The following is a 57,071-nucleotide window of genomic DNA, read 5'->3' as shown; positions in this document are numbered from 1 at the left end:
GGGACATTAAAGGACGCCACTACGGCGCTCCCGTCCACGAACTGCTCGGCGGGCACGTCCGCGAGCGGATGCTCGTCTACCAGTGGCTCGGCGGCGAGAGCCCCGAGAACATCGCTCGTTCGGCCCGTGCGGACTACGAGCAGGGGTATCGGGCGTTCAAACTCAACTTCGCCCGCGAGTTCCGGCCGATCGAGACGCCCGCGGTCGTCGACCGCGCTATCGATCGGGTAGCGGCAGTCAGAGAGGCCGTCGGCGACGACGCCTTCCTCGGCGTCGACTTCCACGGCCGCGTCTCGAAGCCGATGGCCGCCGAACTCCTCCGCCGGCTCGAGCCGTACGACCTGATGTTCGTCGACCAGCCGCTGCTCCCCGAACACAGCGAGGGGTTCGCCGCGCTCAGCGATCGGACGACGATCCCGATCGCCACCGGCGAGCGATTCTATTCCCGGTACGACTTCAAACACCTGTTCGTCGACGACGCGGTCTCGGTCATCCAGCCCGACGTCACACACGTCGGCGGTATCAGCGAACTCAAGAAGGTGGCCTCGCTCGCGGAATCGTTCGACGTCGCCGTCATCCCCCATTGCCCGCTCGGCCCGATCGCTTTCGCCGCCAGCCTCCAGGTCGGCTTCTGCTCGCAGAACGTCGTGATGCAAGAACAGGACCTCGGCCTCGAGGCACCCGGCGAGAGCCAGCGCTTGGCGTTCCTCGAAGACCCCGAAACGTTCGCGTTCGAGGACGGGTACGTCGATCGCCCGACCGGTCCGGGCCTCGGAATCGAGATCGACGAAGAGCGCGTCCGCGAACAGGCCGAGGCCGAAGTCAACTGGTACAACCCGGTCTGGCACCACGAGGACAGCAGCGTCGCCGAGTGGTGAGCGCCGGGGCCCGAGTGAGCCAGTGCGCCGCGCCGATCGGTGTCCGGGCGAGCCCGTTCTGGCTCACCGTGACCCGTACATTTTAATAGTGGATTCACGTGCTGTTTCGTATGCGAACCGCTGTGTTAGTCGAACCGATGGAGTTCGAACTGCAGGATCGGGGACGCCCGACACTCGGACCGGACGAGGTGCTCGTCGCGATACGCGACGTCGGCATCTGCGGCTCGGACGTCCACTACTACGAGCACGGCCGGATCGGCGACTACGTCGTCGAGGATCCACTCGTTCTCGGCCACGAGAGCGCCGGCGACGTCGTCGAGGTCGGCGACGACGTCACCGGGCTCGAAGCGGGCGACCGCGTCGCCTTGGAACCCGGCGTGCCGTGTCGTCGATGCGCCCACTGCAAGCGGGGAGAGTACCACCTCTGTGAGTCGGTCGAATTTATGGCGACGCCCCCGCACGACGGCGCGTTCGCGGAGTACGTCGCCTGGCCGGCCGATTTCGCGTACAAACTCCCGGAGACTGTTTCGACGGTCGAGGGAGCGCTCTGTGAACCGCTATCGGTTGGGATCCACGCCGCGCGACGCGGGGACGTCGGCACCGGCGACACCGTCCTCGTCACCGGTGCCGGCCCGATCGGACTGATGGTCGCCGAGGCCGCTCGCGCGGCCGGAGCGACGGACGTCATCATCACTGACATCGTCCCGGAGAAACTGGAGTTCGCCCGCGCACGCGGTGTCGACCGCGCGATCAACGTCGCGGGGACGGACCTCGAAACGGCCGTCGACGAGTACACCGACGGCGTGGGTGCCGACGTCGTCGTCGAGGCGTCCGGGGCGGAACCCTCGATCAGATCGACGCTCGACGGGGTGTGCCGCGGCGGAACCGTGGTGCTCGTCGGCCTCTCTGACGAGGCTGAGGTCCCCTTCGACGTCCTGGAGGTGATCGACAACGAGATCGACGTTCACGGATCGTTCCGCTACGCCAACACGTATTCGGCGGCGATCGACCTGCTGGCCGACGGCGTCGTCGACGTCGAGGGGATGGTCGACTTCCGGTCGTCGCTGGAGAACGTCGACGACGCGTTCGGCCGCGCGATGGAACCGACCGTAATCAAAGGGATAATCTCGTTCGACGATGACTGAGGAACGTCGATTCCGACCCCCGCGCAGTGCGGCAGATCCACGCGGAAAGCGATGCACCGGCGTGTCCGACCGCTCGAACGCGCCTTCCTGGCGAGGCCGACGATGAGAGCGGCCGTCATCACCGATCGCGACGAGGTCTCGATCCAGGAGCGCGAGCGCCCCACGGCCGGCCCGGACGAGGCGGTGGTCCGCGTCGGTGCCTGCGGCGTCTGTATGACCGACTACCACCTGTATCGGGGGACGTTCCCGGCCGAGTACCCGCTCGTCCCCGGCCACGAGAGCGCGGGAGAGGTCGTCTCCGTCGGCGAGGCGGTCACCGGTGTCGAGGCGGGCGACCGTGTCGCCATCTACCCGGGACGTCCCTGCGGCGACTGCCGGTTCTGCGATCGGGGGCGGCAGAATCTCTGTGCGGACCTCGTCGCTATCGGCGGCGCGGGCGACGAGATCCTCGATGGGGCCTTCGCGGAGTACGTTCGCGTTCCGGCCGGCAGCCTCGAACCGATCGGGGACCTCTCCTACGAGACCGCGACCTTCGCGGAACCGCTCGGGTGCTGTATCCGGGGGGTTGATCAGGCCGATATCGAGACCGGCGATACCGTCGTCATCGTCGGCGCGGGACCGATCGGCCTCCTGCTCCTCCAGGCGTTCAGAGCCAGCGGTGCGGGAACGGTCGTCGTCTCCGAACCGGTCGAACGCCGTCGGGAAACGGCGGCCGAGCTGGGGGCGGATCACGTCGTCGACCCGACCGCGACGCCGCTCTCCGAACGGCTCACAGAGCTCGTCGACCGGGTCGACGTGGGCGTGGAGGCGGTCGGGCTCCCGGACACCATCGAGACGACCCACTCGGTCACCTCCGCTGGCGGCACCACGCTCGTCTTCGGCGTGCCTCCGCAGGGAGAGACGATCGAGATCGATCCGTTCGACGTGTACTATCAGGAACTCGAACTGGTCGGCACGTTCGCGCTCACGCCGAACACGTTCTCCCGGGCGGTGACGTTCCTCCAGGGCGACCGCGTCGAGGTCGAACCGCTGATCACCGACACGTTCGACCTCTCCGGTCTGCGGACCGCATTTGACCAGATGGCCGACAACGAGGGCCTGAAGAAGGTCGTTTACCCCGGCCGCTGAGTTGGTGACCCACTGCCAACACTATTTTATACTGCTTGCTCGGACTTTGGGTATGTCAGTCACGCACTCGGACGTCACCACGGAGGCGGCTATTCGCGCCTGTCAGCGACAGCTGCCGGCGTCCCTCGACGGCGGCGACGTGGTCTTCGGGTTCGACGGGATGATCGACGCCGTCCAGGTGATGGTCGACACCCGCCACGATCCTGAGTCGTACACGCCGATACGGACGCTCGATTCGCTCGCCGACCGCTTTCAGGCCTCCGCCGACGAGAACAGTTCGCTCGCGGTCGAGTGGGTTCGAAACGGGACCCGCACGGGCGGTCACACGTCCCATCTCTCCCGGTTCTTCGGAGAGATCGGCTACGATCCCACGATGATCGGAACCTTCGGACGACCGGTCAGAGACGTGTTCGAGGAGGAGTTCGGTGCCTACGAGATGGCCTCGCTCGGCGAACCCGGCGAGACCCACGCCGTCGAGTTCGACGACGGGAAGTGTATGTTCATCGAGCCGGGAAGTTACCTCCGGTTCGACTGGGAGACGCTCGCAGACACGATCTCCCTGGACGAACTCGCGGTGCACGTCGACGGCACCGATCTCCTCGGGATCGGCTACTGGACCGTGATGCCCCGGCTGCCGTCGATCCTCTCGGGGCTCCGCGAGGACCTCTGGCCGACGCTCTCGGACCCGCCCGAGCGGATCCTCTTCGACCCCGGTGACGTTCGGCAGTTGACGGCCGAGCAGATCGAGCGCGGAATCGGACCGATGGAGGGGCTCGCGGCGGTCGCGGACTTCACGCTGAGCGCGAATCGCGTCGAGACGCTCGCGCTGGCGGATCGGTTGACGACGGCGGACCCAGACCGGTCGTTCCCCGAGGCTGCGGCCGTCGCGTACGACCATCTGGACGTGACGCGCTTCGTCGGCCACAACGTGGACTTCTCGCTGGTCGTTTCCGACGCCGGCACCGCCCGCGTCGACGTCCCGAAGGTGTCCGATCCGGCGCTCACGACCAGCGCCGGTGATCACTTCAACGCCGGCTTCGCCTTGGGGCTCCTCCACGGGCTCGACGAGGGGGCCGCCCTGACGCTCGGCAATGCCGTCGCCAACCGCTTCGTCCGGACGGGGTCGCCGCCGTCGTTCGATGAGATCACCGCGACAGTGCGAGAGTACGACGACCTGCTCTCGGGGTGATCGGCGTCGTCACAGGTTTTCGGATCCGCCCGGGCGGGCGCCGACTTCCCCCGGCCCGCGATTCAACGTCGCGACCGGACCCCAAACTCTTAGTCGGTTCTGCGTGTCCTTCCCTTCGAGGAATCTACGATGAGCGACTACGACCTGTTGGACACGGAATCCGGTAACGCACTCGTCGCAGCGATCGATCACGGCCTGAGCCTCGGCGCGACCGAGGGATTTTACGATCCCGAGGCGACGCTGCGAGCCGTCCTCGATGGCGGCCCGGACGCGGTCCTCGTTGGCCCCCACTTCGCGCGCCGCTACGGCGACGTGATCGCAGAGGCGGGCGCGGACGTCGTCGTCACGGCGGACATCGTGACGGACTCCACGCGCCCCGGCTTCGACGACGGACAGGACGTGTGGACGCCGGCGTTCGATCCCGACCTCCTGCTCGACATCGATCCGATGGGCGTGAAGATCGTCCTCGTCTTCGGTCGGGACGACCGAGAGATGTTCGTCCGCAACCTCTCGTACGTCGCCGAGATGGCCGAGGCGCTCCGCGGGACGGGCGTCCCCCTCGTCGTCGAACCCGTGATGTGGGGGAGCCGCGTTCCCGCGGAACTCGAAACTCACCCGGAGTACGTCGCACGCGCCGCGCGGATGGCCTGGGAGTACGGTGCGGATATCCTAAAACTCCCATACACCGGCGACGTCGAGACGTTCGAGCCGATCGTCGAGCACTCGCCCGTGCCGGTGATGATCCTCGGTGGCCCGAAGTCCGGGACTACGGCCTCGATGCTCTCGAACGTCGAGGGCGCGATCGACTCCGGGGCCCGCGGGATTATGATCGGCCGGTCGATCTGGAAGACCGGCGATCCCACGAGCGTCGTGAGCGCGCTCGACGGCATCATCCACGGAGGGCAGTCTGTCGATGACGTTTGGGACGCGTGAGTCGAAATGCGGGCCCTTCCTGCTTCAGGATTCTTGCTATTGTTTCACTTAGCTATGTACATCAATTCTTAGTAATTTGAGCATCTATCGCAGTCACGCCGCCAGTCACAAGTGGGTGTAGAAGGCCGAATTATCGCCCGCTTCAGAGATGATCTCGGATCGACTCGCGGTTGACGAGAAAGTGATCGGAATCGACGGCGACGACTACTGGCGGTGCGGAGTTGATCCTGAAACGATCGAAGTGTTGTATTTTAGGCCACTTTCGACGACAAAAAACAGATAACGCCATATTCTCTGACCGATCTCCACCACCGAATTCGGCTCGACGGTGTCGAATTTCTCGTCGATGATCCTGAATACTTGGAAAACGTACCCGACGACGGTGGACCGATTCCAAATGGTTTCATACGGAAATATAATTTTTCTAATAGATTTTCAAATATATAGAAAAGAATATATATTTTCACAATCGTTTATAACTCTGTTACCCGTAGCCAACAGAATCGTGGCTCCAAGCCCTTGCCGTCCCGCACAACTCAGATCAAGCGTAGCGCGACTGCCAAGATAACCGCGAGGTATTCGACAGCGCCTGTGCCGATTTCCTCTCGGCGGACAGTATTGGAACTGGGGCGGGACGCGAGCAATCGACGCCCCGTTCTGTGAGTGACTAATCTGGGTGCGTGCCCTCGTACGTTGGCCCCACGCAGACAGTGAGCGACTGCGGATCCGTATACAACACGAGTTCGTGATGGGTGTTTAGCTCACCATCGAGACTGAACGTGATCGGATCACTGTCGATCCCTCGAATCTCTAGTTGGCTCGCCTGCATATGGAGCACGTGTTCGGTATCGCGACCAAATACTCGGTGCGCGGTCGCTTCAGCCAGAATGTCACTCGCGGGCATCTGCTCGATGAGGACGACGTCGAAAAGCCCGTCCTCGACGTTGGCCTGCCCGCCACGATTGACGAACCGCAGGACGTTCCCGACGAGCACACACAACGCCTCTCCCGACCAGGTCGTTTCCTCGCCGTTCGAGATAGCAGTGAGATCGATGTGCAGTCCCTCGAACTCCGTGACTTCCTGTAAACTGGCGACGACGAACGCCAGCGAACCGAACCGTTCTTTCAGATCGCTTGACGCTGCCACGCTGACCTCGGCAGGTAACCCGGCGATACACGACACGACGAACGGTTCCCCTCCGGCGAACCCGACATCGATTCGTCGTCGCTCACCGTGGTCGAGCAATTCGAATCCTTCTTCGATGCTTGTTACCCCAGTGTTGGTTGCAAAGATGTTCTCCGTTCCCGTCGGAATCACACCGAGGGTCACCGTCCCGAGAGCAGATGCCGCCACGAGGCCACGGACGACTTCGTGGAGCGTACCGTCGCCACCCGCGACGGCCAGTCGATCAACGTCGTTCGCGGCAGCGTCCTGCGCGAGCCGGACCGCGTGTTCTTCGTGTGTCGTTTCTCGGATCGTATAGTCCCGTTTCTCTGCGGACTGGCGAACCTCGTCGACGTGGTCTGCCGTTCCGCTCTTCGGATTTAGGATGACCCACTGTTCGTTCCCGTCCGCGGCGGGGCTGTTCTGGTCGTCAGGTGCTGGTTTTCTATCGTCAGCCATCGTCGTTCTCCTCCTCTTTCCACGCCGCTGGATCGCCTTCGCGAAACTCCCCTTTGGCATGCCGTTCACGGGGCCAGAATGCGAGTCCGAGAACCGCTGCGGAGAACGTGGTGACGACGCCGACCACGACCACACCGGGGACGGTGGCGATCGCGGCGGTCGCGAGCCACTCCTGGCGCGGCGAGAACGCCGTGATTCGGAAGAGCCAGGCAGCGAGCAAAACTCCAAGCAAGGCGAGGTAGATGCGTCGAAGTCGATTGGCGAGTGCCTCTCCGAAGGTAACTTTCAGCGTCGGCGTCCGGTAGTCGTTACTGAGCTCTACTCGCCAGTTCGGATGTTCCACGCCCCCGGATGGGTCGAGCGCGTTCGCGAAGAGGTTCTGCTGGAGCATCCGAATACGCGACCGGTAGACGTCGTAATGCCGGTATCGACGCGCTTCGATCCCGAGAAAGAGAGTGACGACCACGACCCCGACCAGAAGAATATAATGAGGATTCTCCCCGCTGGAAAATGCCCACGTCAGAATCGCTGCGATGACCGTCACCGCCCAAGTGGTCGCTTGGTCGAGACGCTGCCGCCACGTCGTCGCCTCGTCCATTTCGCCGCGGTAGGCGTGTGCCATCACCGAACCCAAACCCGTGCTCTGTTCGACCATTTCCCGTCCGATCTCGCGCTGGTCACGCGCTGTCGGGTCGACTTCCTCTGAGTCCGAGTCAGTCATACGACTGACTACGGCTTCCGTTCGTATAACCAGTGCGTGCCAGTATTCGCAACTCCGAAAGTACGAGCGCGGGGCCGTTGATCGACCGGGCCAGGGAGGGCGGGCTGATGCTGTCGGTGCGGTGTCGAACGCACGGGAATCGAACGTCCCGTAGTAGCGCACGGCGAGTTCGACCCGCCGAACGGATCAGACACGGGTTTCATTGTGACGTAGTCCCAAAGGGCTCGTATGTCGTTACTCAGACGATTGTGGCGCGTCATCCGCATCGCCGACGATATTCGAAGCGTGCTTCGTGCGTTCGAACTGCTGGGAAAGCTCCTTCGCGGACTACGCGGGCGACCTGCGTAGTACGCGTTTGCGTCTGGTCGTCGGTCAGCTAAGCATGAGCGGTCCCATCGAGAGCGTCTGTTTGGCGAGCGTCGCGAGTCGCAGGATGTAGGATGTGAAGAGGAGAAATGGCAGCGCTGAGATGGCAAACGCGGCGCTAACCACCCAGAGAACGCTCTCGATGCCGAGGAACGTGCCGGTAAACGTCGTCGGGTCGACGAAGACGACCATCCCCCCAGCGACGGTGAGTGCAATCACTGCGGCGTACAGGATGGCTCGTGAGAGTTTCACCAACGCCCACTGGATGTAGAGGTCCTTGATGTACTCGCGGACCACCCCGTACATCGTGAGCGCCTCGAGCAGATCTCTGAACGCGCCACGTTCCTCGTCGGTGAGGGAGTCTTCGTACTCCCTCCCGAGCCGGCGAACGTCGTGCATCTTCCGATCGTAGTTGTAATCGAGCGCGGGCGATACGACGTCGAAGGTGCCGAAATCCGTGTCTTCGAGGTGGTCGCGTGCGTGGTCGGCGTTCTCCAACAGGTCGTCGACGTACTCGCCCGCCTTCTTGTGGAGTTCCTGGTTTTCAGTCCCGGAGAGCGTGTTTCGCAGTGTCTTTGCCCGCTGTTCGCTCGTTTCGATAAGCGCATAGAGGTAGGCCGCCGGGTCTGCGGGCGTCGTCATCCCGAGGAGGCCGTCGGTGTTCTGGCGAAAATCCATCGTCGTGTCCATCCGACTGCGCTGGCTCCCGAGCGAGCCGATCTCCTGAGAGAGAACGAGCTGATTGATCGTGACGACGAGCGTCGTTCCCGTGATGATCGCGCCGACGAGGCTGGCGAATACCGTCTCGACCATGTCGCTCGACTGCATAGTCGAGTGCAACGACACCGGCTTCATCACGCCCCAGAGTATGAACGCGAGGAAGATCAGGAACGCGAGCCCGCCGGCGACGACCCACCGGTTGGCCCCGAGCAGCAACCAGAACCAGTACTTGTTGACGTCCGTCCGCTCACGTAGCGTGCTGTCCGTCGAGAGGTCACTCATGAGAGACCGGGCGTTTGAACAGCAGTAGTTTCGTGCCGCCACCGTCGTAGCTGATCGTCTCTGCGAGTTCCCAGCCTTCTGCACCGAGGCGGTTGAGTTCGTCTGTTGGATCGACCGTCTCTCGCTTGGTCAGTCCCTTTGGCGGATCGAGCGTCTTGTACTCCCATTGTTGATGCATTTCGGTACCCGTTAGTTGCTATCGGCTCTCACGGTGATGACTCTGGTGACTGGCTGTTTCCCACCGTGTACTGACCGAGAACGGAGCGGTGTGCTCGTGTATCGTCGTCGATCACAATTATGAGTCTCAGGTAGGTCCCTCGCGAAGCGTCCACATCCAACGGTGTCTGCGGTTTGAGTTCTGCATCCGATCTGCTGCATCACCACGGTTGACGGGGGAATCACGAGGAGACCGATGGAGCCTCGTCGCTGTCGGCGCTGCCTGTGTTCGGTTCCTCCGTTGGCCACGTGTGCTCAATCTGTGCGGATCGTTGGACAATTTGGATCTACATCGTATCGATCGGCGGGTTCGAGTTCTCCGAAGGGAGGAAGCCACCGTCGAGCGTGTCGACGATTTCGGTGGAGGCTCCGTCCAGTTCGACCACGAGTGTCGGGGCGAACGTCCCGCCGAATTTGGCCATCTGATCCTCACGCGGGAGGTTTCCGACACCGGTGAGAGTGTCGTCGCCGAGGTCGTGGTAGTTGTAGTAGCTCAACACCGCAATCTGGTTGTCGTCGTACGGAACGGGCATCCAGGAGTACGTCTGGAACGGCTGGTCAGCGGGATTCGCGAGGACGAGTCCGCTTCCGTTGAGCGGTTCGTAGTCGCCCTGGAGCGAATCTGCGACGAACCCGTACATCCCGTCCGGACCGTCGAGCCCCTGCGGGAACGTGAACTTGTGGCTGTCACAGAAGAGATAGTAGCGGTCATCCATGACGACGATATTGCCGCGTTCCAGTTGCTGATTGACACAGATCGCCTCGAGCAGCGGAGGACGCAGCTCCCACTCGCTCATGTCCTCGTCCGACGTCGACACCGCGAGGCCGATGTTCCCGTTGAACTGTGCACCCGTGGCCGCGACACCGCTGGAGTAGTCGCCCGGCTCCAGGTCCTGTGCCTCACAGTTCGCCTCACCCGGCTCGAGCGGAGTATTCCCCTCGAAGACGAGGTACCGATTCCCGCTCTCCGGGTCCTCGAAGTACCACGGGTCGCGGAACGCGTATATGATCCCGTCTCCGGCCTGTTCTTGGGTCTGATAGTACTCGCCATCGGCGGTTAGGATGATCTCGTGTTCCCACTCTCCCGTGATTCTGACTCCCTGACGCGTCGTCTGGAGACTGGTTCCTTCCGCGAGCGCCAGCCGTTGCTCGTAGGTGATGTCGATACCTTCCCCCCGCGGGTCGTTGGGATTTCCACTCCGACCAGTTGCCGTGTAGAACATGAACAGTTCCTCGCTGTCACCATCCCACACTGCGGATGCTGCCCACTGGCGGTTCCCCTTTGCCGACCCGGGTACGAACACCGGACCACCGAGGTGCCAATCGTAGCCCTCCCGAGAGTAAAAGTATCTGATCTCGGCGATGTCGTGGCGTTTGCCGGGGAGCACCCCACTCGGTGAAGTGAGCGCGAACTGGATCGACCAACCGTTCACACTTGCGACCGATCCATCGCGGTCCCGGAGCGGCCACGTGTCCCACACGTGCAAGCCCGGGAACGAGTCGTCGAGCCTCCGGATGATTGGGATCGTATTCGCGTCGTTTAGTTCGATTTGACCGGCTGCCTCTACTGTCCAAGCGGGTGTCTGATCCGATTCGGATCCGTTCGGGGTACCGGTCTCGTCGCCCTGGTGCTCGTCGGCAGCTACGGTGTCAACGACCCCGCTACCGACAGCGAGACCTCCGAGGGCACCAGCCGACCCGACGATGAACTGCCGCCGTGTGTTGCTGACCGAACTGCTCTCCGTTCGCTCGTCGTCCGTGTCTATGGGATTCGAGTCCACAGCACGAAGTCCGAGCCGAATAGCATTAGATATATAATATTTTCACGAACGGGCTGTGTTTTGAGTATCTGGATCAATAATATGGTTTCTATTATGTTGAGAGTGTATTGAGTACGCCGAAATACTTAGAACGGTTTTGGTGAATCGCTATAGAGCGGTAGGTCCTGCTGTTGATGGGTGGCAGTAGTTGTTCATCTGAGGAGTCTATTCACGTCATTACGTGAACAAATCATCCCATTAACCGAGATTTGGTGATTATTCGCCTCGATTTTCAGTAGCCAATTAGCCCAATTCGATGTTGTCTTGCGATTCACCAGAGCCCTTAGAAACGTATTCTGTCGGTATTATGAGCTACGGGAGGGGATAGTGGCCGCAAGAAGTCTAATTAATATATTCCAGACCCATTCGGACACACCGAGCTTACTGTCTCCAGAGTCATCCCGCTAAGAGACGTTATCGAACGCGTCGGCACCGATATGCCCTCAGTGGGCCTACGAGAGCCTCGAATTATCGAAAGGTTGACTCAACGGGGGGCAGTCGATGCGCCGACGTTCCCCAGGACGTTCCTCGAGATCGAGATTTCCCCTGGGTCGTCAGTGCCGTGTTCGACCTCTCGAACCTACCAATTTCGGGTTTACTTCGTACATCCTGCGGCTCACGACGCTCGCCAGACAGACCCCCCGACGGGACCGCTCATCCTCAACTGAGTCTGCTCTGGCATTCGGGACTCGGGACGGGACCAATAGATCAAAATCCCAGGCGAGCGCTAAGCAGAACTCTGACGCCTCATCGTTGTGATCCGCGGAGGAGCAGCGGTTCGATGGCAAGTGTCCGTTTCGCGATGGTGAGGATGCGGAGGACGTACGAGACGAACAGCATGAACGGAACGAGCGTCACCGCAAACGCACCGCCCACGACGAGGATGATGTGATCGAAACCGAGTGTGCTTCCCGGGAACGTCCCCGCATCGACGATTGCGACCATAATACCCGCAACGGTCACTGCCGGGACTGCAGCATAGAGAATCATTTGAGACAAGTTGATGAGTTCCCACTGGAAGTACAGCGTCTTGATGTGTTCGCGTGCCGGACCAAAGAGAGACAGCGATGTTTTGAGGTCGTCAAGCAAGCCGTGTTCTTCCTCAGTGAGGCTCTCTTCGTATTCGTCCGCGAGACGTTCGACTTGGAAAATCTTCCAGCTATAATTGAAATTCAGTGCGGCGAATACCACATCGAACGAGCCGAACTGCGCACCCTCAAGTTGGTCACGTACCGTGTCGGCGTTCCCAGTGACGCTTTCAGCGAACTCCTCGACCTCTTCTCGGAGATCCTCGTCACTGTTCTTGCCGATAGACTCTCGAAGAACCGTCGCCCGTTGTGCCGTGGCTCCGATGATCTGCCGGAGGAATTCGGATGGATCGGCAGGACTCGGAGCGCCGATTAATTCTTCGGTAAAGTCCCGGAAATCCATCGAACTGGCCATACGCTCGCGTTGATCGCCGAGCGGGCCGTTCTCTTGGGTGAGAACGAGCTGACCGATCGTGACGACGAGTGTCGTCCCAGTCACGATGACGGTGATCATGGTCGAGAACATCGTATCGATCATGTCGCCGGACTCGATTTGCCGTGAAAACGGTGGGTCGAGGACGGCGACACCGATCACGAATGCGACGAACACGGCACTGGTCAGGACGCTGGAGACGAGAAGGCGGTTCGCGCGCAGCAGCAGCCAGAGCTTTATCCGACTCTCGTCGGCGCGCTCACGCATCGTGTTGGCCGTACCGATGTCGCTCTCGTCAGTCATACAGGCTCACTCGACTGGGCCGGTCGCTTGAAAACGAGGTACTTGGTGCCGCCTCCCTCGTAGTCGATCGTCTCCACAAACTCCCAGCCCTCCGCACCGAGCTGATTCAACTCCGCTTTCGGATCCTCTGCTTCTTTTTTGGTTTCATCGCGTCGCGGGCGCAGCGTCTCGTACTCCCAGTGGATCGCTTCTGATTCGGACATCACTACCAGTAGGTACTGCAGCCCTCTATATCCCGCCCCACTATCGAGGACGAGCGGGTCGTAGTCGTATCCGTTATTCGTCGGTCTATTTGACGATCTGAACGAGTCCATTATCACGTCGCTGGCGGCGTACTCCTCTCGGGTCGTCGTCTGGACGTGCTTGTCGTTCACACTGCCGTTATCGAGGGTAATGGGCCGGTAACCAAGTGAGTTCGAAACGTAGTCTGAGTGGCTGTAACAGATACTGGTGGATACTGGACAGTGGTGGGTCGCGTGAAAGGACGGGAGAGCGACTACGCGAAGGGTGTGCCGAGCGCCGCGAGACCGAGGTGGCGACGGGCGGCCCCGGAACGTAGTGAGACTCGCCCGCTCCGAGCTGTGGAATGCGCGTTCCGCTCGAAGACTGCGAGAGACTGTCTCCCGGTACCCACTCGGGAGAGACTGACAACACAGAGCTGACACACTGATGGAAAGAACCAATCCTGCGACCGGAGAGACGACCGAAACGTACGACGAACACGACGACGGGCAGGTCGAAGACCGGCTTTCGAGGGCCGAATCGACGTTCGAGACGTTCCGAGACTGGTCCGTGGCGGAGCGCGAAACGACACTCGCGGAGGTGGCTGCGTTGCTCCGTGACCGGGCAGCCGAGTACGCGGAACTGATCACGCGAGAGATGGGCAAACCGATCGCCCAGGCCGAGGCTGAGGTCGAAAAGTGCGCGTGGGTCTGTGATCACTACGCCGAGCACGCGGGACGCTACCTCCAGGACGAGCGGCATCCGAGCCCGCCGGGATCGACCGTGAAGACGGTCCACGAACCGCTCGGGCCCGTACTTGCGATTATGCCGTGGAACTTCCCGTTCTGGCAGGTGTTTCGGTTCGCGGCCCCCTACGTAGCCGCGGGGAACGTCGGACTCCTCAAACACGCTTCGAACGTGCCGGGGTGTGCACTCGCTATCGAGGACGTGTTTCGCGACGCCGGGTTTCCCGACGGTGCGTTCCAGACGCTGCTGATTCCGTCCGATCGCATCGACGCGGTCCTCTCGGATCCGCGCGTCGAAGCGGCGACGCTGACCGGGAGCAACTCGGCGGGACAGGCGGTCGCCTCGACGGCCGGCGAGAACCTCAAGAAGACCGTCCTCGAACTCGGGGGCAGCGACCCGTTCGTCGTCCTCGACGACGCTGACGTCGAGGCCGCCGCGACGACCGGTGCCTGGGCGCGTAACCTGAACGGCGGGCAATCGTGTATCGCTGCAAAGCGATTCGTCGTCCACGACGCCGTCTACGAGGCGTTTGTCGATCGGTTCGTCGCGGAGGTCGAGTCGTTCACTGTCGGCGACCCGATGGACCGCGACACGGACATCGGACCGCAGGCACGGCAGGACCTCATGGAAGGAGTTCACGAACAGGTGACCGAGAGCGTCGACGCCGGCGCGACGGCGCTCACGGGCGGTGAGCCACTTGACCGTGACGGGGCGTACTATCCGCCGACGGTGCTCGCGGACGTTCCACAGGGGTGTCCCGTCGACGCTGAGGAGGTGTTCGGTCCCGTGGCAGCCGTCTACCGGGTCTCCAACGAGGAGGCCGCCATCGAGAAAGCGAACGACACTGAGTTCGGTCTCGGAGCCAGCATTTGGACGAACGACCTCGAGCGCGGCGAGCGGGTAGCTGGCCGTATCGACGCTGGCTGCACGTATATCAACGAACTGGTGAAGTCCGATCCGCGGATCCCGTTCGGTGGTGTGAAAGCATCCGGCTACGGCCGTGAACTCTCCGAAGCCGGGATCAAGGAGTTCGTCAATCGCAAGACTGTCTGGCGACAGCAGCCGGAGAAGAGCGACGAGGACGAGGTACCGACCGAATGAAGGCATCGGATCTGCTCGTGCGCTGCCTCGAGGGCGAAGGCGTCGAGTACGTGTTCGGTGTTCCCGGCGAAGAGACTGAGGACTTGCTGTTCTCGCTTCGGGACTCGGATATCGGGTTCATCCCGGTCCGCCACGAGCAGGGAGCCGCGTTCATGGCCAACGTCCACGGCCGGCTCACGGGCGAGGCAGGCGTCTGTCTCGGGACGCTCGGTCCCGGTGCGACAAACCTCATGACTGGTGTCGCGGACGCGAACTTGGATAAAGCCCCTCTCGTCGCGATCACTGGTCAGGGTGGATTGGAGCGCCTGCACAAGGAGAGCCACCAGGCGCTGGATATCGTCCAGATGTTCGAGCCGATCACAAAGTGGAACACCCAGCTCAACGATCCCGACATCATCGCCGAGTCCGTTCGGAAGGCGTTCAAACTCGCCGAATACGAGAAACCCGGTGCGACTCATCTCGAATTTCCCGAGGACGTCGCCGGATCGGATACCGATACCACCCCGATAGACCCACGTGAACGCGTCCGACTCGCATCGCCGAACCCGGAGCTACTCCAGCGAACTCAGGCGTTCCTCGAGGAAGCCGACCGGCCGCTGATCATCGCGGGGAACGGAGCGGTACGGACGGACGCCACGACACAGCTCCGCGAGTTCGTCCAGACGACGGGTATCCCTGTCGCGTCGACGTATATGGGAAAGGGGGCGATCTCGGACCGTTCGCCACAGTCGTTGCTGACACTGGATTCCGGTGACCATCAGGAGGCATCGGATGCGATCGAGATGGCCGACCTCATCCTCACCGTTGGCTACGACATCGCCGAACACGACCCGGCTGGCTGGAACACGGGCGCAGGCACCGTTATCGTGCACGTCGACAGTGAGCCGGCAGAGGTGTACGAGGCGTACAATCCGACCCTCGAACTCGTCTGCGATCTCTCGACGGCACTCGCAAAGTTGACCGAGCGGATGAACGAAAGCGAGACACAGTTCGACGAGACCTGGTACCGCGATCTCAGGGCCCATATCGTCGACGACATCGCCACCGACCCATCGGGAGAGGGCCCGTTCACCGTCCGGACGGTACTGCCGGTATTACGGGATGTTATGAGCGATAACGACGTGTTGATTTCCGACGTCGGGAGCCACAAGATACAGATCGCACAGAACTTCCCCACCTACGAACCTAACACGTGTATCATCTCGAACGGACTGGCGTCGATGGGAATCTCGGTACCGGGGGGGATCGCGGCGGATCTCGCAACCGACGCAGAGGTCGTTGCGGCGACTGGCGATGGCGGGTTTCTGATGAACGGCGTCGAGATCGAGACCGCGACACGGGTGGGGTGTGGCTATACGATCCTTCTCTTTACCGACGACGACTACGGGCTCATTTCCGAGAAACAGCAGGATCACCGCGGCGAATCGTTCGGAACAGAACTCACGAACCCCGACTTTATGACGCTCGCCGAGAGCTTCGGTATCGCGGGGTATCGCCCCGAAGAACGGGACGAACTCGATGCGGCGCTACGGGATGCACTCGCGACGGATGAGATGTCGCTTATCGAGGTGCCGCTCGAGTAATGCACTCCCTCAAACCCTGGAATCGCTCGCGAAGGGCTTTCTGTTCCAACGCCCTAACCAGACACTGCCCCCAGTTCTTCTGAAGAGCAGTCCTCACAAGTTCTGTCGTACTCTCCTAGAGTATGAACGTGACAATCGCCAGCACCACGAAGATGATGACGAGCCACTTGGCGATATTCATACTGATCCCGGCGACCCCCCTGGCGCCAACCACTGCTGCGATCACTGCGAGAATCAAGAACAGGATTGCGAGTCCGATGAGGTCCCCACCGAACTGGAGAGGAACGGGTGCGACTCTATTGAGTACTGCCAGTACCATATAACAGACCGACGGGCTCCGATCACTTAGTTATCATATTGATATAACACTACTTGAGAGGTAAGACTGCCATAGAATCCGACCGACAGTTTGTTCGTTGGCAACCTGAATCTCCCCGAAAGGGTGCACCAACGGAACGGTAAGTCGTACATACCGACCACACCACTCGGCTATCGGGTACCCTTTGGTTTCCACCGCTTATCTATCTCGCCCCCTCGACGGGGCGGCTTCCCATGAGGACGACGTTCGTAGTGGCGCCGATCAGGATCAGCAGTGCTCCGAAATAGAGAAACGTGATCAGGAGCATCACACCACCGAGAACACCGTATACATCCTGTGTCGACGAGTACGCGACGTAGATGCCGAACCCCGCCTTGAGTAGCGCCCATCCGATAGCCGCAACCACGGCCCCTGGTAGAACCATCTTGAGAGACAGGTCCACGTCGGGGAACACGTAGTAGATGGGAACGAACACGATCGAAAGGCCGACAATCAGCAACATCTCGCTCACCAGCCCCGGGAACGGGAGGTTCGGGACGAAACGGAGCCCCAACCCCGCGACGAACACCGCTAACAACGCGACGCCGAGGGATACCAGTACCACGACCCCGTCTCTGAGCTGATTGAGGAGATCGTTCTTCAGCTGCGTGTCGTAAATCGTCGAGAAAGCCGTATCGAGCGCACGAAAAACCCTCAGCACTCCCCAGAGGAGGACGACGATCCCGAGGATCGAGAGCCCGGTTTGACTGCCTGTCTGGCCGATGCCATCGGTCAACAGGGACTGTCCGGTCGGCGTGAGGTAACTCTCCGTGACGCGTCGGACGTAGCTGACCATCCGTTCGCCGCCGAGCGCAGACGCCGCGATCACCAACAGCAGCACGAGGGGCAGCAGTGAGACGAACGCCGAATACGCAATGCTCCCCGCCATGAATGGGACGTTCTTATTTCGAGTTTCGTGAGCGATGCCCCGCACGATCTGGACGGCGTTTTGGGCCGTGTGAGTGTATTGGAAACTCATATTCTGTCTCTTCCTACCCCGTCGCGGAGAGATCCTGTGTGCGACTCAGTACCACTCTCTTGGTGATGCTGCGAACTGTCGACGTCGCTGGGCGGAACTGCATAACGCCTCTTCCGGGTCTGGAGGGATAAGTCCGGCATCAGAGGCCCAGAATGAGCATCGGGGTACCGATGATCGTATCGAAGCAGTCGTAGTAGTGACGGGACGCTCACGGTCGACGTTCCACTGCAGGCGTCGACTCCGAGAGCATCCGTTCGACGAGATGGGAGTGGCCTCGGCGGAGGCGTTCGGACAGGGCCTGGTGCGACACCTCCAGGTCCGTGGCCAGCTCCGCCAGCGTCGTTCCCCGTGGGACGTTGTAGTAATTCCGCTGGAACGCCTCGGCGATGGTGCTGTGTTGTGTCGCCGACAGCCCTCTCATATTGTCGCTCCGGCAGGAAAGGTTGCTCACCCGGGATAGCGACGGGTTGATGCCGTCGTCACACCAGGCTTGGAACGCCTCAGACGCCGTCGAACGGTCGGGAAACAGAATCTGGACCATCCACCGGTCGGACGTGCCTCGGACGTCCAGCACCGAGCCGCCGGTCTCGTCGAAACCGTCGATGAGGCACGCCGCACGCTCCGTCCAGTCAATCGAGTACAGGCCGCGACCGTCGTCCCAGGACAGGCAACTCACGCGCTCCGTGGACGAATCGTTCTGCAGGGCCGCGTCCAGTCGATCCGGCTGGCTCGTCGACCCCCAGAGGAACGGAACCGGACACGCCGAATCGTTGATGGCGAAACGAACGAACTCGAATTCGACGTCTGGGACTCGCTCGATGGTCTCCTCGAGGACGAACTGGTCAGTCGGGATAGTGGCGTCTACGACTGTCTCCATATACACCCACTGACCGGAGGGACCTTTAGTATAAGCAGCGTAGGAGAGCCTCCAGTCGTGCGTCACCGACGGGACGAAAATCGGCATCTATGACCCCGCAGTCCACGATTGAATACTGTCGTCTTATTTTTTGTATCTCATATTAAACGGGGCCAGACTTCCGGAACGGCACTGTTTCACGGGATGTCCGCAGGCCATCCCACTGTGAGGGTGTGGCTTTGCTTACCGCGCGTGATGACCGGATTCCGGTGGAGTTCTCGGAGCCGACCGTCGCGGTCGAGATCGTCGAGCTCCCAGGGCGACAAACTGCCCGAGCTCCTGGGGGCATTTGCCCTCGCCCTCGGCTTGGTGTTGCTAGTCGTGGATCGAGCGGCACTGTGCGGGGTCGCGCTGGGGAGCACAACCCGTGTCGCTCTCGATACCGGTTCGAGCACGGGTTACTGCTCTGTGCGGCGATCTAACCGCTCGATACGTGGCCCGATAACGTTCCGAGCGCGCTCGAAGTGGATGTGCGTCCCGGCACAGTTCTTCGCGCTCTGACCGCCGCTGCCGTAGACAGTCTCGAAGGTTCGTCCACGCTCGCAGTTCGCCGCGGCGTCCGACGCAGTCAACGGCGTCCCCAGTGAGACGAGACGCTTACCGACGGTCTCCGCTGCTCTGATTCCCGTCCGGAGCGTCGACCGGAGATCGCGTCGCAAGTCGCACTCGCTGGTGTGCGGTGCCGTCTTCACCTCGATGAGCGGGTGATGAACTCGAACTCTATCCGCTTGTGTGCGTCGACTATGTCCGTCCCGTCGCATAGCTGCCCCATCTCGTCGACAACCCACAGTTCCAGTTCGACGCCGGTGCTAAGTGTGTACTCAGGCATCTATTGCGGCGGTCGGCTCGACAACCTCGTGCTCGGTGTCGTAATTGACGAGTCCGGCCGATGGAATCTTTGGCAGGTGGTGGTACAACGGCGTATAAAGCTGGCCACCGCCCCCTTCGGAGCGCTCTTCGGGATCGTTCCAGAATGCCGGCGTTGTGACCCCTGACCGAGAACTCATAGTGTAGTGGGTGGGAATTGCGGTATTTAAACTATCGTTCGCTCATCGCGACGTATCGACGTGACTCCAGGCCTCACAGTTCAGGGTAAGGCTGTCTCACACCGAGGAGAACCCTCTCTAAAACTTTTCAGAAACCGCTTGCGAGATACAGAGCGTAAAGCCCGCACGACAACGTCGTTCTGTCACTCCAGGTCTCACAATTGAGTAACTGAGATAACTTGCGGTTTGACGTTCATCTAGAACTTACACCTCACTATGGTCTGTCAAGCGTCGATTGATAAGTTCGTTCTTGTCTGTGCTGAAGAAGCGAACTACTCTCTGACAGAAACAGCATGCAAGACGTAGAAAATGTAACGGATCCTGTCGAGGCGGTGGACGACGAGCGGGATCTCTACGGGATCTCAACGTGGGAACGGCGGTCTCTCCTCGATAGTGTCTCGGTTGCGGTCTACTGGGTGGCGGTTCGTACCGGCCAGATTCTTCTGGTCCTGCTCGCACTATTGATTTTCCTCGCCGTCGGTGGACTCAGTATTCTGCGGGAGCCCTTAATCGGCGTGCTAGCGATCCTCTCTGCCCTCCCCGCGCTGGCGTTGGCGGCGTACGTCTGGTACAGCGATGTAACGACCAGCGAACCGCTATCGCTGCTCGCGGCTACCTTCATACTTGGCGTGCTCACCGCAGGGTTTGCTGCCGTTGCCAATAGCGTGTTTCAGCCGTTTTTCACGGCGCTCGGTGGTCTCGGGATGGTTCTGTTTTTCTTCCTCATCGTGGGCCCCGTGGAGGAGTCGGTAAAACTGCTCGCTGTACGGCTCTATGCGTATAACGACGCTCGGTTCGCCGCAGTTATCGACGGTGCAGTGTACGGCGCTATCGCCGGACTCGGATTCGCTACCATCGAAAACGCCATCTACATCAGTGGAGCAGTCGGAGAAGTCGGCGGTCTGTCTCTCGGCTTGGACCTGATCGGTATCGGCGGTGATATCACTGCGACCCGCGCGTTAGCCGGGCCCGGGCACGTCGTCTACTCGGCGTTCGCGGGATATTACCTCGGGTTAGCGAAGTTCAACCCGGGAAATCGCGGTCCAATCATCGTAAAGGGGCTCATCATCGCCGCGCTAATCCACGCAACCTACAACACCACCGTCGGAATTGGAAGCGGGTTGATACAGGCCGTGACGGGCCTCCCCCAACTACCCGCGTTCTTCGTCTATGTTGTACTGTATGTGGGGGGCTTTGGCTACCTGCTCTACCGAAAAATCCAGCAGTACAAAAACGCCCACCGGGCAGCGCATTCGAACGAGAATACCGAAAGCGAAGAACGAGTGATCGATGCAGAGACTGAGTAACTGGCTGTTCTGCCGTTTGCTCACCAGTTTCTTTCCTCCCGCCAGACACCGTGCTGAATACTCGCCCTGTGGCAGTTGAATACAATGAAACGAAGACAATTCATCCAGACGGTCGGTATTGGAACGGCAACCGCCAGTCTCGCGGGCTGCACCGCCCCCGGCGGGACCCCGGACGGGACAACTGATGTCGCCAACGGCGATGAGGCAGATATCTTGGTGACTCTCGTGCGCAATGCGCCGGAGAATCCAGGCCCCTACGAGGACCCGGTCGGGACAGTCACCCCACAGGAGTCCGAGGAACTCATCCTCGACGGGTTCACGTTCCAGCGGGCGGGCGAGAAAGGGCTCGTCGTGGCGGGCGACGCGACGAACGCTGGTGACCGTCAACTCCAGAACGTTGTCGTCGAGGTGACCCTCCACGATAGGAACGAGACCGAGGACGAGATTTTGGATTCCGCGAGCGAACAGACCACCCACGAGCGCCTCGATACTGGCGAGACGTGGCAGTGGGCTACAACCTTCGACGAGCAGGAGTTCCAGATCGACTACTACGTGATCAGGGCTACGGCCAGCTATGTATAGCGGAGAACCCCCTTCTCTGGCTCCCTTGAACGACGAGAAGACGCCAGACGGCACAGTGCTGACACCCTCCCACGGCTAGCGTGATCAGCGCCACTTCTGAATGGTGAAACGACAGTGCTATTCCAGCAATTGCTCTGCAAAAACCACTAGACGCTGTCCCTCTCTCTCATTTTCTCGACGTTACCGGCGATGGTTCAAATTAATGCAGACCATCATTTTTCTCCCTGGGACAGCTTGGTATCTGTGACATTGATCACCTTTTTGCTCCTCTCCTGTTCCCGGTCTTGTTGGTCTGTTATGCTAGTTTCACCAGTCATCTCGACGAAGATATTTGCCAAGTTCCGGCCCATCTCTGGGGATGGCTGCTCGTGATCTGTCATTCCCTGTTCAACGATCGCAAAGCTTGTGAACCATATCGATAATGCGACTCGCTGTCTTTTTGAAGAAACGGGTGAAGCAACTACTGTTCTGGCTGGATTTTCTTGGGAACCAGAGCACCTCAGCGTTCGGTCCCGCCGACATACTCGACCTGTATCATACGATCTGTCTCTTCTTGATCCTCGCACTCGAAAACCAGCGTATCCCCGTACGAGGCGTTCTGCGCTCGACCAGAGTCGAAACCGTGATCTCGGGCAAACCACGTCGTTCGGTGAATCTGTTCATCCGAAAACTCAGGTCCCATAGACTCATCCTCACCACTGCTGTCAACCGACGGTCGTCCTGCCTGCCGTCAACGGGCTTGCTCTCGCTCGTCGACTGGGGCACCTCGACGGAGCGTTGGGCGTCTCGGTTCCGAAGTCGATGACGAACTGATAGACGTTCAGACGAGTTCGCTGTTCGCGGTGACTACGTAGCGGGCGATGTTCTGCATGTCGATGTCATCGAAGACGACCCGGAACTCCCAGATCTGATCCGGGAACAGTTGCTGGAGCTCGTCCTCCTGCTCGACGGTGTCGTTGAAGTCGAAGAGCTCGTTGTCACTGTCGTCGTAGAGCGTCACGTTCACCTCGATGTTCTCGATGTCGTCCTGACCGACGTTCTTGATATCGCCCGTGACGAACGTCTGGGACTCCTGGCGCGTGAGGTGGGTACTTATGATCTCGAGGTTATCGTCCTGATCGTCGACATCGCCGGTGATGTCCCCGAAGTCCTCGTCGGGAACCGGGTACCCGTCGACGTCGATGGTGTAGCTGGTGACCTCGGACATCTGGGCCTCCTCGAAGACCACGTCGAACTGCCACTCGTTACCGGCCTCGAGCTGAGACACGGACTCCTCCTCGGTCTCGTCGATGAACTCGTAGAGGATCTCGCCTTGGTCGTCCTGCAGCGTGACCTCGGCTTGGACGAAGTCGTACGTGCTGTCGCCCGTGTTCTGGATGGTCCCTTGGAGGCCAACCTCGCCGTTGGTCTGATAGAGTTCGTGGTTCGTGACCTCCAGGTTGTCCTCGGTGTCTCCGACCTCGCCGCTGATGTCGGTGTCAGTTCCCGTCTCCGTGTCGGTCTCGGTCGGCTCCGGAGTGTCGGTCGGCTCCGGTGTATCCGTCGGCTCCGGCGTGTCGGTCGCCCCGGACCCCTCATCGCCCATACAGCCCGCGATCAGTCCGGCGATCGCTGTGCCACCTACGGCCTTGATAAGGAATGTTCGCCGGTTCGTTCGGTCGCCTGTGCTGCTGATCCTACTCGGATTCTGGTCTGATGCCACAATCAGTTCTGGCGCTCCGGGAGAAAAAAGACAATATATCTTAACGGTAATTATTTTCTTGATTATGTGGATCAACAGCTACGACCCAAGGTTCGACCAGCGTTACGTTCGCCCGGCTATGGGAGTTCTTCAGCAGTTCCCCGGTCCGGAAATAGCCGTCGTGAAGTCCTACAGGAGGTGTGCTGGGTGATTACACTAGCCTGACTATCCGACTTTTACGTCACGACCGATGGCGATGTGTTTACCGACGGTAACAATCCGGACGAGCGGTCCCCAACCGGAGAAGCAGACGGTACCTCAGTTATGAGTCGATAGGGGGCCAGTGCCAGGCATCGGCGGTCACGATCCCGAGCAGTTTCCGTCGCCGTTCCGAGAGCTCATCGAGCGCGTCGGCGAACTCGTCGTCGGAGACGGTCGGGACGCCCTCACTACGAAGTCGGTCCGAGTCCGGCGGCGGCGGTGGCTCGTCGGCAGGCTGCATAAATGCATTGTTGGGTTTCGAGGTAGTTCTGACTCGCGAGCGGACATTCTTGACGAGCACCGCGTTAGGCTGCTCGTCGTTCGGAACGCCGAACCGTAGAATCGTCATCGATTCGTCGAAGACGGCGACTGCCATCGCGGAGGCGTGCTCGGACTCTTCACTGTGGTAGTAGTGGAGAATCGGATAGGACCTGTGCTGGTCTGCGAGCGTATCGAGCCGTGACGCGAGCGAATTGAGTGGAAGGTCGAGCCCATCGAAATTTTCACCGTCCCACGTCGAGTAGGCGACGGTTTCGTTATCCGCCCCCATCCCGGAGACGCTGCTGGCAAAACGAGCGTGTGTTCGAAACCGCACCGAGGACGGAGAGGATGTACGAGACGCCCATCGTCAGGAAGAGCATCCCGCTCGCGGGTGACTCGTTTTAATCCTCCTCTACGACGGAGATCGCTTCTCGGGGAGCACCACAGCTCGGGCACGACTCTGGCAGCCCCTCGTCCAGTTCGTCCATCTCGCCGCATTCGCTACACCGCCACATCAGGTACCCCTCACCGAACTCCTGGCCCGGCAGCTCCTCCACCTCGCTCCCGTCGGGGTCTATCACCTCCGCTTCGAACCCATCGTCGGTGAGGCCGCTCACGCGCCCCACCAGTCGCCTGTTGCCGTCGTACACTAGTTCTCCCGGTTCGATCGACACACTGTGGACTCGGTCTTGGTCGTCCATATTGTGCGATTCGCTCGCACGCGTATTCAACTTGGTGGAGGCAGTATGCGAAGGGTTCTATCGGGCCCGAGGCGTGGGAATCGGTCGGTCACGGGGTGGTGTCACCTCTCGCTCCGATGCCGCGTGTGGTCGCTCCCGCGAGTGGAGTCCGGCTTCCGGTGGACGGGTACTGGAAGACTCTGGGACGGAACACATTACCTTGCATACGCCTGCAGGAGCTATTTCAGCTCGTCTTGTCGAAGGGCTACTATGGCGAACGACCCCGACGACACCCGAGAGCACGGCATCGAATTCGGCGCGCTCACCGGCGATCTCGAGGAGGAGTCGTACCCGCTGTCTCACGAGACGCTGCTCAGTCGGTACGGTGACCGTGAACTCGGTCTCATCGGTGAACAGGTCACGTTACGTGAGGTGCTCTCTTCGGAGCACGAGCGGGAGTATGAGGACGCAGAGAGCGTCCGGCAGGCGGTGTTCAACATGGTCGGCGACGGGGCGATCGGTCGGGAGGATTACAGCGACCGTGGCGGAAGCGCCCCGGACGAGGGCGATTCGAATGAGACGGAATCGTTCTAAATCGCGGCGTCGCGTCTGCGCCCGGAGTGTCTGATCTGACTTCTCTTCGCCTATCGTAGCGGTTGCAACCCATTACGTATCCGATCGAACGCAGTCGTGCGATCGCGTGAGTAAAGGCGTGCAAACGCTACGATAGTCCCGATCTGTCCTCCTGCGGGCGGCGGCGTCGGGGCTAATTCCGACCGGTGAGCTGATCTCCCTAATATACACCCAGCACAGGCAAGCAGAACCCTCAGGTCAGAAGGCGTCGTTAGTTAGACCGCAATGCAGGACAACGTAACCCTGACAGAGGACGACGAGGGGAAAAACGTGGTAAACTACAACGGCGATCAGGTTGGTCGCGTCATCGAGGTGGAACACGGCAAGGCACACGTCGATCCCGATCCGGGGCTGGCGGACACGATCAAGTCCAAACTGGGCTGGGGGGAGGGCGACGAGGAGGACTACCTGCTCGACAGTTCCAGAATCGAGCGCGTTTCGGACGACGAGATTCACCTGCGCAGGTAACTCCCCACCGGACGTTTGTGATCCGTCTCCTGCTGGTCATTTTTTTGAGCGCGGTATTTTCGACGCGAAAATGAAGACAACGGACGACTTATGCCTGTTCAACGATAACAGACTGCATGGAAGTTCGCCCCGCGGAGTCGGACGACCGTGAACGGATCAGAGCGATCACGCGCGACTCGCTGCAATCGTCGTACTCGCTCAGTCCACAGCAGATCGAGACGATACTCGAAGAGGAGTTCGACGACACGTCACTGGCCGACTTGCTCGACGATACAGACACCGCGGTGCTCGTCGTCGACGCCACGGTCGACGGCACGGAGTCGGTCTTCGGGTTCGTCACCGTCGAACTCGGAACGAGAGCGACGATCCGGTGGCTCCACGTGGATCCAGAAGCACGTGGTGGGGGAATCGCCACGGCGTTGATCGATCGCGTTCGCGAGGAGTTTGCCGAGAAGCCGATAGCGGCCAGTATCCTCCAGGACGCCGTCGAGGGCGGCCAGTTCCTGGAGGGATTCGGCTTAAAACAGGATGGCCACGACGAGATAATGGTCGGCGGGGAGGAGTTCGCCGTCACGACGTTCGTCGAGGGCGAGGGGACGGAGACGGCGAACGAACCCACCGTCCCGGTTCCGGAGTCTGTCACCGTCGACGGGAGCGATCGGCCCGTCGATCGGGACGATAGCGTTCCCGGAACGGAAGCCCCGTTCTTTACGCTGTACGGTGCGGACGGGGAAGCGGAAGCGTACGGGTACTTCTGTTCACAGTGCGGCAGTACGGACGTCTCCGGCGACGGGCAAGACAGGCTCGAGTGCGGGAACTGTGGCAACGTTCACCTGGCTGACGAGTGGGACGATGCGTATCTCTGACGCTGTCCGGTGATGGACGACGCTCAGGCGATAAATCCCAAGGCCTCCGACGTCGACCGGGATTCCGCAGGTAGTGCAGTAACTGACGGCGAGGAGGCGATGGGGTCCGACCCGCCGACTGTGGACGACCGAAGTGACGACGCGGATGCGCCACAGATCGACGTGGGAGTTCTCATTGCTCACTCGCCGGGTGGCGATGTCGAACCGTTGCAATCGTTTGCCGATCAGATGGCCCGCGACGGCGTCAATGAGCTGGCGGCAGCCACGGACGCGGCCTGGCGGGTCAACTGTGCCGAACCGGATCCGCTCACCGACGGCGCCCCCCGACGGCCGTCCGAGTTCCTCGACGAGGCCGCACATCATATGATGAAACGACCGTACGACCTCGTCGTCGTCGTGACCGACGTGCCCCTGACCACGCGAGATGAGAAATCGGTCGAGGGGCTCGCCTCCCCGCTCGCCCGCGTCGTCGTCGTCTCGACGCGACGACTTCTGCGAATCCCCGGCCGGGAGACGGTCGGAGCGCTCGACTCGGCGGCCGTCCGCTGGAACGCTGCGACCCTCCTCGTCCACCTCCTGGGCCACGTGTTTCGTGCGGATCACAGTGATAGCGGCGTGATGGCTCCGTTCTCGTTCGATCCCTCCCGGCGGCGTGTCCCGCCGTTCGATGCGGACATCACAGATTACCTCAGAGAGATCGCTACCCGCATCCCCGAGGAGGACGTCTCGCGAGGTCGGCCCCGAAGGTTGGCGTTTCACGCGGTGAGCCTCGTGCGGAATCCGGGTATCGTCGTCGCGACGCTGCTGCAGAGTCGCGCACCGCTGCTCCCGTTCTCACTTCCGCGTCTCTCGACGGCCGCAGTGACGCCGACGCTGATCCTCGTGTTCAGCGCCGAGGCGTGGGACGTCGGGCTGAACCTGACCAACCGCACCACCGCGCTGTTCGCCGTCGGGAGTATCATCGCTGCCGCAGTCCATCTCCTATACGTCCAGCGGCTGTCGTTCCCGCGAGAGCGCAGCCAGGTGATCACCGAACACATGGCACTGGTGAACGTGACAGTGTTCTTCATCCTCGTCGCGGCGATGATGGGACTCTTCGTCCTCGTCGGGTCGATCATACTTCTGATCGAGTTCGCCGTCTTCCCGCCGAACCTGATGACGAACTGGCCGAGCCTCGAGGACCCCACGGTCGGGCTCGTCGACCTCGTCCGTGTCGGGGCCTTCATCAGCACGCTCGGTGTGCTGTCGGGCGCGCTTGCCGGCGGAATCGAAAATCGGATGGCACTCAGACATCTCGCGCTCTTCCGTGACCGACCGTAGGCCGTCGACGACGAGGCGTGAGCGGCCGTCGTTGGAGCGTGACCTGGCCTCATAGCATCACCTCGAGAAGGAGCAACCGAGTCGTGTACACCCACAGGATTTTGCCACTGTGGGTTGTCTATCGAACTGATGAGTGCTCAATTATGGGCGGGTCCATCCAGTGCTGCCGCTCAGGGAACCGTGTTATGAGTTTCGACTGGAGAGCAATCGAGTTGCGAGACTGGTTCCCCGTCCCGTACGAGACCACCGGGTTCGCCCTGAAACGGTGGATATTGCTCGACGCGAACCGGCTGGCGGTGACGGGAGCGTTACTCACCTCGGTCTTCACGACTTTCCTACTTCTATCGACGTTCTGGACCTTCGAGATACAGACGCTACTGACGGACACCAGGACCGTGCAGACGATCCTCAATACGCTCCTGAGCGGAATGATTCTACTGGTCTCCATCGTCGTCTCGATCAACTCGATCGTCCTCTCACACGACATAACCTCCGTCGAAAACCAGGAAAATCGGATTCAGGGTGCGATAAAGTTCCGTCGGAACCTCGGCGATCTGACCGACAACGGGGAGAATCCGTCCAATCCCTCGTCGTTCCTGAGAGCGATGTCCAAAACTATCAGTGCTCGTGCGCAAGAGCTCACGAAGGAGTTAGACGGTGCCGAACAGGATTTCGTCGAGGATATCGAGGAGTTCGTGACCTCGGTCTCGGAGGCCGCCGAGCGGCTCGGGGCAGTCGAGGAGACCTCCGGCGCGGAGTTCGCCGTCCTCTGGAAGGGGATCGGGTTCGACTACGGTTCGCACATCGAACGGTCACGAACGCTCGATTCGTCCCGTGAGGCCTCGACAGAACGATTCGACGACCTCATCGAAGCGTTCGAACTGTTCGCCATCGGAAAGGAGTATTTCAAAACCCTTTATTATACGAAAGAGGTGTCACAGCTGTCCCAGACGCTGCTGGTCGTCGCGCTCCCGGCCATCTTGTTCAACGCCGCAACGATTATAACAATCAACGGAAGAGTCTTTCCCGACGGCCAGATCCTTGGTATCCCGGTGCTACAGCCGTTCATCGCCGTCGCGTTTACGATCTCGTTCGCACCCTACCTCGTGTTGACCGCCTATGTGCTCCGGCTCTCGACCGTCGCGCGACTGACTGCGTCCCGCGGGATCTTCTCGCTGGATTAGCGTGCATCGAGATCGCCCTCGCCGTGGGTGGCTCCCCCAAACGACCGAAGGGAGTGGTTCGAATGCTGCAGGTGGTGTCCCTCCCTAATCCGGCCGTCTCCGGTGACACGCACAGTCACTTTCGAAGACAATACAGTTTGGCGAAGTTTTATTGAGTCTGTCGACGAAGAGTAGGTATGGTAACAGAGTTTATCGGATCGTTAGTCGCATTCATCGTTGCCCTCTTGATCGGGGGGCTCGCGATCTACATCAGCGCTCGCGTAATCGTGGGCGTTGACGACTACAGTCACGCTGTCATCACCGCGTTGGTCGGTGCCATCGCGTGGGCACTGACGGCCTGGATCCCGCTCATCGGACCCATCATCGCCCTGATCGTGTGGATCGCCGTCATCAACTGGCGGTATCCGGGTGACTGGATCAAAGCCGCGCTCATCGGGCTGGTGGCCTGGGTTTCAGCGCTCGTCATCCTCTTTGTCCTGAACGCAGTCCTCGGGCTCGGAATCGGCGCTTTCGGGGTCCCCGGGGTATGATGGTGAAACTATGATGAGATTCCTCCAACTCCTCGGAACCGCGTGGACGGTCTGGAAGGTCGCGTCGAAGCGGGTCGGCCCAGTCGGCGGCTTCCTCGTCACCGCCGTCGTCATCGGTGGCTTCGTCTACCTCAGGCCGTGGCTGGCTGAGAAGGTCCCCGCGTTGGCGGGGGTCATCGGGAACCCGTAGCGAGCGGGAGCCGTCCCTCCCGGGACGATCAGGGTCGTTCGAAATATCGTCTCCCACCGGGCCGTCATTAGTTTGTTAGAAGGTCCCATAATTTTCGTAAGCACGGCGTATTTCTCCTCCGTCAGCGGTCGATGCTGTTAGCTGAAGACCGCCAGTCGCTGCGCGCTCCGACTCCGGGCCCCTGATCGCGTCGAACGCGAGACCGATACCCTCTGGTTGTGGGTTTGACTATCCTTATTCGTGTAAGCATAGCGTATCTACCCCCGTCAGCGACCGACGCTGTCAGCCGGGATCGCCAGTCGCTGCGACTTCGACTTGCAGCCAGTTGTCACGTCATATATTGGGCGGACCGCGTACGCGATCGGACGCACACGACTGTGGGATCCGAGACAGTATACTCACTTTGAATTACACCGTTAGTTCTGTAATGGCAGGTCTCTTATCAGCGTCCGATAATATACTTCGCCACGTGTTGCAAAAGGCAATTACCCGTGTCAAGGGAACGCACGCCCCGACATACGTCCGCGATTCGAGCTCACTCTGTAAATCGACGAAGAGCGAGCTATCTGGATTAGGTGTTCGGTGAGCCGGACGGCGTACGAGTGGAGAGCCGTTCCTCGGCGATCCGGAGACCGCGGTGCTGTCCGTTTTCCTGCTTGAATCAAGGGAACTCCGACAGGTAGTGCTCAGCGATGGTAATCCACAGGACAGCGTCATAGGCTCGTCGATACGGACGAGATCAACACTGATAGCGACGAATTCCAACGAGAACGAGAGCGTATCGACGACGCGCTCGACGGAAATCACTCAAGGCGAGAACTAAACCAATCGAGATGAAGCGATTCAACTAGACGATAGAGAGGGTGATGCAGCCTTTCGATTGCGAGGATCAGGCCCCGATCTGATTCGGCGTGGTCGAACGGGACGTTCGCGAGAGTCACAAAAAGACGACGAAGCGATACTTCGAATTATATATCAATAGGAATATATCTTGATACCGCCTACGAAGACACGGTCGACGCTTCAGCAAGAACCATCGTGGGTCACTTGATACGTGTTCTCTCTCCCTACAATATCGACGATTTATGGCGATTTCGGACCGGTGAAAGCTATCGATCTTCTGTGGAGGGCGGAACTAATCGAATGTCTCTCGGAACAGGTCAATCACTTTCTGGTGATCCTCCTCCCCGAGTATGCCGACGCGACCGACGATAATCCTCAAAACTTTTAATATATAATTATACCTATACTACTAACTAACGGGGATGTCAGGATTGATCGACGGATGGACGAAAGTTGATATACGATAATTATAAAATAATGTGTATCGACGAGGAGATCCGACGCACTCATCGTGATACTTGATTTCAATACATACAGTCAGATATTTTTCAGTTATTAGCTATAGCGTGTCCGCGAATAGGTAGTACTTACCACTGGAATATCCGTTCGTTCTACGAGTATCCCACGCACAACAGGGCCACCCCACAGTCGAATCCCCGCGAAAGAACTATTCACATATTCATATATTCTAACGATGGAAATAGCGTTTATCCCTCCGGGTCGAAGGTCGCATATGTATTGGCGACCCAGGCCGTTACTGACCCGGGTCTGGCACCGAGGACACTCTCTGCCGAGGGTGGAGGGGCGTCTCATACCGGCGTGGTCGCAGTTACGTACCCACGCGGGCCGGCCGCGTGCGGGACCGGTGGATATCTGGCCGCGAACTGTGGAATCGTGACGGGACGAACACCCGGAGATTCACGCACCGGTCGGCGAGAGAGTCCCGTCTGACGACGTACAACTATGGCTATCACACACTCGCTCGCGCGAAACGCGACAACGAACGCGACACTTGGGTGGGCCTTCGTCGGGTTCGTGATCCTGATCGCCGCCGTTGGCCTCCTTATGGCGCCGCTACTCGGGGGCGTACTCGCACTGGTCGCTGCCGGAATCCTCGTCGTTCCGGCGGTGCTGCGACGGGACTGGCGGGTGATGCTCCCGTGGCCACTCGGGTTGGTCGTCGCTGTCGGCGTGACCGCGCGAACGTTCGGTTTCGCCCCGGAGGTCACCGGATACGTCGCCATTTCGTCCGTCGCGCTCGCGGCCGTCGTCGAGCTCGACTCATTCACCGACGTGGAGATGAGCCGCCGCTTCGCAGTGCTGTTCGCCGTGATGACGACTATCGCCTTCCAGTCGTGGTGGACGATCGCCGGCTACTATTCAGACCAGGTGTTTGGCACCTCCTTCATCCACTCACAGGCCGAACTTCAGTGGGACCTCGTCGCCGTTATGGTCGTCAGCCTCGTTATGGGTGGGATCTTCCTGTGGTACTTCGACCGTATCGAACACGTCGGTTCACGTCACCGACCGGTCGTCCCGGAGGAGACGTCATGACAGTCACCGATGCCATCGGCCTCTCGCAGCGGAGACAACGCCTGCTGACCCGACTGTTGCAGGTCGTACTGGCGGGTATCTGCCTCGTCGGCCTGATCACGCTACGCCTGGGCATGGCTGTCAACGGCGCGTTCGGTCTGACGCTCACGTTAATCCCGGCCGCGATCCGCCGGGAGTACGAGTACACGATGAGTCCCGCGCTGGTCCTGTGGATTACCATCGCCGTCTCCCTTCACAGCGTGGGGTCGCTCGGCCCGTACTCGTGGTTCTCCTGGTTCGACAGCGTGACGCACACGGTCTCAGCGACTCTCGTCGCTGGGCTGGGATACGCGACCTTCCGCGGGTTCGAACTCCACTCGGAGGAACTTCACGTTCCGGCCAGCTTCCGGCCCGTGTTCATCGTCGTGTTCGTCCTCGCTGTCTCCGTCGTCTGGGAACTACTCGAATTCGCGTCCGGACAGGTACCGCAGCTACTCGGCATCGAGGCACCGCTGGTCGTCTACGGCGTCGACGACATCGTCACGGACATGCTGTTCAACACGATCGGCGGACTGATCGTGGCCGTCGGCGGCTCCGGGTACTTCGTCCCGCTCGCGGGGTTCTTCCGACGTCGGTTCGGCTCCCGGAACTCCTGATACGGACTGTCGTCGTCTCTCACCGGCGATCGCGTCACCGGGAGCGCGATCTCCGGAAGACAGTCACAACAATGTCTGCGTCACGGGATAGACGTGGGATCCCGCTCGTGGATTACACTCCGACATCGTAGCGAGCACCCCCCGGAGTGAACTCACGACGGCGATCCTCGAGTATGGGGTTACCCCCGGGTCGTGCTCGTCCCGTCTGTATCCGACGTAGCCGCGTCGGCATCGTCTTCCTGCATCGCATCCGCGTCGGCATTGTCTTCCTGCATCGCATCCGCGTCAGCATTGCCTTCCTGCATCGCATCCGTATCGGCACCGGCCTCCTCAGCGAGTCCGGGTTCCGGTCCGATGGGCTCGCCGTGGAGGAGTTCGGGGAGGACGATCCGGACCGCCTCGAACATCAATACAAACACGATCGGTAGGAGGAAGAACCCGTACCACCCGAACAGGAGGGGACCGAGAATATAAGCGAAGAGGAGGATCATCGGGTTCAGTTGCCGGCCCGAGATATAGGGCTGGAGGACCGATTGCGGGAGGATATCGAGTACAAGAACGTAGCTGACGAGGACGACCCCGACGAAGACGAATCCCCCGTTTCCCCCCTGCGTCGTAGTGAGGGCGAGGTACGCGACGACAGGGAGATACACGACTTTGCTGACAACGATCGGGATGAGGCTGGTGAACCCCGTCAGCACCCCGAGGGTGAACACCATCGGGATCTGGGCACCGGGCGGCGCGAGGAGGTTGGTAGTCGTGTAGGCTGCCATCGCTACTACGGACATGATGAGGGCGAACAGGAGGTTACCGAAAAAGACCGATTCGAGGTCGGTATCGACGGCCGTTGCGTACGAGTAGACGGTCTCGTCCGGACCGCCGACGAACTCCGCGAATGCGTCAGAGAGCGCCTCGTCGTATACGAGTAGGGCATACGACAGCGTTACGGCGAGTCCGACGAGGAGGACCGCCCCGAACAAGAGATCGAGGACGGACAGTCCCTGCTGGACGGCGGACCCGAATAGTAGGTCGGTCAGTTGGTCGATGGACGGCGGGTCTCTGAGCAACGCTCCGGGACCGTTCTCCTCAACGTCGACCCCGACGACTCGCGAGGCGAGCATCGAGAGTACGCTCTCCTCGAACTGTCGCTGGATCTGCTGAAACATTCGAACTCCCGCGTAAAGCGTGAGTACCAATATTGGGAAGAGGACAGTGACTGCTGTCAGTCCGGCCGCTACGCGCTTGGATCCGAAGACCGTTGTGAAGCGGGTGCATATCGGACGGGTCGCATAGTACCCGAACAGACCGAGAACGAGTATCCCGACGAAGGAGTGCGCAATGAAAGCCGCTGCTGCCGCGAGAGCTGCCACGTACATCCACCAGAACACGCTGTTCCGTTCCAGTTGTGTCACGAAACAGTCACCCCTGATAGCTGGCTTTCCGCACGTGAGATGGCCGTCCCGTACCGGGTCGGCAACCGCTTGGAACGGATGGAGCCCAGCCAAGGACGGACGCTGTCGGGACAGTTTCGATGGTTATCTCACAGCGGGTATATCTAGCCATCTCCGTGAACATATGGAAAGTAAAACAATTCCGGTATTCGAACAAGGTCGCCGCTTCGGACGTCGACAACAACTTCTCGATAATTTGTCCGAGCATACGTAGGGTAGTCAGACCGTTGGTTTCGAAATACCCGCACAATGCTCTTCAATGGGGCGGAGGAGGCTGCGAACATCTTCGAGGTGTTGTCCGCGTCGAACCGTTTGCTGATCCGAGTCGTAAACGATGACGTCCGCCCCCTGTAACTTCGGCAGGTGAACGTGGTGAAGCCCGGTACCTCGATGTTCGGAGGATCCGTTCGAGTTCGTAGACTCTGCCTCCTCTAGTTGCTTCGTGAGCTGGTCCACAGTCGTCCCGTCGGGTGAGTCAGTCACCTGATGTGGCTCTGTCGTCGCTGCTGTTCGGTCAGTAGCCGTACTGCTGTCTCGGTCGATATCCGCTGTCGTGAGTCGTTCATAGGGGTCCATCATATTCAGTCGGAACGCAGGCTCGAACAAACGATGACTAGATGCTTCACGCACTTCGCGGAAACCCCTGTCGTTAACCCTAATCCTCACAGTGTGTAGGTACTCTGAGAGACACGACCTCGGAGGATGGTTCTGATGTGTGCCCTTATCGTAGCGCGTCCCCGACTGCGGTACCGCGACACATCCCGATGACTTTTGCTTCCCCCGCGTGAACCGAGCGCGTATGGCTGCCGACTCGCTGCCCGACAGTGAAGGGGACCCCGTCTCGGTGCTCTTTCTCGACGTGCGGAACTTCACGCTTCTTCTCGACAACTACGCTGACGACGAGATCAGCGAGATGCTCGACGGACTCTTCGGACACGTCCGGACTGTGGTGGAAAAACAGGGCGGGGTGATCGACAAAGTCGTCGGCGACGGGATTATGGCCGTCTTTCGAGGTGACGCCCCCGGGCAGAGCGCGCTGAACGCGGCGACGGAGATCCACCGGTACACGAACGACCAGGGCGGCATCGACCGTCGGTTCGGCTCAGTCAACGTCGGTATCGGCATCGCGACGGGCCCGGTCAACGAGACCACGATCGCCGACATCGATTCGACGGTCATCGGCCGCAGCGTGAACATCGCGGCCCGCCTCGAGGGACTGTGCAAGGAGTACGACGCCTCGATCCTGGTCGACGAAAACACGTATCACTCGAGTTCGGTCCACGAACTCCCCGACGGCTACGTCGGCCGGCGGATCCCCGACCAGAGCCTCCGGGGGATTCGCCGTGACCTCGACGTCTTTCACCTCTGCGATACGACGAAGTTCAGCGAGACGTACATCCACCTGTTCAACGAGGGGACGCGCGAGTTCGCCAATCAGAACTACGAGGAGGCGCTCAACGCGTTCACGCAGGCGTACACGCAGGACGAGCGCTATATGGACGGGGCGCTCCTCAACCACTTCACGAACGCCTGCTTAGAGCGGATCAACGACGACCGGGCGCTGTTCCGCAACCCGGACCGCTACGAGGAGCACTCGACGATCCAGGAACAGCAGTCGGTCCAACTCCTCGGATTCATCGAGTCGGCGACGGTGACCCGGGAGTTCGATCCCGACCACATCCTCGACGTCGGCTGCGGCACCGGTAAGGTGACGGAGCGACTGGCGGAGCGGTACCCCGACGCGTCGGTCGTCGGGATCGACTCTTCCCGATCGGCGATCGCGAAGGCCCGCACCGAGCACAGCCCCGAGCACCTCGACATCGAGTACAGCTACGAGAAGATCGAGAAGTACTGTCCCGACGAGGAGATCGGCCGCTACGACCTGATCTTCTCGAACGCCGCGATGCACTGGGTCGAGGGCCAACACGAGGCGTACGCCAACCTCAGAAAGCTGATCGCTCCCGACGGGCTCCTGGCGATCCATCAGGGCCACGAGGGCACCTACAAGGAGCTCCATCAGGTCGCGGTCGAGGTGCTCAACGACTTCGACTACGACGCCTACTTCGAGAACCTGAACCCGCCGCTGGATCTCATCTACTACAACACCGACGAAATGGGGGACTTACTGGAAGGACACGGATTCGATCCAATCAGGGTGAAAGACGACAACGACACCGCTCCCGACACCATCGTCGACGACTTCGCGGAGGCGAGTCTGAACGCCTACTGCGAACGCCTGCAGAGCGAGTCTCAGCGGGAGATCTTCCGCGAGCAGTTCAAGCAGCGCGCGCGGAAGCAACTCGATCCCACCGACGTCACGGTCCACCGGATATACGTGATCGCGGTTCCAACCGAGGCGTAACGATGACGACCGTCGAATACGTGGCCGATCCGCGACCGTACGCCGACGAGATCCGCAGACTACTCGCGGCCGCCGAAGCCGAGTTCGTGCCGCCGCTGTCCGCCCGCCAGGGAACGACCCAGACCGACGGGCTCGACGAACAGCGGAACGACGCGCTCGACGAGTATTTCGAGCAGTGCATCGACCAGTCGTTCGTCCTCGCTCGCGACGGCGAGGACGTCTACGGGTTCCTCTCGTTCCGTCCGGGCTACGCCATCGACGAACTCGGCGCGTACACGCCGTCCGATTACGTCTCGACGATCATCGTCGATCCGGCACACCGACGCGAGGGCCACGCCCGGAGACTGTACCACGAACTGTTGACCGACGTCCCCGAGGACGTTCGGGAACCCTACGTGACGACCCGCACGTGGGACTCGAACGACCGTCACCTCGACCTCCTCGAGGACCTCGGGTTCGAGTTGCTCACTCGGATCGAGGACGACAGGGGCCAGGGTATCGACACGGTGTACTACGGGGTCGACGTCGAGGGATTCGAGCGATGACTGCACGCCACGCGGACTCGGATCGATGACCGGTGATACCGTCGCTATCGTCTCGGACCTCCACCTGGGTCCCGACAGCGCGGATCCGCTGTTCGGCGCCTTCGAGTCGGTCACAGAGCGGTTCCTGGCGCGGGATCCCGACGAACTGCTCGTCCTCGGCGACGTCGTCGCGGGGGCCGGCCCTGAGGCCGACCGCCGCCTACTCGATCGGTTCGTGGACCGACTCGACGACCTCCCGATCCCGTACCGCGTCGTTCCGGGGAACCACGACGTCGACCACCTGGATCTCGATACGTTCGAGGGGCTCGTGGGGAACGACCGCTGGCGGATCGACCCCGACGCCGACCGGGTCTTCCTCGACTCCTCGGCCCCGCGGCTCTCCGGAAGTCGCGGTGAGGTCGACGCCGTCCAACTCGACGCCCTGAAGGACGCGGTTGCGGACCTCCGAGACGCCGTCGTCTTCGTTCACCACCCCGTTCACTACCGATCCGTGGGCGACAATTACTGGTTCGGAGAACACCCGGAGGAGGCCTTCTGCGGCAACAAGCGAGCGGTTCGAGAGGTCCTCGACCCCGCCGCGGACCGGATCGAGACCGTCGTGAACGGTCACCTCCACGCCTGGCACTACGACGACGTCGACGGCCGCGCGCACTTCACGGTCGACTCCTTCAACAAGCGTCGCAACCCCCGCGGCGAGACGGGCGCGTTCGCCGTACTCCGGACCGGCGAGCAGACCGTCTTCGAACACCGCGCGGGCGATGGGACTGAACACCGGGTTCGGTTGTCGGACTGAGCGTCGCAGTTCCCCCTCGCGCCATTCGTGCGCCTCGCCGGTCTGCTCCGTCCAGACGTGGCCGAGAAACTTCTCGAACTGGTCTCGGAGGATCTGGACGGCGTCGAAGCCGAAGACGTTTCGATCCCGTCGCTCCCATATGGCGAGGGGCGATAGCGCTCTCCGACCTCGGGAACGGACCGGACCCTTTTTATTTTAGGTAAGCCTAAACACCGCTAATGTCCGTAGGCGCTCAGTCGCGTCCCGACCCACAATCGGCGCGCGAACCCGATCACTCTCCGACGATAACCGTCTGTGAAAGCCGTCCGAGTCGATCCGTGTTCATCGAAGCCGACAACACGGACGGCTGGATCGCGAGCGATCTCACTGTCGACGTGCGTCGGTGATCGTATGACCGACACACCGAATTCCACGGAATCGGAATCCGAGACGAGACCGACGGCCGAGACGGAATCGGAACGGACGACGATCCGAACCGGTCGGAAGTTCGAGGAAGAGTATCGCCTCGACGCCAACGAAGCGGGCGCGTTTCTGATCGACCTTGGAAAACAGCTCCGCGACGGCGACGACATTCGACTCGTGACCGACGAGTGGGAACTCCCGTTCGCGTTCGGCGAACCGGTCGAGCTCGAAATCGACTTCGACGGGACCGGTGAACCGGAGCTCGAGATCGAACTGGAACTTCCCGGCCACACGGACGAAACCGCGCCCGACGTCCGCTAATAGGTCACCCGACGGCGTTACTTCGTCGCCGACTCGCGCACGAGCGTGTCGTCTTCGAGGTAGTGTTCGACGTGGTGGGTGTGTCCCTCGATCGTTTCCAGCTGTTCGCGGAGCATCTGGGCGGTCGCGTGGTCACCGAGCCCCTCGGCGAGTTCGACGTGCTGCCGGTAGCTCTCGATGATGTCGCCCATCATCTCGAGGTCGTTCGAGAGCGACGTCCGGATGTCGTAGACGTCCTCGTCTTCGGGCTCGACCGTCGCGTTCTCCGCGAGCGTCGTCATACTGGCGTGCGGGACGCCCCCGAGCGCCTGGAGCCGCTCGGCGAGTTCGTCGGCCGCGTCCTCTACGTCCTCGTAGACTTCCTGGAGGAACACGTGGACGTCGAGGAACTCCGCCCCCTCGACGTTCCAGTGGTGCTTGTGGAGCTGGTGATAGAGGACGTACGCGTCCGCGAGGTCGGTGTTCAACGCGTCGATGATCTGCTCTGCCTTCTCGGTCTCGAGCCGGAGTGCGTTTTCTTCGACGGTACCCGCGCGCTGTTGTGTCTCTTTCTGCGTGCTCATCTCGTCTCACGATACGGCCGCCACCCACTTATAACTTATCAATACCAAAACAATTTTTCGCACCGCCTAAAAAAGAATTTCAGAATTAGCTTAATACCCGTAGTGAATGCCACAGGCAGAAGTGCACGCGTTTTCCGGCGAACACTTTCTCCGCCGGTGAGTGATCAATTACTATCAATATCCATACTTTTATTTCTGCGACGCCTGCACCGGGGTGACCGGGCGGGGGCAGGCATTGCCGGATGGCCCGCTGTGGACAGCTTTATCGAATGTGCTCGTGGAGATCCACGGCGCACGGTGATACAGAACCTTCTCTCGATCGTCCGGTTCGTCGGTCTCACCGCCCGGACGAGTTCGTGCCGCGGGTGATCACTCCCGCGCGCGCTCTATGGCTCCTCGGAATGCCTCCGCGCGTTCGGTCAGGATATCGTAGTCGCCGGTGGCGACGGCCTCGCTGTCGACGAGTGAACTCCCCACGCCGACGCCGTCTGCTCCCGCCTCGACGAACGCCTCGACGTTGTCGAGCGAAACCCCCCCTGTCGGGAGCAGCGGGAGGTGTTCGAGCGGTCCCTTCAGACTCGCGATGTGCCCGGGTCCGAGCGTCGACGCCGGGAAGACCTTCAGAACGTCGGCCCCCGCCTCGTACGCGTCGACCGCCTCCGTCGGCGTCATCACCCCAGGCGCCACGACGGCGCCGTACCGGTTACACGTGCGTACCACGCCGGCGTCGAAACTGGGCGTGACCACGAACTCCGCGCCCGCCCGAAGCGCCGCGCTCGCGGTCTCGCTATCGAGGACGGTCCCCGCCCCGACGAGCAGGTCCGAGCGGTCGAAGGCCGAGGACAGCCGGGAAATGGTGTCGAGCGCGCCGTCGGTGTCGGCCGTTACCTCGATAACGTCGACGCCGCCGTCGGCGAGGGCCCCGGCGACGTCTGTCGTCTCCTCCGCCGGGACGCCGCGGAGGATTCCGACGATTCCGGTCTCTAGCAGTCGGTCGAGGTCCCGTTGTCGCTGTCGGCTCATACGCGGGGACTCTCGTGAAACGCTGATAAATGACCCGACGAACGGTTCGGCGTCCCGCACTTCCGTTCAGTAATGGAAAACGGAAAACCCAAATCAATTTCCGTTTAGCGATAGCGAACATATCTGTCGAAGTCACTCGGCGAGACCGAGTTCGATCCGTTTGGCCGCACTGAGAACCAGTCCCGGCAGGTCCTCCTCCAGGCGCTTTCCCGACAGACGCTCTGCAGGTCCCAACACTGCGAGCGCGCCCGCGAGCTCCTCCGTTCGGTCCTCGCGTCTGATCGGTGCGGCCACCGACCGCATATCCTCGGCCAGTTCGCCCCGGTCGAACGCCAATCCGCGGTCGGTGATCGATCGCAGTTCGTCCCGAAGGTCGGCCGGTGACTGAATCGTCCGATCGGTATGCCGGTCCAGCCCGTGCGTCTCGACGTACTCCTCGACCGCCTCCCGCGACCGGTACGCGAGAATCAGCTTTCCCGCGGCCGTCGCGTGCAGCGGGAGTCGGCTCCCGAGCCGAACCCGCCGACCGTTTCGGTCGGGGTCTTCGACGGCCGCGTGAACGGCCTCCCCGTCCTCGGCTACCACCAGCGCCGTCGATTCGCCGGCCGACTCTGCGAGGCCCTTGATTTCGGACCGGGCCACCTGGTACAGCGGCATCCCGTCGCGGACGGACATCCCGATGTCGAGAAACCGCAGACCGAGACGGTACCGGCCGTCCGCGGCGACGACGACGCCCAACCGCTTGAGTGTCACGAGGTGGTTGTGCACGGACGCCTTCGACAGCCCCAACTCGTCGGCCAGTTCCGTGACGCCGGCCTCTCTTCCTCCCTCCAGTGCGCGAACGATACGACCGGACGTGCGGGTCGCACCGACTGGATACTCGGTCACGGTCGAACGTCAGTACCGAACTCACTTAAATACTGTTCAGTATCGGCAAACGAAATCCGTAGGCAGTGATAAATGATGATGGATTATTCGGACGATTCGATTTGGGGATGAAACGGCGTAGAAACGCTTCTGTGGCTGGATTTACGGACTTTCGCTCGCAGTTATCTGTTCACTATCACAAAACAGATTTGTTATGAATACGTACTCACTATTCACTGAAAACGCGTCTAGACGGCTTGTAACGGTGCTTTAGAGATAGATAACCCAAACATTTAAGTTCATAATTTCCTATGTTGGAAGTGAGTCTCGATATGACAAATAATGATGGACGCTCGGTCGGACGGCGAACCGTTCTCAAAGGTGCTGGAATCGCGGGTCTCGCGGGGCTGGCGGGCTGTGTCGGGACGGGTGACCCCGAGCCGACTGAGACGACGCAATCGAGCGGTGGCAGTACCGATTCGAGCGGTTCGACCGCGACGCCGCAGTCACGACTCGCGGGGTCCGCGGAGGTGTGGGGCTGGGACGTGGCCGCGCGGGCGATGGACCTCCTCGACGAACCCTACGAGGAGGCCAACGGGGGCGACGTCTCGATCAACCAGATCGGCCGGGCCGATCTGAAAGACAAGTTCAAGTCGACGCTGCTCTCGGGCTCCGGCGCGCCGGCGGCGTCGATGATGGAGAGCGTCGACGCCGCGTCGTGGGTGAACACGGGTGGCCTCCGCGACATCTCCGGGTGGCTCGAAGAGGCCGGGATCAAAGGCGACTTCGTCGAGGGCAAGTGGGGTCCCTTGGAGAAGGACGGCGGCACGTACGCGCTCCCGTGGGACATCGGTCCGGTCGGGACGTTCTACCGCCGCGACGTGCTGAACGAGTACGACATCGACGTCGACAGCGTCGAGACGTGGGACCAGTACATCGAGGAGGGCAAGAAACTCCCCGACGGTCAGTACCTGCTCAACCTTCCCTCGAACGACTACGACGGTCTCTGGCGGATGATGCTCCGACAGATCGGTGGACAGCCGTTCACGGCTAACGGAGACGTCAACGTCGCCTCTGACAAGAGCCTGCAGGTCGCACGTATCCTCAAGCGCATCCGGGATTCGGGGATCGCGAACGACCTCGCCTCGTGGTCGTCCGGGTGGTTCACCGCCTTCGGCGACGGCACCACCGCGAGCCTCACTGCGGGCGCGTGGATGGAGGGAACACTGAAGGCCGAACTCGGAGATACCTCCGGTCAGTGGGGCGTGTTCAAACCCCCGGCCGTCGAGTCCGGCGGGTCCCGCGCGACCAACTGGGGCGGCTCGAACCTCACGATCCCTGCACAGGTCTCCGACGAGAAGGCCCGACGCGCCTGGGATTATATGGCTTACGCGCTCGGACGCGAGGAGAGCCAGCTCACGATGTACCGCGAGTACGGGCTGTTCCCGGCGCTCGAGACGACCTACGACGCGGAGGCCTACGACGACCCCCACGAGTTCCTCGACGGGCAGCCCGCGGGTCGGATGTTCGCGGAGATCGCCCCGGAGATCGAGCCGTACCGCTACACCATCGATACCCCGGAGGTCACGCAGGCCATCAACACCCACTTCCGCGATATGATGGCCGGCGACAAGACGCCCAAGGAGGCCGTCGACGCGGCCGCACAGCAGGTGGCCGACCGGACCGATCGCGACCTCGCCTGAGGACGATCGATGGCTACTCGTGATTCTCTCTCGGGACCGGACCCGTCTGTTCGCGACCGCCTGCGGTTCGCCCGGCAGTCGGTCGGCGAGCGGATGCCGACGCCCGGCGAGGGCATCGTCGGCTACGTGTTCCTGCTGCCGGCGTTCCTCCTCTTCGGCGTCTTCCTGGCGTTCCCGATCGTCTACACGTTCTACCTCTCGTTCTTCAGATTCGAGGGGGTCGGCGACGAGACGCTGCTGTGGATCGACACCGGTTTCTTCAGTTACCGGTTGACGAGCATCGCGGACCTCAGCTTCGTGGGGCTCGACAACTACGTTCGGATGTTCACCGACACGCTGTTCCACCAGGCGATGTTCAACACGACGTTCATTCTCGTCGTGCAGGTGCCGCTGATGGTGGCGCTCGCGCTGCTTTTCGCCGTCGCGCTCGACGCGTCGTTCGTGAAACTGCGCGGCGTCTTCCGCACGGTGCTCGCGCTGCCGGTCTCGGCGAACCTCGTCGCGTACTCGACGGTGTTCCTCCTGATGATGCAGGACGCCGGGCTGATCAACTACGTGTTGACCTCCCTGGGCTTACCGGCGATCCCCTGGCTGACCAGTTCGTTCTGGTCGCGGATGACCATCGTCGGAGCGGTGACCTGGCGGTGGACCGGCTACAACATGATCATCCTGCTCGCGGGACTCCAGAACATCCCACAACAGCTCTACGAGGCCGCCGAGATCGACGGCGCGAACCGAATCGAGAAGTTCCGGTACGTCACGGTCCCGCAGCTTCGACCCGTGCTGCTGTTCGTGTTCGTCACCTCGACGATCGGGACGTTCAAACTGTTCAGCGAACCCGTCATCATCAACGGCGGCGGCGCGCCGCTGGACTCGACGATCACCATCGTCCAGTACATCTACCAGACGGCGTTCATCGACTTCCGACTCGGATACGCGAGCGCGCTCACGTACGTCCTCATCGCCATCGTGAGCGTCCTCTCGGCAGTCCAACTCAACGTCGGAGGTGAGAGCGATGCGTGAGGAGACCCGCCGCGAGGCCGTCTGGCAGTTCCTCACCTACGGGTTCATTTTGCTCGGAGCCGTGGTGACGCTCGTGCCGCTGTACTGGATCTTCGTCGCCTCGACGCTCGAGGAGTCGGAGTTCCTCTCGTCGACGGATCCGACCCTGATTCCAGGCGACAGCTTCTTCTCGAACTTCCAGGCGCTGCAGGCCCGCGACAACGTCCAGTTCGTCGGCCACGTCGGCGAGATGACTCACTACATCGATTTCGGTCCGTTCTACGTCGCCTACGACTTCTGGAACCTCTGGAACATGGGCGCGATCGAGAGCAGCATCTTCGTCGCCGGCGTCTACACGATCCTCTCGCTGCTGCTGTGCTCGATGGCCGGATTCGCCTTCGCGAAGTACGAGTTCCGATTCAAACAGCCGATCTTCTACGCCATCCTCGCGACGCTGATCCTCCCGATCCAGCTGCTCGTCATCCCGCTGTTCCTCCTGATGAGCCAGATCGGCCTGACGAACAGCTACTGGGCGATCATCCTCCCGTGGCTGGCGAACCCGCTCGGGATCTTCCTGATGCGACAGAACATGCGGTCGATCCCAGACGCGCTCCTGGAGTCCGCGCGGATGGACGGCGCGACGGAGTTCCAACTGTACTACAAGATCGCGCTGCCGACGATGAAATCGTCGCTGGCGGCGCTGTCTATCATCCTCTTTCTCTTCCAGTGGAACCTCTTTCTGTTCCCGCTGGTCATCCTCGATCAGGGCAAGTACACGATCCCAGTCGCGATCAACCAGCTCGTCGGCGCACAGCGCGTCTACTACGACCAGATTATGGTCGCCGCAACGCTCTCGATCATCCCGATCTTCGTGCTGTTCCTGTTCTTACAGAAGCAGTTCGTCAGCGGGATCCTCGCGGGCTCTGTCAAGGAGTAAACTATGTCAGGAATAACACTCGATACGGTACGAAAGGAGTTCGGAGACGGCGAGGAGACGGTCGTCGCGGTCGAAGACGTCGATCTGGAGATCGAAGACGGCGAGTTCCTCGTTCTGGTCGGTCCCTCGGGCTGCGGGAAGACGACCACGCTCCGCTGCATCGCCGGGTTGGAGGACGTCACGAGCGGCACGATCACGTTCGGCGACCGCGACGTGACGGACCTCCGCGCCCGCGACCGCGACGTGGCGATGGTCTTCCAGAACTACGCGCTCTACCCACACATGAACGTGCGGCAGAACATCGGCTTCGGCCTGAAGCTCTCGACGCGGCAGACGGCGGCCGAGATCGACCGACAGGTCGAAGACGTCGCCGAGATGCTCGGCATCGAGGACCTGCTCGAGCAGAAGCCGAAGGAACTCTCCGGCGGCCAGCAACAGCGGGTCGCGCTCGGGCGAGCGATCGTCCGCGACCCCGAGGTCTTCCTGATGGACGAACCGCTCTCGAACCTCGACGCGAAGCTCCGCTCGCAGATGCGGACGGAGCTGCAGACGCTACAACACGACCTCGATGTGACTACTGTGTACGTGACGCACGATCAGACGGAGGCGATGGCGATGGGCGACAGGATAGCCGTGATGAACGGCGGGACGCTCCAGCAGGTCGGCAGCGCCGAGGAGGTGTACCGCACGCCCGTCAACGAGTTCGTCGCCGACTTCATCGGCTCGCCGAGCATCAACGTCTTCGACGCGACGGTCGACGGCGCGCGGCTCGACGGACCCGGCGCGTTCACGTACCACCTCTCGGACGCCTCCCCCGTTGCGGGTCTCGACACCGTCCGCGTCGGGATCCGCCCGGAAGACATCACGCTCGTCGACGACGGCATCGAGATGACGGCGAACGTCCTCGAACCGATGGGCAACGAGAACTTCCTGTACGCCACGCTCGGCGGACAGGAGATCACTGCCCGAATCGACCCGACGAAGCGCCCCGGGACCGACGAGACGGTGTCGTTCTCCTTCCCGGAGTCGGCGCTGTACCTCTTCGACCCCGACACGGGCGAGTCGCTGAAGACGAAGCGCGACGGCGATGTCCCGGACCGCAACGACGCGATCCCGAACCGCGAGGGCGCGCAGTCCGGGACGGGTACCGGATCGGACGCCGACGAAGAGCAGATCGAGGAGGTGGTCGAGTAATGCGCATCGTCGACTACGATCTCTATCAGGTCCCGCCGCGGTGGCTCTTCCTCCGGATCGAGACGAGCGACGGCCGCGTCGGCTGGGGCGAGCCCGTCGTCGAGGGCCGCGCCCGGACGGTCGAGGCCGCCGTCGAGGAGCTGCTCGACACCTACCTCCTCGGCGAGGATCCGACGCCGATCGAGGACCACTGGCAGACGATGTACCGCGGCGGCTTCTACCGCGGCGGGCCGGTCCTGATGTCCGCCATCGCGGGCATCGACCAGGCGCTGTGGGACCTCAAGGGCAAACAGTTCGGCGCGCCGGTCTACGAACTGCTCGGCGGCCGCGCGCGCAACCGCGTTCGCGTCTATCAGTGGGTCGGCGGCGACCGCCCCGAGGGCGTCGCCCAGGCCGCCCAGGAGAAGGTCGACGAGGGCTTCAGCGCGTTGAAGATGAACGCGACGGCGGAGCTCCGCCGGATCGACAACCCCGGGGCGATCGACGACGCGCGCGAGCGGATCGCGACGGTCCGCGAGACCGTCGGCCCCGAGGTCGACATCGGCGTCGACTTCCACGGCCGGGTCTCGAAGTCGATGGCGAAACGCCTCGCGAAGGCGCTCGAACCGTACGATCCGATGTTCATCGAAGAGCCCGTGCTCCCGGAGCACAACGACTGCCTGCCGGAGATCGCCGAACACACCACGACGCCGATCGCGACGGGCGAGCGGATGTACTCCCGCTGGGACTTCAAGGAGGTCTTCGAGGACGGCGCGGTCGACGTCATCCAGCCCGACCTCTCTCACGCCGGCGGAATCACGGAGGTGAAGAAGATCGTCGGGATGGCGGAGGCCTACGACGTCGCGATGGCCCCGCACTGTCCGCTCGGACCGATCGCCTTGGCCTCGTGCGTGCAGGTCGACGCCTGCTCGCCGAACGTGCTCATCCAGGAGCAGAGCCTCGACATCCACTACAACGAGGGGAGCGACGTGCTCGACTACCTCGCGGACCCCTCGGTCTTCGAGTACCGCGACGGCTACGTCGAACTGCCGACCGACCCCGGACTGGGGATCGACATCGACGAGCGGCGCGTCCGCGAGGTCACCGACGAGGTCGACTGGCACAACCCCGTCTGGCGACACGAGGACGGCAGCGTCGCGGAGTGGTGACCGTGCCGCCGGAGCGATTCACCGACAGAGTGGCCGTGGTCACCGGCTCGACGCGCGGCATCGGTGCGGGCGTCGCGAAGCGACTCGCCGGCGAGGGCGCGAGCGTCGTCGTCACCGGTCGCACCCGCGAGGCCGGCGAATCGACAGTCGACGACATCCGAGACGAGGGCGGCGAGGCGGTCTTCGTCCGCGCGGATATGCGCGAACCGGACGACATCGCGGCGCTGTTCGAGGCGACCGTCGAGACCTACGGCGGCCTCGACGTCCTCGTGAACAACGCCGGCGTCGAGACGAACACCGGCGTCGCGGAGGCGACGATGGATGACTGGGAGTTCGTCGTCGAGACGGACTTCCGGTCCTTCTGGCTCTGCGCGAAGGAGGCCGCAGCGCGGATGGACGAGGGCGCGATCGTCAACACCTCCTCGAACCACGCGTTCCTGACGATGCCCGGGATGTTCCCCTACAACGCGGTCAAGTCGGGGATCAACGGAATGACGCGGGCGATGGCGCTGGATTTAGGTCCACGAATCCGCGTCAACACCGTCAACCCCGGCTGGGTCGCTATCGAGCGCACGCTCTCGGAGATGAGCGACGCCGAGCGCCGGGAGATCGAGTCGATCCACCCGGTCGGCCGGCTCGGGAAACCCGAGGACGTCGCGAGCGCGGTCGCGTTCCTCGCGAGCGAGGAGGCCGGCTTCGTCACGGGCGCGAACCTCCTCGTCGACGGCGGCCGCTCGGCCGTGATGCAGGACGGGACGCTCCCCGACTACCGAGCGCGGCGGCAGGGACGCTCGGAGAGCGGCCGGAGTTCGCGTGCGGGCGCCGCACCGGCGGACGAACCGGACGGGGAGGGCCGCGAGTGACGCGCGTCGACGCCGGCCGCACCGCGGTCGATTTCGACCCGGACACGGGCCGTTTGACGATCGAGTCCGTCGACGGGGGCGGCGCGTCGACGCGGCTCTTTTCGGGCCACGTCGGTGTCCGGATCGCTGATAGCGGTGACGAGTCGGGCGACACCCCCGACGTCGACCTCGACATCGACGTGTCGCTGTCGGCGGTCGACGTCGGTTCAGTCGGTCCTGACGCGGACGACGCCGACGCTCCCGCCGCCGTCGACGTCACCGTCGCGGTCGAGAACTGTTCGACTGGGCCGATCAGACTCGACGCGATCGACGTCCTCGACGGGACGACGCCGTTCGGACCGGCGGACCGCGCGTTCGTCCACGGGTATCAGTCGTGGACGCCGACCGCGACGCTGCGCCTCGACGAGTCGTTCCCCGAGGAGAAGCCGGCACATCGACCACAGATGGTCGACCTCGACGCGCCACGCGGCGGGAAGACGAGCCACGCCCTCACGGCGCTCTCGGGGGCCCCCGGCCAACTCACGCTCGGGTTCCTGGAGCACGACGCGTACCTGACGCGGTTCGACCTCGACCTGCGGACCGATCCCGCGCGTGGCGACACGTCACTCGCCGCGGTCTGTCCGCTCGACGGCGTCGAACTCGCGCCCGGCGACAGCCGCGAGAGCGCGCCGCTCCGGATCGACGCCGGGCGACCGATCTCCGACGCCCTGACCGACATCGCCGACGCCGTCGGCGACCGGATGGACGCGCGCGTCCCCGGATCGGTCCCGACCGGGTGGTGCTCGTGGTATCACTACTTCACGGACGTCACCGCCGACGACGTCCGGGAGAACGCGGCCGATCTCGACGACTGGGGAGTCGACGTCGACCTCGTGCAGATCGACGACGGCTACGAGACGGCGTTCGGCGACTGGCGCACGCTCGCGGAGGGGTTCGAGTCGATGGCGGTCCTGCGCGACGACGTCGCGTCCGCGGGCTACGAGCCAGGACTCTGGCTCGCGCCGTTCTACGTCCAGGCCGACTCCGCCCTGGCTACCGAACATCCCGAGTGGCTCGTCACCGAGGGCGACGAGCCGGTCGACGCCGGCGCGCGCCACGGCCCGATGTACGCCCTGGACACCACGCATCCCGAAGTGACCGCGTGGATCGAGGACACCTTCCGGACCATCGTCGACGAGTGGGGCTTCGAGTATCTCAAACTCGACTTCCTCTACGCCGCCGCGCTTCCGGGCGACCGCCACGCCGACGTGACGCGCGCGGAGGCGTACCGACGGGGGCTCGAAACGGTCCGGGACGCCGTCGGTGACGCGTTCGTCCTCGGCTGCGGCGCGCCCGGGTTCCCGAGCGTCGGCCTCGTCGACGCGATGCGGGTCGGCCCCGACACCGCGCCGTACTGGCGGCGGGAGGGCGACAGCGCCAGCCAGCCGGCCCACGAGAACGCCGTCCGAAACGTCCTCAACCGCCAGTTCTGCCACCGGCGGCTCTGGGCGAACGACCCCGACTGCCAGCTCGTCCGCGAGACGACCGAGCTCACCGCCGCCGAACGGGCGTCGTTCGCCGCGCTCGTCGCGCTCACGGGCGGCTCGAACCTCCTCAGCGATGCCGTGGGGGAGATCGACGAGGCGGGGCGACGACTGTTCGAACGCACGCTTCCGCCGGTCGAAGACGGCCGCGTCGACGACTTCGCCGATCGGGAGTTCCCCGAACGGGTCGTCTGCGAACGCGACGCCGACGACGCCGTCGCCGTCGCGGCGTTCAACTGGTCCGACGAGGCGCGTCGCGTTCGGGTGGATCCGACCGCGTACGTCGCGACCGACGACAGCGGGTCGTCGCTAGCGTGGGAGGCGCTCCCGTCGAGCGACGAGTCCGCCCGACTGCACAGCGGTCCGGTCGAGCGGGAAATCGATCCCCACGGCTGCCTCCTCGTCCACTGCGTCTCCGCGCCCGCGGAGTCCCGGCCGACGCTCGTCGGCACGGATCACCTCGCGAACGGGGCCTCGCAGGTGACCGGCGTGGACTGGGCCGACGGAACGCTCTCGGTGACGCTCGACGCCGACGAACCGATGACGCTGTACGTCGCGACGCCCGGCGCGTGGCGGACGTCGGAGTCGTCCGCGGCGGACGCTCTCGCTCGCCTGACGGTGACACCGGGCACAAACGAATTCGAATTTCGACGCTGATTATGACTGACGACACCGACACCGGACCGAACGGAGCGGAATCGATGGCGACCGCCGACGGCGAACCCGGACCTGAGAGGCGCTCCGACTCGAACGGAGCGCCGACGTCGGCCGCGGCGACCCCGCGGATCGGCGTCTGTTACTTCCCCGAACACTGGCCGCGAGAGCGCTGGGAGACCGATGTCCAGCAGATGGTCGAGGCCGGCATCGACGTGGTTCGGATGGCCGAGTTCTCCTGGGGCCGCATCGAACCCGAGCGCGGCGAGTTCGACTTCGAGTGGCTCGACACCGCGGTTTCCCTGCTCGGCGACGCGGGCATCGACGTCGTGCTCTGCACGCCGACGGCGACGCCGCCGAAGTGGCTCGTCGACGAGCACCCCGAGATCCTCCAGGTCGAACCCGACGGGACGACCCGCGAGTTCGGGAGCCGTCGCCACTACTGCTTCAACTCCGGCGTCTACCGCGAGGAGTCGGCGCGGATCGCCCGGGAAATGACCGAGCGCTACGCCGACGTCGACGCGGTCGTCGGCTGGCAGACCGACAACGAGTACGGCTGCCACGAGACCGTCCGCTGCTACTGCGAGGACTGCGCGGCGGCGTTCCGCGAGTGGTGCCGAGAGCGGTACGACGACGTCGACTCGCTCAACGAGACGTGGGGGACGGCGTTCTGGAGCCAGCAGCACGGGTCCTTCGCGGAGGTCGACCCGCCGCGACACACCGCGGCGGAACACCACCCCTCTCGACTGCTGGATTACGCCCGCTTCGCCACCGAGAGCGTCGTCGACTACAACGACCTTCAGGCGGAGATCATCCGCGAGGCGAACGACGAGTGGTTCGTGACGCACAACTTTATGGGCCACTTCGACACGCTCGATTCCTTCAGCGTCGGCGACTCGCTCGACTTCGCCACGTGGGACTCCTACCCGACGGGCTTCGCGCAGGACCGTAACACCGAAGCGGTCACCGACGACCGACTCCGCGCCGGCGATCCGGACCAAGTGAGCCTCAACCACGACCTCTATCGCGGCCCCGACGGCTTCTGGGTGATGGAGCAACAGCCCGGCGACGTCAACTGGCCGCCGCGTTGCCCGCAACCCGGCGAGGGCGCGATGCGCCTGTGGGCTCACCAGGCCGTCGCCCACGGCGCGAACGTCGTCTCGTACTTCCGGTGGCGTCGCTGCCGGCAGGGACAGGAGCAGTACCACGCGGGCCTGCGAAAGCACGACGGCTCGCCCGACCGCGGGTACGGGGACGCCTCGCGCGCGGCCGCAGAGTTCGCAGAACTCGGTGAACTCGACGGCGTCGACGCGCCCGTCGCGCTGTGTTTCTCTTACGAGGACTTGTGGGCGCTCTCAGAGCAGCCTCACGCCCCGGAGTTCGACTACTGGGGGCTCGTCGGCTCGTTCTACCGCGCGCTCCGAGCCCGTGGCATTCAGGTCGACGTGGTCGACGTCTCGCCCGGTGCCGACATCCACCTCGACGGGTACGAGGCGGTCGTCGCCCCGACGGTTCACCTCGCGGACGAGTCGCTCGCGGGGCAGTTCGAGGCCTACGTCGCCGACGGCGGCAGTTTGCTCGTCGGACCGCGAACTGGGTACAAACTCCCGGGGAATCGACTCCAACCGGACCTCGCTCCCGGCCCGTTCGCCGACCTCGTCGGCGGACGGGTCGACCAGCACGAGAGCCTCCCGTCGTCCGTCGAGACGCGGCTCTCGTATCGCGGCGAGGAGTACGGGTACCGTACGTGGGCCGAGTGGCTCGCTCCGGACGGGGGGACGGCAGTCGGCGAGTACACGACCGGCGTCGCCGCCGGACGCCCCGCGATCCTCGAACACGCCGTGGGCGACGGCTCTGTCACCTACTGCGGCGTCTGGCCCGAAGAGGACCTCGCCGATGCACTCCTGGTCGGCCTCCTCGATCGGGCGGACGTCTCCCACGCCGAACGGTTCCCCGAGACCGTCCGCGTCACCCCACGCGACGGGTACGTGTGGATCCTCAACTTCGGTGCCGATCCCGTCGACATCGACGTCGGTTCCGAGGCGGCGTGGCACGTCGGCGACTCGTCGATTCCCGGGTTCGGCGTCGGCGTCGTAGAGGCTGGATTGGCCGACGTATCGATCACCTAACCCTTCCCTTCGCGCTTGACATACGACCGCCTGGAATCGGATGGTTCTGTCACCCATTTCGACCGTTTTCACCCACTGGGAACCGACCGCGTCGCTTATAGCCGTGCAAGTCTGACACAATACACCTAGAATGCAACGACGGACCTTCCTCCAGGGTGCCGCGGGTGCGGGCCTCGTCGGCACTGCGGGCTGTCTCGGCCTCGGCGATTCGAACCCCGACGTGGCCCTCCCGGAACCGGATCGCGAGTACACGAGCGAAGAGCTTCCGTATCCCGCCTGGGGCCAGCGGGTCCCGGACGTGACGCTCCCGGACCCGATCGCCGGCGGGGAGGTCTCGACCCGCTCCGTCGAGACGCCGGCCGTCTACACGTTCTTTTACAGCCACTGCAACACGGTCTGTCCGGTCTTGATCCAGTCGATGCGGAACGTGCAGACGCACTCGATCGAGGAGGACTACGCCGACGAGGTGGCGTTCTTCCCGGTGACGTTCGACCCCGAGCGCGACGACGCCGAGCGCCTCGAGACCTACGCTGGTGAAATGAACGTCGCCCTCGACGCCGGCAACTGGCACTTCCTGCGTCCGGCGTCCGTCGAGCGCGCGAAGGCGACCGTCGAAGCGGAGTTCGGCGTCACCTTCGATCGGACCCATCCCGACGATATGGATATGTACATGTTCGCTCACTCGGCGATGACCTACCTCGTGAACGCCGACGGCTACGTCGAGCGGGCCTACCGGACCGACTCGCCCGACCCCGAACGGGTGATCGACGACCTCGAAACCGTCCGGAACAGCTAGCTCCCTCACCAGCACGATGAACCGACGACAACTCCTGACGGCGATCGGCGGCCTCGGACTCACGGGCGGGAGCGTCCTCGCCGTCCGCGGCGATCTCCCGAACCCAGTGGCCGAGGAATCCTCCGCGCTCCCTCTCTCGTTCGAGACGATCGACGCGCCAGGCTCGGAGGCTGGCGAAGTCATCGTCCCCAAGCGGGGGACGCCGACGTTCATCGACCTCTTCGCGACGTGGTGTGCGCCCTGCAAGGAACAGATGAACGAGCTCTCGGCCGTCTACGAGGAGTACGGCGACCGGGTGACGTTCGTCTCGATCACGAACGAGCGCCTGGGCGGAACGCTCACCGAGCGGGACATCCGCGGCTGGTGGCGGCGACACCACGGCGCGTGGACCGTCGGCATCGACCCCGACAGCGACCTGATGGCGGCGCTGGGTGCCGGCGGCATCCCGTATCACGCCATCGCTGACGCCTCCGGGACGATTCGCTGGCGGAAGGCCGGTTTAACGCTCGCTGACACGATCCGGACGGAACTGGACCGGGTGCTCGAAGAGCCGTGAGCTCCGCCGCCTTCCTCGGAGCCGTCGCCTTCGCCGCCAGCGCGGGCCTCACGACGTTCTTCGCCCCCTGTGCGTTTCCGCTGCTTCCCGGATACGTCGGGTTCTATCTCCAGCAGGACGGCCGTCCGCCGGCGATGATCTCCGGACTCACGGCGGCGACGGGAGCGGTGCTCGCACTCGGTGGAATCGCCGCGCTCGTGTTCGCGATCGGCCAGCGCCTCACGTCCGTTCTCCCACTCTTCGAACCCCTCATCGGCGGTCTACTCGTCGTCTTCGGACTGCTCGTGCTTTCGGGCCGCGCGTCGCCGACGATTCCGCTCCCGAAGCGCCCGGAGTCGCTCCTCGGCTTCGGCGTCTTCGGTGCCGTGTACGCGCTCGCCGCGGCGGGCTGCGTCGTTCCGCTGTTTCTCGGCGTCGTCGCGCAGGCGTCCTCGCTTTCCCCGACGCGGGGGTTTGTCGTCCTCGGAACCTACGCCGCCACGGTCGCCGTCCCGCTGCTCGGCGTGACGCTGCTCTCCGACGCCGGTGTTACTGTCTGGCGCTCGTTCGGCGGGTATTCCGGACGGCTGAAACAGGCCGCCGGCGCGTTGCTCGTCGTCGCCGGACTGGGACAGATCTATCTCTCCGTCGTCGTTCTCGACGTGCTCTGAGCGGTTGTTAGGAGCCGGTACGCACCCGGAACAGGACCGAAATCGCTTCCTGGCCGAGTCCCGATTACCGACGCAACCAATGACGGACACTGCAGAGACAGTCTCGCTCCCCCCGGAGACGCGACTCGGCCGCACCGCGCTCCGCGTTCACGACCTCGACGCGATGATCGAGTTCTACCGGACGGTCGTCGGCCTCGCGGTCCTCGAACGTACTGAGATGACCGCGACGCTCGGTGTCGACGGCACGCCGCTTCTCGTCCTGCGCCGCGATGCGAACGCCGCCCCCCGCGGCCGCGACCAGGCGGGGCTGTTCCACAACGCGTTTCTCCTCCCCTCGCGCGCGGCGCTGGGGGCGGCGCTCGAACGGATTCGAGACCGGTGGACGCTCGACGGTGCGTCGGACCACGACGTGAGCGAGGCGCTCTACCTCTCGGATCCGGAGGGAAACGGCGTCGAGATCTACCGGGATCGGCCGCGCGAGGAGTGGCCCGGGACGGCCGACGGCGGCGTCGAGATGGCGACCCGCCCGCTCGATATCGACGACATCGCCGCCGAATCGGACGGTAGATCGACCGCGCCCGAGGGGACCACGCTCGGACACGTCCATCTGGAAGTGACGTCGGTGCCGGCCGCCCGCGATTTCTACGTCGAAACGCTCGGTCTCGATGTGCGGATGGACGCCGGCGCGGCGCTGTTCGTCGCCGCCGGTGGGTACCATCACCACCTCGGACTCAACGCCTGGAACGGACGGTCCGCTCCCGCGGGCGGGCGCGGCCTGGCGTGGTTCGAGATGCTTCTCCCGAGCGACGCGGCAGTGAGCGCGGTTCGCGAGCGCCTCGTTGACGCCGACGTCGCTGTCGCCGAGCGTGAGACCGGCATCGAGTTCGGGGCCCCCGACGGGATCACGGTCCGACTTCGGGCCGAGTGACGAAAGTAACCCCTCCGACTCTCACTTCCTGGTCGTTCCCACACTGCCCGACGGCCCGGAACCAGGGTGTTGGGCGTCGTCGAGAATATGAGTGGATTCGCCTGTCCCAGTTGCGGGTCACGACAGTGTGCGACCGCGTGAGTGAAGACGTACACACGTTCTATGCTGGCCCTTCGAATGCATCTCCCGGCCGCTGATGGTGTCCACTGACGCCCCGGCGGCGTCACTCCCGTATGAGTTCGCAGGATGGATCCGAGTTCGTGGAGTGAGAAATCCCGCCGAATTGCGTGACGACTCCGTATCCGTTCAAAAATATAAAAATAAATACACTTAAAATATTACTATACAGTGAATTATACCTAACTACTCCCAATTCCATATTGCAGTTGATTTTCGAGACTCAGATCAACGCTAGTGGTCCCAGATACGTCGTTAACGACCTGAGTCGGTTTTTTGTGCTATAGTCAAATTATATGAATAATTATAGCTTAGCAATTAGTTCTATAAAACAAAACTATCCAGGCATTTCTACAAATAATAAATAATTAAAAGTATACTTCGATAGAAAAGTACTGTCATTTAATAGTCGTTTCTCTGAACGCTCTGGTGAAATCAAGCTGCTTGGAACGACATCCGAGATGCTACACATAAAAGGTATGTACATTCGGTAGCAACGGACAGTCGATGGCAACCTCAGAACGACTGACTGACTCCGCTCATTTCTCTGTCGAGAACGTCGGCGGTATCGACCACACCGAAGTAGACATCCCACCCGGCGTGACCGTCCTCACGGGCAAAAACGCCACGAACCGCACGTCCTTCCTTCGCTCGATTATGGCCGCGATGGGCAGCGATCGCGTCTCCCTGAAAGGCGACGCCGACGAGGGCCGCGTCGAACTCACCCTCGACGGCACCTCCTACGAACGCACTCTCACCCGCGCCGGCGACGGCGTCACTTTCGAGGGCGACGCCTACCTCGACGACCCCGAGGTCGCCGACCTCTTCGCGTTCCTCTTAGAGACTAACGACGCTCGCCAGGCCGCCGCCCGCGGCGAGCAACTCCGCGACGTCATTATGCGCCCCGTCGACGTCGACGCCATCCGCTCGGAGATCCGCCGTCTCGAAGAACAGAAGGGCGACATCAACGACGAACTCGCCCGCATCGAATCCGAAAAGCGCGAACTGCCAGAACTCGAACAGCGCCGCACCCAACTCCGCGAGAAGATCGAGGACAAACGCGAGGAACTCGCCGACCTCGAAGACGACATCGACGACAGCAGTCGCGACGTCGAAGAAGGACGCAAAGAGCAAGCGGAACTCGAAGAGAAACTCCAGGAACTCCGCTCGACCCGCTCGGAACTGGAATCGATCCGCCGGAAGATCGAACGACAACAGGAGAGCATCGCCTCGCTGAAACGCGAACGGGGCGATCTCGAAACCGACCTGGAAGAACTGCCCGAGACGCCGATGGGCGACCACCGCGACCTCGAGACCGACATCGAGCGGCTTCGATCCGAACGACAGGACCTCAACACCGAGATCAACGAACTCCGCAGCCTCATCCAGTACAACGAGGAACGGCTCGAAGCCGAAGACTACGAACTCCTCGAAGACGGCGGTGCGACCGCGGAAGGCGGCGACGGCTCGGTGACCGACCAACTCGTCGCCTCCGATTCCGAGACGGTGGTCTGCTGGACCTGTGGCTCCTCCGTCGAGCGCGAGCAGATCGACTCGACGATCGAGCGATTGAAATCGCTCCGCACGGAGAAAGTTGAGGAACTGAACGACATCAAAACGACGCTGGAAGAGAAGAAACAAGACCAGCGGGAGGCGACGAAGAAACAGCGCAAGCGCTCGGAAATCGAGCAGAAAATCGACGATATCGAATCGGAACTGGACCGCCGCGACGAACAGATCGACGCGCTGAA

General features: G+C 62.3%; 57 protein-coding genes (1 of these 57 running past the window's edge). 36 read left to right on the top strand and 21 right to left on the bottom strand.

The genetic code is table 11. The features are described from left to right. From dgoD (NO876_RS17415) to NO876_RS17395, 5 genes are all read left to right on the top strand, one after another. On the top strand, window positions 1-878 hold the 3' portion of the coding sequence (dgoD, locus tag NO876_RS17415; protein ID WP_256422951.1) for a galactonate dehydratase. 274 nt of this gene lie to the left of the window's left edge; the window shows 878 of its 1,152 coding nt (coding positions 275-1,152); the start codon falls outside the window, past its left edge; its stop codon occupies window positions 876-878. A 110-nt stretch (window positions 879-988) separates the two neighbouring features. Next, the gene (locus NO876_RS17410; protein ID WP_256422950.1) at window positions 989-2,023 is read left to right on the top strand and encodes an NAD(P)-dependent alcohol dehydrogenase; all 1,035 of its coding nucleotides are present in this window, start codon (window positions 989-991) and stop codon (window positions 2,021-2,023) included. A 51-nt stretch (window positions 2,024-2,074) separates the two neighbouring features. Next, window positions 2,075-3,151 (top strand): zinc-dependent alcohol dehydrogenase family protein, encoded by a 1,077-nt coding sequence (locus NO876_RS17405; protein WP_256422949.1) that lies wholly within the window; start codon window positions 2,075-2,077, stop codon window positions 3,149-3,151. Window positions 3,152-3,203: 52 nt separating this feature from the next. Then, window positions 3,204-4,340, top strand: a complete 1,137-nt coding sequence (locus NO876_RS17400) for a carbohydrate kinase family protein (RefSeq protein ID WP_256422948.1) — start codon at window positions 3,204-3,206, stop codon at window positions 4,338-4,340. Between the two features lie 129 nt (window positions 4,341-4,469). After that, window positions 4,470-5,273: a class I fructose-bisphosphate aldolase gene (locus NO876_RS17395; protein WP_256422947.1), complete on the top strand. Its 804-nt coding sequence runs from the start codon at window positions 4,470-4,472 to the stop codon at window positions 5,271-5,273. 667 nt (window positions 5,274-5,940) lie between these two features. Here the strand turns inward: NO876_RS17395 and NO876_RS17390 are convergent. From NO876_RS17390 to sp36 (NO876_RS17360), 7 genes are all read right to left on the bottom strand, one after another. Further along, window positions 5,941-6,897, bottom strand: a complete 957-nt coding sequence (locus NO876_RS17390; protein WP_256422946.1) for a diacylglycerol/lipid kinase family protein — start codon at window positions 6,895-6,897, stop codon at window positions 5,941-5,943. Further along, window positions 6,890-7,618, bottom strand: a complete 729-nt coding sequence (locus tag NO876_RS17385; protein WP_256422945.1) for a DUF2270 domain-containing protein — start codon at window positions 7,616-7,618, stop codon at window positions 6,890-6,892. The genes NO876_RS17390 and NO876_RS17385 overlap by 8 nt, the downstream gene beginning before the upstream one ends. A 372-nt stretch (window positions 7,619-7,990) precedes the next feature. Further along, complete coding sequence (locus tag NO876_RS17380) at window positions 7,991-8,986, bottom strand: DUF7972 family membrane protein (protein ID WP_256422944.1); 996 nt, start codon at window positions 8,984-8,986, stop codon at window positions 7,991-7,993. Beyond that, window positions 8,979-9,164, bottom strand: a complete 186-nt coding sequence (sp36, locus tag NO876_RS17375) for a Sp36 family protein (protein ID WP_256422943.1) — start codon at window positions 9,162-9,164, stop codon at window positions 8,979-8,981. Before sp36 (NO876_RS17375) ends, NO876_RS17380 begins: the two co-directional genes overlap by 8 nt. 325 nt (window positions 9,165-9,489) lie before the next feature. Continuing rightward, complete coding sequence (locus NO876_RS17370) at window positions 9,490-10,983, bottom strand: glycoside hydrolase family 68 protein (RefSeq protein ID WP_256422942.1); 1,494 nt, start codon at window positions 10,981-10,983, stop codon at window positions 9,490-9,492. Between the two features lie 786 nt (window positions 10,984-11,769). Next, complete coding sequence (locus NO876_RS17365; protein WP_256422941.1) at window positions 11,770-12,786, bottom strand: DUF7972 family membrane protein; 1,017 nt, start codon at window positions 12,784-12,786, stop codon at window positions 11,770-11,772. Next, window positions 12,783-12,989, bottom strand: coding sequence for a Sp36 family protein (gene sp36, locus NO876_RS17360; protein ID WP_256422982.1), 207 nt, complete (start codon window positions 12,987-12,989; stop codon window positions 12,783-12,785). Before sp36 (NO876_RS17360) ends, NO876_RS17365 begins: the two co-directional genes overlap by 4 nt. Before the next feature lie 466 nt (window positions 12,990-13,455). Here sp36 (NO876_RS17360) and NO876_RS17355 point away from each other — a divergent pair, with 466 nt between their 5' ends. Both NO876_RS17355 and NO876_RS17350 read left to right on the top strand, forming a co-directional pair. Beyond that, on the top strand, window positions 13,456-14,856 hold the full coding sequence (locus tag NO876_RS17355; RefSeq protein ID WP_256422940.1) for an NAD-dependent succinate-semialdehyde dehydrogenase: 1,401 nt from the start codon (window positions 13,456-13,458) through the stop codon (window positions 14,854-14,856). Further along, on the top strand, window positions 14,853-16,439 hold the full coding sequence (locus tag NO876_RS17350) for an acetolactate synthase large subunit (RefSeq protein WP_256422939.1): 1,587 nt from the start codon (window positions 14,853-14,855) through the stop codon (window positions 16,437-16,439). Before NO876_RS17355 ends, NO876_RS17350 begins: the two co-directional genes overlap by 4 nt. Before the next feature lie 115 nt (window positions 16,440-16,554). Here NO876_RS17350 and NO876_RS17345 read toward each other — a convergent pair whose 3' ends face one another. The 5 genes from NO876_RS17345 to NO876_RS17325 form a co-directional block, all read right to left on the bottom strand. Next, window positions 16,555-16,758 (bottom strand): DUF1328 domain-containing protein, encoded by a 204-nt coding sequence (locus tag NO876_RS17345; RefSeq protein ID WP_256422938.1) that lies wholly within the window; start codon window positions 16,756-16,758, stop codon window positions 16,555-16,557. Window positions 16,759-16,960: 202 nt separating this feature from the next. Beyond that, window positions 16,961-17,776: a YihY/virulence factor BrkB family protein gene (locus NO876_RS17340; protein ID WP_256422937.1), complete on the bottom strand. Its 816-nt coding sequence runs from the start codon at window positions 17,774-17,776 to the stop codon at window positions 16,961-16,963. Window positions 17,777-17,984: 208 nt separating this feature from the next. Continuing rightward, window positions 17,985-18,653, bottom strand: coding sequence for a helix-turn-helix domain-containing protein (locus NO876_RS17335; RefSeq protein WP_256422936.1), 669 nt, complete (start codon window positions 18,651-18,653; stop codon window positions 17,985-17,987). A gap of 437 nt (window positions 18,654-19,090) precedes the next feature. Further along, on the bottom strand, window positions 19,091-19,384 hold the full coding sequence (locus tag NO876_RS17330; RefSeq protein WP_256422935.1) for a hypothetical protein: 294 nt from the start codon (window positions 19,382-19,384) through the stop codon (window positions 19,091-19,093). Next, the gene (locus NO876_RS17325) at window positions 19,381-19,521 is read right to left on the bottom strand and encodes a hypothetical protein (RefSeq protein WP_256422934.1); all 141 of its coding nucleotides are present in this window, start codon (window positions 19,519-19,521) and stop codon (window positions 19,381-19,383) included. Before NO876_RS17325 ends, NO876_RS17330 begins: the two co-directional genes overlap by 4 nt. A gap of 510 nt (window positions 19,522-20,031) precedes the next feature. Here NO876_RS17325 and NO876_RS17320 point away from each other — a divergent pair. Both NO876_RS17320 and NO876_RS17315 read left to right on the top strand, forming a co-directional pair. Continuing rightward, complete coding sequence (locus tag NO876_RS17320; RefSeq protein WP_256422933.1) at window positions 20,032-21,045, top strand: PrsW family intramembrane metalloprotease; 1,014 nt, start codon at window positions 20,032-20,034, stop codon at window positions 21,043-21,045. 84 nt (window positions 21,046-21,129) lie between these two features. Continuing rightward, window positions 21,130-21,627 carry an FxLYD domain-containing protein gene (locus NO876_RS17315; RefSeq protein WP_256422932.1) on the top strand — a complete coding sequence of 166 codons (498 nt, stop codon included), beginning with the start codon at window positions 21,130-21,132 and terminating at the stop codon, window positions 21,625-21,627. A 212-nt stretch (window positions 21,628-21,839) separates the two neighbouring features. On the opposite strand, the gene NO876_RS17310 is transcribed toward NO876_RS17315, so the two are convergent. The 4 genes from NO876_RS17310 to NO876_RS17295 all read right to left on the bottom strand — a co-directional run bounded on the left by NO876_RS17310 (window position 21,840) and on the right by NO876_RS17295 (window position 24,531). Continuing rightward, window positions 21,840-22,007, bottom strand: a complete 168-nt coding sequence (locus NO876_RS17310; RefSeq protein WP_256422931.1) for a hypothetical protein — start codon at window positions 22,005-22,007, stop codon at window positions 21,840-21,842. Between the two features lie 440 nt (window positions 22,008-22,447). Continuing rightward, window positions 22,448-23,212 (bottom strand): FxLYD domain-containing protein, encoded by a 765-nt coding sequence (locus NO876_RS17305; protein ID WP_256422930.1) that lies wholly within the window; start codon window positions 23,210-23,212, stop codon window positions 22,448-22,450. A gap of 418 nt (window positions 23,213-23,630) precedes the next feature. After that, a complete protein-coding gene (locus NO876_RS17300; RefSeq protein ID WP_256422929.1) occupies window positions 23,631-24,119 on the bottom strand; it encodes a hypothetical protein in 489 nt (162 codons plus the stop codon). 112 nt (window positions 24,120-24,231) lie between these two features. Then, window positions 24,232-24,531, bottom strand: a complete 300-nt coding sequence (locus NO876_RS17295; protein WP_256422928.1) for a DUF7130 family rubredoxin-like protein — start codon at window positions 24,529-24,531, stop codon at window positions 24,232-24,234. A 249-nt stretch (window positions 24,532-24,780) separates the two neighbouring features. Here NO876_RS17295 and NO876_RS17290 point away from each other — a divergent pair, with 249 nt between their 5' ends. The 9 genes from NO876_RS17290 to NO876_RS17250 all read left to right on the top strand — a co-directional run bounded on the left by NO876_RS17290 (window position 24,781) and on the right by NO876_RS17250 (window position 32,733). Then, window positions 24,781-25,104 carry a DUF5789 family protein gene (locus NO876_RS17290; protein ID WP_256422927.1) on the top strand — a complete coding sequence of 108 codons (324 nt, stop codon included), beginning with the start codon at window positions 24,781-24,783 and terminating at the stop codon, window positions 25,102-25,104. A gap of 264 nt (window positions 25,105-25,368) precedes the next feature. Continuing rightward, on the top strand, window positions 25,369-25,611 hold the full coding sequence (locus NO876_RS17285) for a PRC-barrel domain containing protein (RefSeq protein WP_256422926.1): 243 nt from the start codon (window positions 25,369-25,371) through the stop codon (window positions 25,609-25,611). A gap of 116 nt (window positions 25,612-25,727) precedes the next feature. Continuing rightward, window positions 25,728-26,477 carry a GNAT family N-acetyltransferase gene (locus NO876_RS17280; RefSeq protein WP_256422925.1) on the top strand — a complete coding sequence of 250 codons (750 nt, stop codon included), beginning with the start codon at window positions 25,728-25,730 and terminating at the stop codon, window positions 26,475-26,477. A gap of 12 nt (window positions 26,478-26,489) precedes the next feature. Beyond that, window positions 26,490-27,797: a zinc metalloprotease gene (locus NO876_RS17275; protein WP_256422924.1), complete on the top strand. Its 1,308-nt coding sequence runs from the start codon at window positions 26,490-26,492 to the stop codon at window positions 27,795-27,797. 17 nt (window positions 27,798-27,814) lie between these two features. Then, window positions 27,815-28,981, top strand: a complete 1,167-nt coding sequence (locus NO876_RS17270; RefSeq protein ID WP_256422923.1) for a DUF7972 family membrane protein — start codon at window positions 27,815-27,817, stop codon at window positions 28,979-28,981. Between the two features lie 176 nt (window positions 28,982-29,157). Next, complete coding sequence (locus tag NO876_RS17265; RefSeq protein WP_256422922.1) at window positions 29,158-29,511, top strand: hypothetical protein; 354 nt, start codon at window positions 29,158-29,160, stop codon at window positions 29,509-29,511. A gap of 13 nt (window positions 29,512-29,524) precedes the next feature. Beyond that, window positions 29,525-29,701, top strand: a complete 177-nt coding sequence (locus NO876_RS17260; RefSeq protein ID WP_256422921.1) for a hypothetical protein — start codon at window positions 29,525-29,527, stop codon at window positions 29,699-29,701. Between the two features lie 1,806 nt (window positions 29,702-31,507). Beyond that, complete coding sequence (locus NO876_RS17255; RefSeq protein ID WP_256422920.1) at window positions 31,508-32,098, top strand: hypothetical protein; 591 nt, start codon at window positions 31,508-31,510, stop codon at window positions 32,096-32,098. Next, window positions 32,095-32,733: a DUF2238 domain-containing protein gene (locus NO876_RS17250; protein ID WP_256422919.1), complete on the top strand. Its 639-nt coding sequence runs from the start codon at window positions 32,095-32,097 to the stop codon at window positions 32,731-32,733. Before NO876_RS17255 ends, NO876_RS17250 begins: the two co-directional genes overlap by 4 nt. Before the next feature lie 179 nt (window positions 32,734-32,912). On the opposite strand, the gene NO876_RS17245 is transcribed toward NO876_RS17250, so the two are convergent. Further along, complete coding sequence (locus tag NO876_RS17245; RefSeq protein ID WP_256422981.1) at window positions 32,913-34,109, bottom strand: AI-2E family transporter; 1,197 nt, start codon at window positions 34,107-34,109, stop codon at window positions 32,913-32,915. A gap of 294 nt (window positions 34,110-34,403) precedes the next feature. After that, a complete protein-coding gene (locus NO876_RS18170) occupies window positions 34,404-34,760 on the bottom strand; it encodes a DUF7344 domain-containing protein (RefSeq protein ID WP_425601468.1) in 357 nt (118 codons plus the stop codon). A 223-nt stretch (window positions 34,761-34,983) separates the two neighbouring features. Between NO876_RS18170 and NO876_RS17240 the strand changes: the two genes are divergently transcribed. The 5 genes from NO876_RS17240 to NO876_RS17220 all read left to right on the top strand — a co-directional run bounded on the left by NO876_RS17240 (window position 34,984) and on the right by NO876_RS17220 (window position 38,607). After that, window positions 34,984-36,546 (top strand): methyltransferase, encoded by a 1,563-nt coding sequence (locus NO876_RS17240; protein WP_256422918.1) that lies wholly within the window; start codon window positions 34,984-34,986, stop codon window positions 36,544-36,546. A gap of 2 nt (window positions 36,547-36,548) precedes the next feature. Then, window positions 36,549-37,091 carry a GNAT family N-acetyltransferase gene (locus tag NO876_RS17235; RefSeq protein ID WP_256422917.1) on the top strand — a complete coding sequence of 181 codons (543 nt, stop codon included), beginning with the start codon at window positions 36,549-36,551 and terminating at the stop codon, window positions 37,089-37,091. Window positions 37,092-37,116: 25 nt separating this feature from the next. After that, window positions 37,117-37,884, top strand: a complete 768-nt coding sequence (locus tag NO876_RS17230) for a metallophosphoesterase family protein (protein WP_256422916.1) — start codon at window positions 37,117-37,119, stop codon at window positions 37,882-37,884. Window positions 37,885-38,102: 218 nt separating this feature from the next. Further along, window positions 38,103-38,270 (top strand): hypothetical protein, encoded by a 168-nt coding sequence (locus NO876_RS17225; protein WP_256422915.1) that lies wholly within the window; start codon window positions 38,103-38,105, stop codon window positions 38,268-38,270. Between the two features lie 4 nt (window positions 38,271-38,274). Continuing rightward, window positions 38,275-38,607 carry an amphi-Trp domain-containing protein gene (locus NO876_RS17220; RefSeq protein ID WP_256422914.1) on the top strand — a complete coding sequence of 111 codons (333 nt, stop codon included), beginning with the start codon at window positions 38,275-38,277 and terminating at the stop codon, window positions 38,605-38,607. A gap of 17 nt (window positions 38,608-38,624) precedes the next feature. Here NO876_RS17220 and dpsA read toward each other — a convergent pair whose 3' ends face one another. From dpsA to NO876_RS17205, 3 genes are all read right to left on the bottom strand, one after another. Continuing rightward, entirely contained in the window at window positions 38,625-39,170 is a 546-nt protein-coding gene (gene dpsA, locus NO876_RS17215) for a DNA starvation/stationary phase protection protein DpsA (protein ID WP_256422913.1), read from the bottom strand. A gap of 369 nt (window positions 39,171-39,539) precedes the next feature. Then, the gene (locus NO876_RS17210; RefSeq protein ID WP_256422912.1) at window positions 39,540-40,193 is read right to left on the bottom strand and encodes a bifunctional 4-hydroxy-2-oxoglutarate aldolase/2-dehydro-3-deoxy-phosphogluconate aldolase; all 654 of its coding nucleotides are present in this window, start codon (window positions 40,191-40,193) and stop codon (window positions 39,540-39,542) included. 132 nt (window positions 40,194-40,325) lie between these two features. Continuing rightward, window positions 40,326-41,081: an IclR family transcriptional regulator gene (locus NO876_RS17205; RefSeq protein WP_256422911.1), complete on the bottom strand. Its 756-nt coding sequence runs from the start codon at window positions 41,079-41,081 to the stop codon at window positions 40,326-40,328. Between the two features lie 311 nt (window positions 41,082-41,392). Between NO876_RS17205 and NO876_RS17200 the strand changes: the two genes are divergently transcribed. The 13 genes from NO876_RS17200 to NO876_RS17140 all read left to right on the top strand — a co-directional run. After that, window positions 41,393-42,763 (top strand): ABC transporter substrate-binding protein, encoded by a 1,371-nt coding sequence (locus tag NO876_RS17200; RefSeq protein ID WP_256422910.1) that lies wholly within the window; start codon window positions 41,393-41,395, stop codon window positions 42,761-42,763. A 9-nt stretch (window positions 42,764-42,772) separates the two neighbouring features. Next, window positions 42,773-43,786 (top strand): carbohydrate ABC transporter permease, encoded by a 1,014-nt coding sequence (locus tag NO876_RS17195; RefSeq protein WP_256422909.1) that lies wholly within the window; start codon window positions 42,773-42,775, stop codon window positions 43,784-43,786. Then, window positions 43,779-44,702 carry a carbohydrate ABC transporter permease gene (locus tag NO876_RS17190; RefSeq protein WP_256422908.1) on the top strand — a complete coding sequence of 308 codons (924 nt, stop codon included), beginning with the start codon at window positions 43,779-43,781 and terminating at the stop codon, window positions 44,700-44,702. Before NO876_RS17195 ends, NO876_RS17190 begins: the two co-directional genes overlap by 8 nt. A gap of 3 nt (window positions 44,703-44,705) precedes the next feature. Beyond that, a complete protein-coding gene (locus tag NO876_RS17185) occupies window positions 44,706-45,896 on the top strand; it encodes an ABC transporter ATP-binding protein (protein WP_256422907.1) in 1,191 nt (396 codons plus the stop codon). Next, window positions 45,896-47,044, top strand: coding sequence for a galactonate dehydratase (gene dgoD / locus NO876_RS17180; RefSeq protein WP_256422906.1), 1,149 nt, complete (start codon window positions 45,896-45,898; stop codon window positions 47,042-47,044). The genes NO876_RS17185 and dgoD (NO876_RS17180) overlap by 1 nt, the downstream gene beginning before the upstream one ends. Then, window positions 47,038-47,907: an SDR family NAD(P)-dependent oxidoreductase gene (locus tag NO876_RS17175; RefSeq protein WP_390278623.1), complete on the top strand. Its 870-nt coding sequence runs from the start codon at window positions 47,038-47,040 to the stop codon at window positions 47,905-47,907. Before dgoD (NO876_RS17180) ends, NO876_RS17175 begins: the two co-directional genes overlap by 7 nt. Then, the gene (locus NO876_RS17170; RefSeq protein ID WP_256422904.1) at window positions 47,904-50,087 is read left to right on the top strand and encodes a glycoside hydrolase family 36 protein; all 2,184 of its coding nucleotides are present in this window, start codon (window positions 47,904-47,906) and stop codon (window positions 50,085-50,087) included. Before NO876_RS17175 ends, NO876_RS17170 begins: the two co-directional genes overlap by 4 nt. Before the next feature lie 2 nt (window positions 50,088-50,089). Further along, window positions 50,090-52,213 carry a beta-galactosidase gene (locus tag NO876_RS17165; protein ID WP_256422903.1) on the top strand — a complete coding sequence of 708 codons (2,124 nt, stop codon included), beginning with the start codon at window positions 50,090-50,092 and terminating at the stop codon, window positions 52,211-52,213. 130 nt (window positions 52,214-52,343) lie between these two features. After that, entirely contained in the window at window positions 52,344-53,009 is a 666-nt protein-coding gene (locus NO876_RS17160) for an SCO family protein (RefSeq protein ID WP_256422902.1), read from the top strand. 16 nt (window positions 53,010-53,025) lie between these two features. After that, complete coding sequence (locus NO876_RS17155; protein ID WP_256422901.1) at window positions 53,026-53,565, top strand: TlpA family protein disulfide reductase; 540 nt, start codon at window positions 53,026-53,028, stop codon at window positions 53,563-53,565. Next, on the top strand, window positions 53,562-54,215 hold the full coding sequence (locus tag NO876_RS17150) for a cytochrome c biogenesis CcdA family protein (protein ID WP_256422900.1): 654 nt from the start codon (window positions 53,562-53,564) through the stop codon (window positions 54,213-54,215). Before NO876_RS17155 ends, NO876_RS17150 begins: the two co-directional genes overlap by 4 nt. Window positions 54,216-54,294: 79 nt before the next feature. Continuing rightward, entirely contained in the window at window positions 54,295-55,143 is an 849-nt protein-coding gene (locus NO876_RS17145) for a VOC family protein (RefSeq protein ID WP_256422899.1), read from the top strand. A gap of 684 nt (window positions 55,144-55,827) precedes the next feature. Next, the coding region (locus NO876_RS17140) for an archaea-specific SMC-related protein (protein WP_345780774.1) at window positions 55,828-57,071 on the top strand (1,244 nt) is incomplete at its 3' end.

This window comes from Halobellus rarus, from assembly GCF_024494595.1.
GTDB lineage: Archaea > Halobacteriota > Halobacteria > Halobacteriales > Haloferacaceae > Haloquadratum > Haloquadratum rarum.
This window is presented reverse-complemented; position numbering and strand designations above follow the sequence as displayed.

Bases quoted from the DNA above. Each gene is read 5' to 3' on its own strand.
- NO876_RS17410 (WP_256422950.1), top strand. From the start codon at position 989: ATGCGAACCGCTGTGTTAGTCGAACCGATGGAGTTCGAACTGCAGGAT.
- NO876_RS17405 (WP_256422949.1), top strand. From the start codon at position 2,075: ATGCACCGGCGTGTCCGACCGCTCGAACGCGCCTTCCTGGCGAGGCCG.
- NO876_RS17400 (WP_256422948.1), top strand. From the start codon at position 3,204: ATGTCAGTCACGCACTCGGACGTCACCACGGAGGCGGCTATTCGCGCC.
- NO876_RS17395 (WP_256422947.1), top strand. From the start codon at position 4,470: ATGAGCGACTACGACCTGTTGGACACGGAATCCGGTAACGCACTCGTC.
- NO876_RS17390 (WP_256422946.1), bottom strand. From the start codon at position 6,897: ATGGCTGACGATAGAAAACCAGCACCTGACGACCAGAACAGCCCCGCC.
- NO876_RS17385 (WP_256422945.1), bottom strand. From the start codon at position 7,618: ATGACTGACTCGGACTCAGAGGAAGTCGACCCGACAGCGCGTGACCAG.
- NO876_RS17380 (WP_256422944.1), bottom strand. From the start codon at position 8,986: ATGAGTGACCTCTCGACGGACAGCACGCTACGTGAGCGGACGGACGTC.
- sp36 (WP_256422943.1), bottom strand. From the start codon at position 9,164: ATGCATCAACAATGGGAGTACAAGACGCTCGATCCGCCAAAGGGACTG.
- NO876_RS17365 (WP_256422941.1), bottom strand. From the start codon at position 12,786: ATGACTGACGAGAGCGACATCGGTACGGCCAACACGATGCGTGAGCGC.
- sp36 (WP_256422982.1), bottom strand. From the start codon at position 12,989: ATGTCCGAATCAGAAGCGATCCACTGGGAGTACGAGACGCTGCGCCCG.
- NO876_RS17355 (WP_256422940.1), top strand. From the start codon at position 13,456: ATGGAAAGAACCAATCCTGCGACCGGAGAGACGACCGAAACGTACGAC.
- NO876_RS17350 (WP_256422939.1), top strand. From the start codon at position 14,853: ATGAAGGCATCGGATCTGCTCGTGCGCTGCCTCGAGGGCGAAGGCGTC.
- NO876_RS17345 (WP_256422938.1), bottom strand. From the start codon at position 16,758: ATGGTACTGGCAGTACTCAATAGAGTCGCACCCGTTCCTCTCCAGTTC.
- NO876_RS17340 (WP_256422937.1), bottom strand. From the start codon at position 17,776: ATGAGTTTCCAATACACTCACACGGCCCAAAACGCCGTCCAGATCGTG.
- NO876_RS17335 (WP_256422936.1), bottom strand. From the start codon at position 18,653: ATGGAGACAGTCGTAGACGCCACTATCCCGACTGACCAGTTCGTCCTC.
- NO876_RS17325 (WP_256422934.1), bottom strand. From the start codon at position 19,521: ATGCCTGAGTACACACTTAGCACCGGCGTCGAACTGGAACTGTGGGTT.
- NO876_RS17320 (WP_256422933.1), top strand. From the start codon at position 20,032: ATGCAAGACGTAGAAAATGTAACGGATCCTGTCGAGGCGGTGGACGAC.
- NO876_RS17315 (WP_256422932.1), top strand. From the start codon at position 21,130: ATGAAACGAAGACAATTCATCCAGACGGTCGGTATTGGAACGGCAACC.
- NO876_RS17310 (WP_256422931.1), bottom strand. From the start codon at position 22,007: ATGACAGATCACGAGCAGCCATCCCCAGAGATGGGCCGGAACTTGGCA.
- NO876_RS17305 (WP_256422930.1), bottom strand. From the start codon at position 23,212: ATGGGCGATGAGGGGTCCGGGGCGACCGACACGCCGGAGCCGACGGAT.
- NO876_RS17300 (WP_256422929.1), bottom strand. From the start codon at position 24,119: ATGGGGGCGGATAACGAAACCGTCGCCTACTCGACGTGGGACGGTGAA.
- NO876_RS17295 (WP_256422928.1), bottom strand. From the start codon at position 24,531: ATGGACGACCAAGACCGAGTCCACAGTGTGTCGATCGAACCGGGAGAA.
- NO876_RS17290 (WP_256422927.1), top strand. From the start codon at position 24,781: ATGGCGAACGACCCCGACGACACCCGAGAGCACGGCATCGAATTCGGC.
- NO876_RS17285 (WP_256422926.1), top strand. From the start codon at position 25,369: ATGCAGGACAACGTAACCCTGACAGAGGACGACGAGGGGAAAAACGTG.
- NO876_RS17280 (WP_256422925.1), top strand. From the start codon at position 25,728: ATGGAAGTTCGCCCCGCGGAGTCGGACGACCGTGAACGGATCAGAGCG.
- NO876_RS17275 (WP_256422924.1), top strand. From the start codon at position 26,490: ATGGACGACGCTCAGGCGATAAATCCCAAGGCCTCCGACGTCGACCGG.
- NO876_RS17265 (WP_256422922.1), top strand. From the start codon at position 29,158: ATGGTAACAGAGTTTATCGGATCGTTAGTCGCATTCATCGTTGCCCTC.
- NO876_RS17260 (WP_256422921.1), top strand. From the start codon at position 29,525: ATGAGATTCCTCCAACTCCTCGGAACCGCGTGGACGGTCTGGAAGGTC.
- NO876_RS17255 (WP_256422920.1), top strand. From the start codon at position 31,508: ATGGCTATCACACACTCGCTCGCGCGAAACGCGACAACGAACGCGACA.
- NO876_RS17250 (WP_256422919.1), top strand. From the start codon at position 32,095: ATGACAGTCACCGATGCCATCGGCCTCTCGCAGCGGAGACAACGCCTG.
- NO876_RS17245 (WP_256422981.1), bottom strand. From the start codon at position 34,109: ATGTACGTGGCAGCTCTCGCGGCAGCAGCGGCTTTCATTGCGCACTCC.
- NO876_RS18170 (WP_425601468.1), bottom strand. From the start codon at position 34,760: ATGGACCCCTATGAACGACTCACGACAGCGGATATCGACCGAGACAGC.
- NO876_RS17240 (WP_256422918.1), top strand. From the start codon at position 34,984: ATGGCTGCCGACTCGCTGCCCGACAGTGAAGGGGACCCCGTCTCGGTG.
- NO876_RS17235 (WP_256422917.1), top strand. From the start codon at position 36,549: ATGACGACCGTCGAATACGTGGCCGATCCGCGACCGTACGCCGACGAG.
- NO876_RS17230 (WP_256422916.1), top strand. From the start codon at position 37,117: ATGACCGGTGATACCGTCGCTATCGTCTCGGACCTCCACCTGGGTCCC.
- NO876_RS17225 (WP_256422915.1), top strand. From the start codon at position 38,103: ATGTCCGTAGGCGCTCAGTCGCGTCCCGACCCACAATCGGCGCGCGAA.
- NO876_RS17220 (WP_256422914.1), top strand. From the start codon at position 38,275: ATGACCGACACACCGAATTCCACGGAATCGGAATCCGAGACGAGACCG.
- dpsA (WP_256422913.1), bottom strand. From the start codon at position 39,170: ATGAGCACGCAGAAAGAGACACAACAGCGCGCGGGTACCGTCGAAGAA.
- NO876_RS17210 (WP_256422912.1), bottom strand. From the start codon at position 40,193: ATGAGCCGACAGCGACAACGGGACCTCGACCGACTGCTAGAGACCGGA.
- NO876_RS17200 (WP_256422910.1), top strand. From the start codon at position 41,393: ATGACAAATAATGATGGACGCTCGGTCGGACGGCGAACCGTTCTCAAA.
- NO876_RS17195 (WP_256422909.1), top strand. From the start codon at position 42,773: ATGGCTACTCGTGATTCTCTCTCGGGACCGGACCCGTCTGTTCGCGAC.
- NO876_RS17190 (WP_256422908.1), top strand. From the start codon at position 43,779: ATGCGTGAGGAGACCCGCCGCGAGGCCGTCTGGCAGTTCCTCACCTAC.
- NO876_RS17185 (WP_256422907.1), top strand. From the start codon at position 44,706: ATGTCAGGAATAACACTCGATACGGTACGAAAGGAGTTCGGAGACGGC.
- dgoD (WP_256422906.1), top strand. From the start codon at position 45,896: ATGCGCATCGTCGACTACGATCTCTATCAGGTCCCGCCGCGGTGGCTC.
- NO876_RS17165 (WP_256422903.1), top strand. From the start codon at position 50,090: ATGACTGACGACACCGACACCGGACCGAACGGAGCGGAATCGATGGCG.
- NO876_RS17160 (WP_256422902.1), top strand. From the start codon at position 52,344: ATGCAACGACGGACCTTCCTCCAGGGTGCCGCGGGTGCGGGCCTCGTC.
- NO876_RS17155 (WP_256422901.1), top strand. From the start codon at position 53,026: ATGAACCGACGACAACTCCTGACGGCGATCGGCGGCCTCGGACTCACG.
- NO876_RS17145 (WP_256422899.1), top strand. From the start codon at position 54,295: ATGACGGACACTGCAGAGACAGTCTCGCTCCCCCCGGAGACGCGACTC.